General features: G+C 66.4%; 62 protein-coding genes and 1 tRNA gene (2 of these 63 running past the window's edge). 7 read left to right on the forward strand and 56 right to left on the reverse strand.

Going from position 1 to position 55,097, the window contains the following annotated elements; all coding sequences use genetic code 11:
- Positions 1 to 98, reverse strand: partial view of an HNH endonuclease gene (locus FND50_RS24910; RefSeq protein WP_186301142.1) — the start only. The gene continues 574 nt to the left of window position 1, outside the view; 98 of the gene's 672 nt are visible here — the first part of the coding sequence; it begins with the start codon at positions 96 to 98; its stop codon lies off the left edge, out of view.
- Positions 99 to 238: 140 nt separating this feature from the next.
- Here FND50_RS24910 and FND50_RS24915 point away from each other — a divergent pair, with 140 nt between their 5' ends.
- The 3 genes from FND50_RS24915 (at position 239) to FND50_RS24925 (ending at position 3,196) form a co-directional block, all read left to right on the forward strand.
- Positions 239 to 634 (forward strand): globin, encoded by a 396-nt coding sequence (locus FND50_RS24915; protein WP_005264320.1) that lies wholly within the window; start codon positions 239 to 241, stop codon positions 632 to 634.
- A 67-nt stretch (positions 635 to 701) separates the two neighbouring features.
- Complete coding sequence (locus tag FND50_RS24920; protein WP_144287438.1) at positions 702 to 2,297, forward strand: glycoside hydrolase family 13 protein; 1,596 nt, start codon at positions 702 to 704, stop codon at positions 2,295 to 2,297.
- Positions 2,285 to 3,196 (forward strand): DMT family transporter, encoded by a 912-nt coding sequence (locus FND50_RS24925; protein WP_144287439.1) that lies wholly within the window; start codon positions 2,285 to 2,287, stop codon positions 3,194 to 3,196. Before FND50_RS24920 ends, FND50_RS24925 begins: the two co-directional genes overlap by 13 nt.
- 7 nt (positions 3,197 to 3,203) lie before the next feature.
- On the opposite strand, the gene FND50_RS24930 is transcribed toward FND50_RS24925, so the two are convergent.
- The 7 genes from FND50_RS24930 to FND50_RS24960 all read right to left on the reverse strand — a co-directional run bounded on the left by FND50_RS24930 (position 3,204) and on the right by FND50_RS24960 (position 14,181).
- Entirely contained in the window at positions 3,204 to 3,890 is a 687-nt protein-coding gene (locus FND50_RS24930; RefSeq protein ID WP_144287440.1) for a hypothetical protein, read from the reverse strand.
- Positions 3,883 to 4,308 (reverse strand): thioesterase family protein, encoded by a 426-nt coding sequence (locus tag FND50_RS24935; RefSeq protein ID WP_005264316.1) that lies wholly within the window; start codon positions 4,306 to 4,308, stop codon positions 3,883 to 3,885. Before FND50_RS24935 ends, FND50_RS24930 begins: the two co-directional genes overlap by 8 nt.
- On the reverse strand, positions 4,305 to 9,206 hold the full coding sequence (locus FND50_RS24940) for an NAD-glutamate dehydrogenase (RefSeq protein WP_144287441.1): 4,902 nt from the start codon (positions 9,204 to 9,206) through the stop codon (positions 4,305 to 4,307). Before FND50_RS24940 ends, FND50_RS24935 begins: the two co-directional genes overlap by 4 nt.
- Positions 9,207 to 9,313: 107 nt before the next feature.
- Complete coding sequence (locus FND50_RS24945; protein ID WP_037207361.1) at positions 9,314 to 9,739, reverse strand: thioesterase family protein; 426 nt, start codon at positions 9,737 to 9,739, stop codon at positions 9,314 to 9,316.
- A 1-nt stretch (position 9,740) separates the two neighbouring features.
- Positions 9,741 to 11,420, reverse strand: coding sequence for an energy-dependent translational throttle protein EttA (gene ettA, locus FND50_RS24950; protein ID WP_005264313.1), 1,680 nt, complete (start codon positions 11,418 to 11,420; stop codon positions 9,741 to 9,743).
- Positions 11,421 to 11,553: 133 nt separating this feature from the next.
- The gene (locus FND50_RS24955; protein WP_144287442.1) at positions 11,554 to 11,982 is read right to left on the reverse strand and encodes a single-stranded DNA-binding protein; all 429 of its coding nucleotides are present in this window, start codon (positions 11,980 to 11,982) and stop codon (positions 11,554 to 11,556) included.
- 168 nt (positions 11,983 to 12,150) lie between these two features.
- Positions 12,151 to 14,181, reverse strand: a complete 2,031-nt coding sequence (locus tag FND50_RS24960) for a cytochrome c oxidase assembly protein (protein WP_144287443.1) — start codon at positions 14,179 to 14,181, stop codon at positions 12,151 to 12,153.
- A 104-nt stretch (positions 14,182 to 14,285) separates the two neighbouring features.
- Here FND50_RS24960 and FND50_RS24965 point away from each other — a divergent pair, with 104 nt between their 5' ends.
- Both FND50_RS24965 and FND50_RS24970 read left to right on the forward strand, forming a co-directional pair.
- Positions 14,286 to 14,663, forward strand: a complete 378-nt coding sequence (locus FND50_RS24965) for a DUF4345 domain-containing protein (RefSeq protein ID WP_005264310.1) — start codon at positions 14,286 to 14,288, stop codon at positions 14,661 to 14,663.
- Between the two features lie 57 nt (positions 14,664 to 14,720).
- Positions 14,721 to 14,793 (forward strand) — tRNA-Arg (locus FND50_RS24970).
- A gap of 612 nt (positions 14,794 to 15,405) precedes the next feature.
- Here the strand turns inward: FND50_RS24970 and FND50_RS24975 are convergent.
- A complete protein-coding gene (locus FND50_RS24975; protein ID WP_260850685.1) occupies positions 15,406 to 16,212 on the reverse strand; it encodes a TetR/AcrR family transcriptional regulator in 807 nt (268 codons plus the stop codon).
- Between the two features lie 198 nt (positions 16,213 to 16,410).
- Here FND50_RS24975 and FND50_RS37870 point away from each other — a divergent pair, with 198 nt between their 5' ends.
- The gene (locus tag FND50_RS37870; protein ID WP_397494218.1) at positions 16,411 to 16,548 is read left to right on the forward strand and encodes a DUF732 domain-containing protein; all 138 of its coding nucleotides are present in this window, start codon (positions 16,411 to 16,413) and stop codon (positions 16,546 to 16,548) included.
- 226 nt (positions 16,549 to 16,774) lie between these two features.
- On the opposite strand, the gene FND50_RS24980 is transcribed toward FND50_RS37870, so the two are convergent.
- The gene (locus tag FND50_RS24980; protein WP_144287445.1) at positions 16,775 to 16,993 is read right to left on the reverse strand and encodes a hypothetical protein; all 219 of its coding nucleotides are present in this window, start codon (positions 16,991 to 16,993) and stop codon (positions 16,775 to 16,777) included.
- A 721-nt stretch (positions 16,994 to 17,714) separates the two neighbouring features.
- Between FND50_RS24980 and FND50_RS24990 the strand changes: the two genes are divergently transcribed.
- Complete coding sequence (locus FND50_RS24990; RefSeq protein ID WP_186301143.1) at positions 17,715 to 19,130, forward strand: glycosyltransferase family 39 protein; 1,416 nt, start codon at positions 17,715 to 17,717, stop codon at positions 19,128 to 19,130.
- Positions 19,131 to 19,195: 65 nt separating this feature from the next.
- Here the strand turns inward: FND50_RS24990 and FND50_RS36525 are convergent, their stop codons facing one another.
- The 46 genes from FND50_RS36525 to FND50_RS25210 all read right to left on the reverse strand — a co-directional run.
- Complete coding sequence (locus tag FND50_RS36525; protein WP_222105585.1) at positions 19,196 to 22,627, reverse strand: hypothetical protein; 3,432 nt, start codon at positions 22,625 to 22,627, stop codon at positions 19,196 to 19,198.
- 77 nt (positions 22,628 to 22,704) lie between these two features.
- Positions 22,705 to 23,022, reverse strand: a complete 318-nt coding sequence (locus FND50_RS25000) for a hypothetical protein (RefSeq protein ID WP_144287448.1) — start codon at positions 23,020 to 23,022, stop codon at positions 22,705 to 22,707.
- Between the two features lie 44 nt (positions 23,023 to 23,066).
- Entirely contained in the window at positions 23,067 to 23,573 is a 507-nt protein-coding gene (locus tag FND50_RS25005; protein ID WP_144287449.1) for a hypothetical protein, read from the reverse strand.
- Complete coding sequence (locus tag FND50_RS25010; protein WP_260850687.1) at positions 23,566 to 24,072, reverse strand: holin; 507 nt, start codon at positions 24,070 to 24,072, stop codon at positions 23,566 to 23,568. The genes FND50_RS25005 and FND50_RS25010 overlap by 8 nt, the downstream gene beginning before the upstream one ends.
- Positions 24,073 to 24,074: 2 nt before the next feature.
- Positions 24,075 to 24,974 carry a glycoside hydrolase family 19 protein gene (locus tag FND50_RS25015; RefSeq protein WP_144287451.1) on the reverse strand — a complete coding sequence of 300 codons (900 nt, stop codon included), beginning with the start codon at positions 24,972 to 24,974 and terminating at the stop codon, positions 24,075 to 24,077.
- Positions 24,974 to 25,342 carry a hypothetical protein gene (locus FND50_RS25020; RefSeq protein WP_144287452.1) on the reverse strand — a complete coding sequence of 123 codons (369 nt, stop codon included), beginning with the start codon at positions 25,340 to 25,342 and terminating at the stop codon, positions 24,974 to 24,976. The genes FND50_RS25015 and FND50_RS25020 overlap by 1 nt, the downstream gene beginning before the upstream one ends.
- The gene (locus tag FND50_RS25025; RefSeq protein ID WP_186301144.1) at positions 25,342 to 25,959 is read right to left on the reverse strand and encodes a C39 family peptidase; all 618 of its coding nucleotides are present in this window, start codon (positions 25,957 to 25,959) and stop codon (positions 25,342 to 25,344) included. Before FND50_RS25025 ends, FND50_RS25020 begins: the two co-directional genes overlap by 1 nt.
- Positions 25,959 to 26,318, reverse strand: coding sequence for a hypothetical protein (locus FND50_RS36305; RefSeq protein ID WP_186301145.1), 360 nt, complete (start codon positions 26,316 to 26,318; stop codon positions 25,959 to 25,961). The genes FND50_RS25025 and FND50_RS36305 overlap by 1 nt, the downstream gene beginning before the upstream one ends.
- Before the next feature lie 10 nt (positions 26,319 to 26,328).
- Positions 26,329 to 27,144 carry a hypothetical protein gene (locus FND50_RS25035; protein ID WP_144287455.1) on the reverse strand — a complete coding sequence of 272 codons (816 nt, stop codon included), beginning with the start codon at positions 27,142 to 27,144 and terminating at the stop codon, positions 26,329 to 26,331.
- Between the two features lie 2 nt (positions 27,145 to 27,146).
- A complete protein-coding gene (locus tag FND50_RS36310) occupies positions 27,147 to 28,199 on the reverse strand; it encodes a hypothetical protein (RefSeq protein ID WP_186301146.1) in 1,053 nt (350 codons plus the stop codon).
- Positions 28,196 to 28,588, reverse strand: a complete 393-nt coding sequence (locus FND50_RS25045) for a hypothetical protein (RefSeq protein WP_144287457.1) — start codon at positions 28,586 to 28,588, stop codon at positions 28,196 to 28,198. Before FND50_RS25045 ends, FND50_RS36310 begins: the two co-directional genes overlap by 4 nt.
- A 14-nt stretch (positions 28,589 to 28,602) precedes the next feature.
- The gene (locus tag FND50_RS25050; RefSeq protein ID WP_144287458.1) at positions 28,603 to 30,180 is read right to left on the reverse strand and encodes a hypothetical protein; all 1,578 of its coding nucleotides are present in this window, start codon (positions 30,178 to 30,180) and stop codon (positions 28,603 to 28,605) included.
- A 6-nt stretch (positions 30,181 to 30,186) separates the two neighbouring features.
- Entirely contained in the window at positions 30,187 to 31,020 is an 834-nt protein-coding gene (locus tag FND50_RS25055; protein ID WP_260850688.1) for a hypothetical protein, read from the reverse strand.
- A complete protein-coding gene (locus FND50_RS25060; RefSeq protein ID WP_144287459.1) occupies positions 31,017 to 36,776 on the reverse strand; it encodes a transglycosylase SLT domain-containing protein in 5,760 nt (1,919 codons plus the stop codon). The genes FND50_RS25055 and FND50_RS25060 overlap by 4 nt, the downstream gene beginning before the upstream one ends.
- Positions 36,769 to 37,593: a hypothetical protein gene (locus tag FND50_RS25065; RefSeq protein ID WP_144287460.1), complete on the reverse strand. Its 825-nt coding sequence runs from the start codon at positions 37,591 to 37,593 to the stop codon at positions 36,769 to 36,771. The genes FND50_RS25060 and FND50_RS25065 overlap by 8 nt, the downstream gene beginning before the upstream one ends.
- A 3-nt stretch (positions 37,594 to 37,596) precedes the next feature.
- Positions 37,597 to 37,968 carry a hypothetical protein gene (locus FND50_RS25070; protein WP_144287461.1) on the reverse strand — a complete coding sequence of 124 codons (372 nt, stop codon included), beginning with the start codon at positions 37,966 to 37,968 and terminating at the stop codon, positions 37,597 to 37,599.
- Positions 37,965 to 38,279, reverse strand: a complete 315-nt coding sequence (locus tag FND50_RS25075) for a hypothetical protein (RefSeq protein ID WP_144287462.1) — start codon at positions 38,277 to 38,279, stop codon at positions 37,965 to 37,967. The genes FND50_RS25070 and FND50_RS25075 overlap by 4 nt, the downstream gene beginning before the upstream one ends.
- A 120-nt stretch (positions 38,280 to 38,399) precedes the next feature.
- On the reverse strand, positions 38,400 to 39,332 hold the full coding sequence (locus tag FND50_RS25080) for an Ig domain-containing protein (RefSeq protein ID WP_144287463.1): 933 nt from the start codon (positions 39,330 to 39,332) through the stop codon (positions 38,400 to 38,402).
- 76 nt (positions 39,333 to 39,408) lie between these two features.
- The gene (locus FND50_RS25085) at positions 39,409 to 39,819 is read right to left on the reverse strand and encodes a hypothetical protein (protein WP_144287464.1); all 411 of its coding nucleotides are present in this window, start codon (positions 39,817 to 39,819) and stop codon (positions 39,409 to 39,411) included.
- Positions 39,819 to 40,148, reverse strand: coding sequence for a hypothetical protein (locus FND50_RS25090; protein WP_144287465.1), 330 nt, complete (start codon positions 40,146 to 40,148; stop codon positions 39,819 to 39,821). The genes FND50_RS25085 and FND50_RS25090 overlap by 1 nt, the downstream gene beginning before the upstream one ends.
- The gene (locus FND50_RS25095) at positions 40,141 to 40,464 is read right to left on the reverse strand and encodes a hypothetical protein (protein WP_144287466.1); all 324 of its coding nucleotides are present in this window, start codon (positions 40,462 to 40,464) and stop codon (positions 40,141 to 40,143) included. The genes FND50_RS25090 and FND50_RS25095 overlap by 8 nt, the downstream gene beginning before the upstream one ends.
- Before the next feature lies 1 nt (position 40,465).
- A complete protein-coding gene (locus FND50_RS25100) occupies positions 40,466 to 40,825 on the reverse strand; it encodes a Gp19/Gp15/Gp42 family protein (protein WP_144287467.1) in 360 nt (119 codons plus the stop codon).
- Between the two features lie 14 nt (positions 40,826 to 40,839).
- On the reverse strand, positions 40,840 to 41,265 hold the full coding sequence (locus FND50_RS25105; RefSeq protein WP_144287468.1) for a lipase chaperone: 426 nt from the start codon (positions 41,263 to 41,265) through the stop codon (positions 40,840 to 40,842).
- Entirely contained in the window at positions 41,262 to 42,200 is a 939-nt protein-coding gene (locus FND50_RS25110; RefSeq protein ID WP_144287469.1) for a hypothetical protein, read from the reverse strand. The genes FND50_RS25105 and FND50_RS25110 overlap by 4 nt, the downstream gene beginning before the upstream one ends.
- A 25-nt stretch (positions 42,201 to 42,225) precedes the next feature.
- Positions 42,226 to 42,666 (reverse strand): hypothetical protein, encoded by a 441-nt coding sequence (locus FND50_RS25115; protein WP_144287470.1) that lies wholly within the window; start codon positions 42,664 to 42,666, stop codon positions 42,226 to 42,228.
- 1 nt (position 42,667) lies between these two features.
- The gene (locus tag FND50_RS25120; RefSeq protein WP_144287471.1) at positions 42,668 to 43,894 is read right to left on the reverse strand and encodes a head maturation protease, ClpP-related; all 1,227 of its coding nucleotides are present in this window, start codon (positions 43,892 to 43,894) and stop codon (positions 42,668 to 42,670) included.
- Positions 43,875 to 45,185 (reverse strand): DUF935 domain-containing protein, encoded by a 1,311-nt coding sequence (locus tag FND50_RS25125; protein ID WP_260850690.1) that lies wholly within the window; start codon positions 45,183 to 45,185, stop codon positions 43,875 to 43,877. The genes FND50_RS25120 and FND50_RS25125 overlap by 20 nt, the downstream gene beginning before the upstream one ends.
- A gap of 13 nt (positions 45,186 to 45,198) precedes the next feature.
- Positions 45,199 to 46,620: a terminase gene (locus FND50_RS25130; RefSeq protein ID WP_260850691.1), complete on the reverse strand. Its 1,422-nt coding sequence runs from the start codon at positions 46,618 to 46,620 to the stop codon at positions 45,199 to 45,201.
- Positions 46,621 to 46,690: 70 nt separating this feature from the next.
- The gene (locus FND50_RS25135; RefSeq protein ID WP_144287474.1) at positions 46,691 to 47,041 is read right to left on the reverse strand and encodes a hypothetical protein; all 351 of its coding nucleotides are present in this window, start codon (positions 47,039 to 47,041) and stop codon (positions 46,691 to 46,693) included.
- A 135-nt stretch (positions 47,042 to 47,176) separates the two neighbouring features.
- The gene (locus tag FND50_RS25140) at positions 47,177 to 47,542 is read right to left on the reverse strand and encodes a hypothetical protein (RefSeq protein WP_144287475.1); all 366 of its coding nucleotides are present in this window, start codon (positions 47,540 to 47,542) and stop codon (positions 47,177 to 47,179) included.
- Complete coding sequence (locus FND50_RS36315) at positions 47,539 to 47,685, reverse strand: hypothetical protein (RefSeq protein WP_186301147.1); 147 nt, start codon at positions 47,683 to 47,685, stop codon at positions 47,539 to 47,541. The genes FND50_RS25140 and FND50_RS36315 overlap by 4 nt, the downstream gene beginning before the upstream one ends.
- Positions 47,686 to 47,899: 214 nt before the next feature.
- Complete coding sequence (locus tag FND50_RS25145; RefSeq protein WP_144287476.1) at positions 47,900 to 48,136, reverse strand: hypothetical protein; 237 nt, start codon at positions 48,134 to 48,136, stop codon at positions 47,900 to 47,902.
- Positions 48,137 to 48,599: 463 nt separating this feature from the next.
- A complete protein-coding gene (locus tag FND50_RS25150; protein ID WP_144287477.1) occupies positions 48,600 to 49,292 on the reverse strand; it encodes a hypothetical protein in 693 nt (230 codons plus the stop codon).
- Positions 49,289 to 49,435: a hypothetical protein gene (locus FND50_RS36320; RefSeq protein WP_186301148.1), complete on the reverse strand. Its 147-nt coding sequence runs from the start codon at positions 49,433 to 49,435 to the stop codon at positions 49,289 to 49,291. Before FND50_RS36320 ends, FND50_RS25150 begins: the two co-directional genes overlap by 4 nt.
- The gene (locus tag FND50_RS25155) at positions 49,432 to 49,713 is read right to left on the reverse strand and encodes a glutaredoxin domain-containing protein (protein ID WP_144287478.1); all 282 of its coding nucleotides are present in this window, start codon (positions 49,711 to 49,713) and stop codon (positions 49,432 to 49,434) included. The genes FND50_RS36320 and FND50_RS25155 overlap by 4 nt, the downstream gene beginning before the upstream one ends.
- Complete coding sequence (locus FND50_RS25160; RefSeq protein WP_144287479.1) at positions 49,710 to 50,132, reverse strand: hypothetical protein; 423 nt, start codon at positions 50,130 to 50,132, stop codon at positions 49,710 to 49,712. Before FND50_RS25160 ends, FND50_RS25155 begins: the two co-directional genes overlap by 4 nt.
- Positions 50,129 to 50,368 carry a hypothetical protein gene (locus FND50_RS25165; protein WP_144287480.1) on the reverse strand — a complete coding sequence of 80 codons (240 nt, stop codon included), beginning with the start codon at positions 50,366 to 50,368 and terminating at the stop codon, positions 50,129 to 50,131. Before FND50_RS25165 ends, FND50_RS25160 begins: the two co-directional genes overlap by 4 nt.
- A 244-nt stretch (positions 50,369 to 50,612) precedes the next feature.
- Positions 50,613 to 50,972 (reverse strand): hypothetical protein, encoded by a 360-nt coding sequence (locus tag FND50_RS25170; RefSeq protein ID WP_144287481.1) that lies wholly within the window; start codon positions 50,970 to 50,972, stop codon positions 50,613 to 50,615.
- The gene (locus FND50_RS25175) at positions 50,973 to 51,188 is read right to left on the reverse strand and encodes a hypothetical protein (protein ID WP_144287482.1); all 216 of its coding nucleotides are present in this window, start codon (positions 51,186 to 51,188) and stop codon (positions 50,973 to 50,975) included.
- 154 nt (positions 51,189 to 51,342) lie between these two features.
- Entirely contained in the window at positions 51,343 to 51,693 is a 351-nt protein-coding gene (locus tag FND50_RS25180) for a hypothetical protein (protein ID WP_144287483.1), read from the reverse strand.
- On the reverse strand, positions 51,690 to 51,995 hold the full coding sequence (locus FND50_RS25185; protein ID WP_144287484.1) for a hypothetical protein: 306 nt from the start codon (positions 51,993 to 51,995) through the stop codon (positions 51,690 to 51,692). The genes FND50_RS25180 and FND50_RS25185 overlap by 4 nt, the downstream gene beginning before the upstream one ends.
- A gap of 2 nt (positions 51,996 to 51,997) precedes the next feature.
- On the reverse strand, positions 51,998 to 52,762 hold the full coding sequence (locus FND50_RS25190; protein ID WP_144287485.1) for an alpha/beta fold hydrolase: 765 nt from the start codon (positions 52,760 to 52,762) through the stop codon (positions 51,998 to 52,000).
- On the reverse strand, positions 52,759 to 53,220 hold the full coding sequence (locus FND50_RS25195) for a hypothetical protein (RefSeq protein WP_144287486.1): 462 nt from the start codon (positions 53,218 to 53,220) through the stop codon (positions 52,759 to 52,761). Before FND50_RS25195 ends, FND50_RS25190 begins: the two co-directional genes overlap by 4 nt.
- Complete coding sequence (locus tag FND50_RS25200) at positions 53,217 to 53,546, reverse strand: hypothetical protein (RefSeq protein WP_144287487.1); 330 nt, start codon at positions 53,544 to 53,546, stop codon at positions 53,217 to 53,219. The genes FND50_RS25195 and FND50_RS25200 overlap by 4 nt, the downstream gene beginning before the upstream one ends.
- A gap of 112 nt (positions 53,547 to 53,658) precedes the next feature.
- The gene (locus FND50_RS25205) at positions 53,659 to 54,756 is read right to left on the reverse strand and encodes a hypothetical protein (RefSeq protein WP_144287488.1); all 1,098 of its coding nucleotides are present in this window, start codon (positions 54,754 to 54,756) and stop codon (positions 53,659 to 53,661) included.
- Between the two features lie 43 nt (positions 54,757 to 54,799).
- Positions 54,800 to 55,097: the end of a PD-(D/E)XK nuclease-like domain-containing protein gene (locus tag FND50_RS25210; protein ID WP_144287489.1), read on the reverse strand. It continues 557 nt past the right edge of the window; only the last 298 of its 855 coding nucleotides appear in the window; the start codon falls outside the window, past its right edge — the gene reads right to left on this strand; it ends in the stop codon at positions 54,800 to 54,802.

Here is a 55,097-nt window from a genome sequence, read left to right on the forward strand (position 1 = left end):
GTGATCACTTGTAAAGCAAACGCCCCTGAAACCCCGGCACTCCGGGCATCAGTGGGCACGAGTTGTCGGTGCGCGCGGGCGCTGTGTCGATTCTTCATGCGACCTCCGGGAGATTGCCACCAAGTGCACCATGAATTGCCTGCTCGTGCACGTCCATTTCCGACAAAAATGCAGGACGTTCGGTGAACAGACGGTGACGAAGACCGTTCGCGCCCGCACGTGCACAATGGAGGGCGCCATGACTGACGTGCAGCAGACCTTCTACGAGGCGGTGGGCGGAGCGGAGACGTTCCGCAAACTCACCGCGCGCTTCTACGAGGAAGTCGCCAAGGACGACATCGTGCGACCCCTCTACCCCGAGGAAGATCTGGGTCCGGCCGAGCGCCGGATGCGGATGTTCCTCGAGCAGTACTGGGGCGGACCGCACACCTATTCGGACGAGCGCGGCCACCCACGACTGCGGATGCGACACCAGCCGTTCAAGATCGGCCCGATCGAGCGGGACGCCTGGCTGCGGTGCATGCACACGGCCATCGCGTCGATCGACACCGGAACCCTCGACGACGCCCACCGCAAGGCCCTCTCCGAGTACATGGACATGGCCGCGGCTTCGATGGTGAACTCCGCCTTCTGAAACCGCCCCGCGCCGATTACGCCGGTCGAGTCGTGGTGCGGGCGATCGTTTGGCACGATGGGCGTTTGTGAGCACTCCCGCCGAAACGTCCGCCGACGACACACAGCCGGCACCCTGGTGGTCCGACGCCGTCTTCTACCAGATCTATCCCCGCTCGTTCGCCGACGCGAACGGTGACGGTGTCGGCGACCTCCACGGAGTGCGGGACAAGCTGGGATACCTCGAACTGCTCGGTGTCGACGCCCTCTGGCTGAGCCCGGTGATGCGCTCCCCGATGGCCGATCACGGTTACGACGTGTCCGATCCCCGAGACATCGACCCGCTGTTCGGTGACCTCGCGACCATGGACGCACTGATCGAGGCCGCGCACGCGCGCCAGATCAAGGTGACGATGGACCTGGTGCCCAACCACACGAGCGTCGAGCACGAATGGTTCCGCGCCGCCCTGGCGTCACCGCCCGGCAGTCCCGAACGGAACCGGTACATCTTCCGCGACGGTCGCGGTGAGGACGGCGCGGAGCCGCCCAACAACTGGCCGAGCGTCTTCGGCGGGCCGGCCTGGACGCGGATCACCGAGGCCGACGGCAAGCCCGGCCAGTGGTACCTGCACATCTTCGCGACGGAACAGCCCGACCTGAACTGGGACAACCCGGATGTCGTCGAGGATCTCACGACGACGCTCCGGTTCTGGCTGGACCGCGGCGTCGACGGATTCCGCATCGACGTCGCGCACGGCATGGCGAAGCCGGAAGGTCTGCCGGACCACGACTGGTCCGCCAACGCCCTGCTGCAGAACTCCGACGACGATCCGCGGTTCGACAACCCCGCGGTCCACGACATCCACCGCGGCATCCGCAAGGTCCTCGACGAGTACCCGGGCACGATGGCGGTCGGAGAGATCTGGGTTCGCGACAACGAACGCTTCGGCGAGTACATCCGGCCCGACGAACTGCACCTCGGGTTCAACTTCCGGCTTGCCGAGGCCGAGTTCTCGGCGGAGACGGTCCGGGAGGCGATCGAGAACTCCCTGACCGCCGTCGACCAAGTGGGCGGGACACCCACCTGGACCCTGTCGAACCACGACGTCGAACGGGAAGTCACCCGATACGGCGGCGGCGAGATCGGCACGGCACGCGCCCGGGCCATGATCCTCGTCGAACTGGCGCTGCCGGGTGCGGCGTTCCTGTACAACGGCGCCGAACTCGGCCTGCCCAACGTCGACCTCCCCGATTCGGCGTTGCAGGACCCGGTGTGGGAACGGTCCGGTCACACCGAACGCGGACGTGACGGCTGCCGTGTGCCCGTTCCGTGGGAGGGCACCGAACCGCCGTTCGGGTTCAGCACCGGCGAGCCCTGGCTGCCGATGCCACCCGAGTGGGCGGACCTCACCGTCGAGGCGCAACTCGAGGACGTCACGTCGACGCTGTCGCTGTACCGGGCCGCACTCGAACTGCGCTCGCTGCGCCCGGAGTTCTCCGGGCCCGGGGTCGACTGGTACGGGAGCCCCGCCGGCTGCTTCGCCTTCCGCAGGCGCGGCGGGCTGATCTGCGCCCTCAACGCCACCGACAGGCCGATCTCGCTGCCACCCGGTGAGGTGCTGCTCAGCAGCGCGCCGCTCGTCGAGGGGCAGCTCCCACCGAACGCGGCTGCGTGGCTCATCTGACCCGCACTCCCGCAGTTGCGGCGGTCGTCGCAGCATCGATCCTGTTCGCCACGACGGGAACCGCGCAGGCCCTCGCGTCCCGCTCCCTCGGCTACGACCTCGACCCGCTGGCGGTCGGCTCGGCCCGGGTCGTGGCCGCGGGCGCGCTCCTCGCGGCGTTCGCAGCGCTGCGGAGCGGGCTCGGGTTCGGTGACGGCTCCGGGATGCGCGGGTACGTGCCCGCCGTGTGGGGCGGGATCGGAGTCGCGGCGTACCAACTCGGCTTCTTCAGTGGTGTGCAGAGCGCCGGGGTGGCGGCAGGAACCATGATCGCGCTGGGTTCGGGCCCCGCGTTCACCGGGGCACTGCAATGGGCGGTGCACCGGCACCGTCCCGGCCCGATGTGGGCCGTGTCCACCGTCATCGCGGTCGCCGGAATGGCGTTGATCGTGGCGGGCACGACGGGCGGCTCCGACTCGTCCGGGATCCTGGCGGGTGCACTCCCTGCGCTGCTCGCCGGCCTCGGGTACGCCGCCTACACGGTTTCCGGATCGTCGCTGCTCGCCGCGGGTGCGAGTCCCGAGGCGGCGATGGGACAGATGTTCGGTCTCGGTGGACTGTTCCTGATCCCCGTGCTCGTCGCGACCTGGCCCGGCGGCCTCGACACCGGACCGGGCGCTGCTGCCGCGGTGTATCTTGCGATCGTCCCGACCGTGCTGGCCTATCTGCTGTTCGCCGCCGGTCTGCGGCGGCTGCCACCCGCGACGGTCGCGACGCTGACACTCACCGAACCGGTGGTCGCGGCACTGCTCGGGACCGCGGTGCTCGGCGAGCAGCTGACCCTGGTCGCGGGGCTGGGCATGGCGGCCGTCGTCGCGTCACTCGCCGTTCTGGCGACCAGCGCCCTGCGGGCCGGCTGACGGCGCGCTACCGCGCGACCGACAACGGAATCCCCCCACCGCGGTGCCGGTAGATCGACCCGAACCGGGCGTCCACCCGCAGCCACGACGCGGTGGCACGCACCCGGACCAGTTCGGCCGCGTCGATGCGCCCGAGGTCGATGTCGGCGGTCAGCCGATCCGAGCCCGCGTGCGGAACGAATCCCATCGCGGTGAGTGCGAACACCACCCGCATCGGGATGCCGACCGTGTGCTCCGCGCCCTTCACCTGCAGCACCTCCTGGTCGAGGAGTGATGCGGGCGGGCCGTGGCCGCTGCCGTGCTCCTGCGCCAGGGCCGCACCGCGCTGCGCGAGATCGACGAGGACACGCGCCGGGACGTCGTCGACGTGCACGAAGCCCTCCGTCGGAGGCAGAGCGCCCCGCCACGCCGAATCCATCGAAAACCCGGGATCGATGTCGGCGGCGGTCGCCGCTTCGAGGGCGGCGAGCAGTTGGTCACCGGCAGCCGACGTGTCGTCGGGGGTGATGGTCCCCGCGACCGTGCGCACCGCCAGCGCGTCGAAACCGGTTGCCGCCCAGATCGTCAGGCGGCCGGGTCCGCGCTGACGCAGACGCACCACCGCCGACTCGTCCAACCGGACCACCCGCGTGAGGAACGTGGCGAGATCCCCGCGTTCCGTGGCGTCCGGGATCGACAGGACGCGCTCATGCACGCTGCCAGCTCTCCAGGTACGCACGCTCGACGTCGGTGATTCTGCGCAGTCGCTGAGTGTCGATGTCGAACGCCGCGATCTGCGTGGAGGCGATGATGGACGGCGCGACCGAGACATCGACGCCCTTCGGGCGGACCTCGTAGTTGATCGTGAAATCGACCGCGCGCACCTTCTCCACCCACATCAGGACGTCGAGCGGTGAATCGCTGTGCCGGAGTTGCCCGCGGTAGCGCACATGGAGGTCCGCGATGACCGCGCCGTCACGCAACGTGACAGTGGGCCGATCGTCCTCGAACAGCCAGGGAATCCGCGCCTCCTCCAGCAACGTCACCATCCGTGCGTGGTTGATGTGCTGGAAGACGTCCATGTCCGACCATCGAACTTCGACCTCCGCGTGAAAGCCCTCGCTCAACGTCATACCTCCGATCGGGTGCTCATACCTCGCACCATGCTGCGTACCTGACGCGCCGCCACCGAGAGCGTCGCGAGGTCAAGGGTCCCAGACTCGAAAATTTCGGTGAGAGCGGACCTCGCCCTGGCCAGCCGGGACGCGTTCGTCGACTCCCAGTCGTCGATCTTCTCCTGCGGCGTCTCGTGAGGTTCACCACCCAGGAGCACTTCCATCGTGAGCTGACGCAGCGAACTGTAGAGGTCGTCCCGCAGTGCGAGGCGGGCCAGCGAATGCCAGCGGTCACCCCGCGCGAGTGTGGACACGGCGCTGAGCAGCCAGTCGATGCCGAGGTGCGCGTCGAGTTCGTAGTACAGCTCGGCGACCTCGTCGATGTCGCGTTCGGCGATGTCCGCGATGTCGCTGATGTCGAGCAGGCAGAACTTGTCCAGAAGCCGGAACACCTCGAACGCGAGGTCCTCGGGCGCTCCGCGGACGACGAGCGGCCTCGCCCGTGTCTCCACGTCGGCGAGCTGATGCCCCCGCACGAGCTGCGGGACTCGCGGCGAGAGTGCGCGGAAGTCGGCCGAGTACCGGGCGATCTCGGCGCCCACGGCGAGGGGCTGAGGCCGGTTGGTCAGGAACCAGCGGGACGCGCGGTCGAGGACCCGGCCGGACTCGAGAATCAGGTCGTCCTCGATGTCCGCCGCAATGTTCGCCGACCGGATCCTCGACCACAGCTCGGGCAGGGCGAAGATCTCGGTGACCGCCGCGTAGGCGCGGATGGCGTCGGTGCTGCTCGCACCCGCCTCGTCCGCCAATCGGTACGCGAAGGTGATACCGCCGTTGTCGATGGTCTCGTTCGCGAGCATCGTCGCCACGATCTGCCTGCGCAGAGGATGCGCCTTGATCGCGGTGCGGAACCGCTTGCGCAACACTGCCGGGAAGTACCGCGGCAGCCGCGGCGCGAACGTCTCGCTGTCGGGCAGGTCGGTCGCGAGGAGGTCGTCCTTGAGCGCGAGTTTCACGTGCGCGGTGAGCGTCGCGAGTTCCGGAGAGGTCAGTCCCTGCCCCGCCTGCCTGCGTCGTGCGATCTCCTCGTCGGTGGGCAGGGCCTCGAGTTTCCGGTCGAGTCCTCGACGCGACGCCAGGTGCTCGATCTGGCGGCGATGCACACTCAGCATCGGAACCGCGCTGGTCCGGGAGACGCCGAGGAGATTATTCTGCGCGATGTTGTTCGCGAGCACGAGTTGGGCCACCTCGTCGGTCATCGACGCCAGCAGAGGATTGCGTTCCTCCCGCGGCAACCCGCCGCTGCTCACCAACGAGTCCAGCAGGATCTTGATGTTCACTTCGTGATCGGAGCAGTCGACGCCCGCGGAGTTGTCGATCGCGTCGGTGTTGATCCGGCCACCGTTCTGGCTGTACTCGATCCGGCCGAGCGCCGTCACCCCGAGGTTGCCGCCCTCGCCCACCACCTTCGCCCGCACCTCGTTGCCGTCGACGCGCACGGAGTCGTTGCTCTTGTCGCCCACCATCGCATTGGTCTCGGTGGACGCCTTGACGTATGTGCCGATGCCACCGTTCCACAGCAGGTCCACGGGGGCACGCAGGATCGCCCGGACCAGTTCTGGTGGGGAGAGTTCAGTGACGGCGTCGTCGAGTCCGAGCGCAGCGCGGGCGGCGGCACTGATCGGCACCGATTTGCGCGTCCGGTCCCATACTCCCCCGCCCTCGCTGATGATGCCGGTGTCGTAGTCGGCCCACGACGACCGGGGCAGCGCGAACATGCGGGAGCGTTCCGCGAAGGACCTGGCGGCATCGGGATCGGGGTCGAGGAAGATGTGCCGATGGTCGAACGCCGCCACCAGCCGGATGTGCCGGCTCAGGAGCATGCCGTTTCCGAACACGTCGCCGCTCATGTCACCGACACCGACTGCGGAAAAGTCTTGGGTCTGGGTGTCGACGCCCATCTCCCGGAAGTGCCGTTTCACGCTTTCCCAGGCGCCCCGTGCGGTGATGCCCATCCCCTTGTGGTCGTACCCGGCCGACCCACCGGACGCGAACGCGTCGCCGAGCCAGAACTTGTACTGCTCCGCAACAGAATTGGCGAGGTCGGAGAATTTCGCGGTCCCCTTGTCCGCGGCCACGACGAGATACCGGTCGTCGCCGTCGCGCCGCACCACCCGGGCCGGGGGCACGATCTCCCCCGACGCCTGATCGACGTTGTCGGTGAGGTCCAGGAGCCCGCAGATGAATGTGCGGTAGCAGTCCTGACCCGCCTCCAGGGCGGCCGCGCGGTCGGCCGCCGCGTCGCCCGAGGGTGTCGGCGGATTCTTGACGACGAAACCGCCCTTCGCGCCGACCGGGACGATCACCGCGTTCTTGACGGCCTGAGCCTTCGCCAACCCCAGGATCTCGGTGCGGAAATCCTCACGCCGGTCCGACCAGCGCAGCCCGCCGCGGGCGACGGATCCGAACCGCAGGTGGACACCCTCGACGTCGGGCGAGTACACGAAGATCTCGTACTTGGGGCGGGGCTTCGGCAGTTCCTGGATCGGGGTCGGATCGAGCTTGATCGACAGGTGCGACGGCGGCTCCCCGGTGCGGCCGACGACGAAGTAGTTGGTGCGCAGCGTCGACGTGATCAGCCCGAACAGACCGCGCAGGATGCGGTCCGCGTCGAGGCTGACCACGGCGTCGATGTACTCCCGCAGACGGGTGTCGAGTTCGGCGACCAGGTCGGGTGAGGGCGTCTCCGGGTCGAACATCGCCTCGAACAACTCGACGAGCGTGTACGCGGAGCGGGGATTCGCCAGCGCAACCCCCTCGATGTGGAACTGGCTGTAGGGAAACCCCGCCTGGCGCAGGTACTTTGCGTAGGCCCGCAGGATCACGGCCTGCCGCCACGACACTCCCGCCCGCAGGATCAGCTCGTTGAACCGGTCGGCCTCCGCCCGTCCGAACCAGACCGCGGTGAAGGCATCGGTGAACCGTTCCTGAAGCTTCGGGGCGGCGGCGGACGCCTCCTCGGCGGCGAGTTCGGCGTCCAGGTCGTCCTCGACCGAGGAGCGGAGCAGCTCCGCGGGCACCGACAGCCCGAAATCGTAGATCCAGCACGACAACCCGTCCGGCCGCGGAATCAGGTAGGGCCGTTCGTCGAGCACCTCCACACCGAGACTCTGCAGCACCGGAAGTACCTGGCTCAGCGAAATGCCGTCGCCGCCCACGTACAGGGTGAATCGCCAGTGCCCGACCTCCGCCCCGGGATCGCGGTAGAGCAGCAGGTCGATGGAACCGTCTTCGAGCGCCTCCAGCCTCGCGAGATCCGACAACGCGCGCGTGGCGTCGAAATCCTCCTTGTACCCCTCGGGCAGGACGGCGGCATAACGCTGCGCCAGAACGGGATCCACACCGGTGGTCACCGGGAGGAGGTCCCCGAGATGGTCGTCCCAGCTGCGGCTCGCCTCGGCCAGCATGCCCTGGACCCGCTCACGGTCGGCGTCCGAGAGGTCGAGCCGCGACCCCATCTGTTCGGCGCTCTTGCGGATCGTCACGTGCAGCAACGCCAGGTCGGACTCGGTGACGCGCGCGGTGTATTCCAAAGTGCCGCCACCGAATTCACGCAGAAGGATGTCCTGCATCGCGAGCCGGACCCGGGTGGTGTACCGGTCGCGGGGCAGATAGATCAGGCAGGAGACGAATCGCCCGAGGAAATCCTCGCGCACGAACAGACGCACCTGACGCCGGAGCCCGATGCTGTGCACGGCGGTCACCGTGTCGAAGAGGGTGTCGGCGTCGCTCGAGAACAGCTCCGTGCGTGGGAACGACTGGATGACCTCCAGCATCGCCTGCCCCGAGTACGAATTCAACTGGAACCCGGCCCGATCGATCACCTTGCGCACCCGGCGGGCGATCACGGGAATGTCGAGGACGTTCTCGTGCAGCGCCGTGACCGTGAAGACGCCGAGGAACCGGTGCTCACCGGTGATGTTGCCGTTCTCGTCGAGGATGCTCACACCGACGAAGAACGGGTAGACCGAGCGGTGGACGGTCGCGGGGAACGAGCCCTGCGTGAGCACGAGCAGGGGCCGGTCGGGGATCTCGGCGGCCGGCGGCAGACTCAGCGGGCCTTCGGTGACCGTGTCGGAGCGCAGCAGTCCGAGACCGCTGCCTGGCACCACCTGCAGGCTGCGGGCGCCGGAGCTGTCCGGCTCGCCCAGTTCGAAGCGGCGGTAGCCGAGCGCCGCGTAATTGCCCTGCGACATCCACCGCAGCAGGTCGGCGCAGTCCTCCAGGTCGTCCTTCGTCACGCCGGGACGGGGTGTGGACGTTTCGAGTTCGTCGGCGAGCGTCCGCTCGAGCTTGCGCATGATGTCGGTGTCCCGGACCACCTGGCGCACGTCGGCGAGGACGGTGCCGACCTCCTTCTCGAGTGTGTCGAGAACAGCGGCGTCGGCACGTGGATCGAGTTGGACGTGGATCCACGACTCGGAGACGGCGTCCTCGTCGGCATCCTTGGCCTTGTCTCCCATGAGAATTCCGCGCAGCGCGCCGATCGGATCGCGCCGGACCGAGATGATGGGGTGCACGAATTCGCTGATCCCGATGCCGAGGCGGTTCAGCAGCGCGGTGATCGATTCGACGAGCAGCGGCATGTCGTCCGTCACGAGTTGCAGGGACGCACCGAGTTCGCGCCCGTCGCCCGGGCGGTAGACCCGGGTGACCGCGCGTTCCGGCGGACGATGCAGGGCGAGTGTCAGATGCGCGCCGAGCACGGCCCCGGAGGCGCCGTTGACGGCGCTCTCGCTGTCACCGCGATCGACGTGACGGAAATACACCGCCGCGAGGGTCGGCACCTGAGACCGGAGACCTTCGGGCAGATCCCGCGCCCACTCCGCATCTTTCAGTGCTGCCGATTCCGTCATCGGGGCTCACTTCCTCTTCGTTCCGATCGCCGCGGGCAACTCTCTCGAGACTAGCCCGCGGCGATGGGAACAGAGGGTGAACTTCGGGCACCCGCGTGCCGGATCCGTCAGCCGGTGGTCACCGGCGCGAGGTACCGCTCGAGCGCGTCCCGTTCCGCCGCGGACAGCGGACGCGAGCGTTCGGCCTTCACGTCGAACGCCACCATCAGGGCGTCGCCCGTCGCGCAGCGGACCCCGTCCCGGTTCGTGACGACGTGCCGGATCGTGTACGACGAATTACCGACATGGAGTACCGACACGTCGATCGTCAGCGGCCCGGAGGCGTCGGTGACGGGACGCAGGAATTCCACGTCCATCTTGCGCACCACCGTGGCACCCGCCCGGGCGCCCGCCGACTCCAGCTCCGAGGACAGGAAATGCACACGTGCTTCCTGCATGTACTCGACGAAGCGGGTGTTGTTGACGTGCCCCAACCGGTCGGAGTCGCCCCACCGGACCTGGATCTCGTACGTGAAAACCTTCGGCTCCACCAGGTCAGTCCCTCGTGAGCTTGCGGTGCGTCACCCGGTGCGGACGTGCCGCGTCCGGTCCGAGCCGCTCGACCTTGTTGGCCTCGTAGCCCTCGAAGTTGCCCTCGTACCAGTACCAGGCGGCCTCGTTGTCGCCGAAGCCACCCTCCCACGCGAGGATGTGCGTGCAGGTGCGGTCGAGGAACCAGCGGTCGTGCGAGATCACGACGGCGCAGCCGGGGAACTGCTCGAGGGCGTTCTCCAGCGAACCGAGGGTCTCGACGTCGAGGTCGTTGGTCGGTTCGTCGAGCAGGATCAGGTTTCCGCCCTGCTTGAGCGTCATCGCGAGGTTCAGGCGGTTGCGCTCACCACCGGAGAGGACGCCCGCCGGCTTCTGCTGATCGTGGCCCTTGAACCCGAACGAGCTGATGTACGCGCGCGACGGCATCTCGGTCTGGCCGACCACGATGTGGTCGAGACCGTCGGACACGACCTCCCACACCGTCTTGTCGGGGTCGATGCCCGTGCGGTTCTGGTCGACGTAGCTGAGCTTGACGGTCTGACCGATCTTCACCTCACCGGCGTCCGGCTCCTCGAGCCCGACGATGGTCTTGAACAGCGTCGTCTTACCGACACCGTTGGGGCCGATCACGCCGACGATGCCGTTACGCGGCAGGGTGAACGACAGGTCCTTGATCAGAACCCGGCCGTCGAAGCCCTTGTCGAGGCTCGAGACCTCGACCACGACGTCACCGAGGCGCGGCGGCGCCGGGATCTGGATCTCGTCGAAGTCCAGCTTGCGGGTCTTCTCGGCTTCGTTGGCCATCTCCTCGTAGCGGTCGAGGCGGGCCTTGTTCTTGGCCTGACGGGCCTTCGCTCCCGAGCGGACCCAGGCCAGCTCCTCCTTGAGGCGCTTCTGCAGCTTCTGGTCCTTCTTGCCCTGGACCTCGAGCCTCGCGGCCTTCTGCTCCAGGTAGGTCGAGTAGTTGCCCTCGTAGGGGTACAGGCGGCCGCGGTCGACCTCACAGATCCACTGGGCGACGTGGTCTAGGAAGTACCGGTCGTGGGTGACGGCCAGGATCGCACCCGGGTAGGCGGCCAGGTGCTGCTCCAGCCACAGGACGCTTTCCGCGTCGAGGTGGTTGGTCGGCTCGTCGAGCAGCAGCAGGTCGGGTTTGCTGAGCAGGAGCTTGCAGAGGGCGACGCGGCGCTTCTCACCACCGGAGAGGTGAGTGACCATCTCCTCCGGCGGCGGACAGCGCAGAGCGTCCATCGCCTGCTCGAGCTGGGAATCGATCTCCCACGCGTCGGCATGGTCGAGCTTCTCCTGCAGCTCGCCCATCTCCTCCATCAGCTCGTCGGAGTAGTCGGTCGCCATCAGCTCGGCGATCTCGTTGTACCGCTTGAGCTGGACCATGGTTTCACCCATGCCCTCTTCGACGTTCTCGCGAACGGTCTTGGTCTCGTCCAGGTGCGGTTCCTGCATGAGGATCCCGACGGTGGCACCCGGAGCGATGAACGCTTCACCGTTGCCCGGCTGATCCAGCCCCGCCATGATCTTGAGGATGCTGGACTTACCCGCGCCGTTCGGGCCGACCACACCGATCTTGGCGCCGGGGTAGAAGCTCATCGTGACGTCATCGAGGATGACCTTGTCACCGTGCGCCTTGCGCACCTTCTTCATCGTGTAAATGAACTCAGCCATGGGGCCAGCCTAATGGTGAAGTGCGATGAACCCACATCGCGGAGGGTCGGGGACGTGAACGAGGGCTCCGTAGGAAGAAGCCGCGGGTACCGGCGCCGCGGGTGCGGCGTGGGCGCCGATACCCGCTGGTGCGCTACGCGACGAGGGACCGAGTGGCGACCTGTTCCGTCTCCGGGGTCGCCGCACCCCCGTCCCCGGTTCTGGGCGCGCGCTCGAGGACGACCGTGCACCGGGCGAGATCCGGTCCGATCGCGGTCGCGCTCAGCTCCAGGTCGGAGCGGGCGATGCCGTCCCGCGTCGTGTACTCCGTGGTGCGCAACTCGCCGGTCACGATGACCGGATCCCCCTTCGCGATCGACTGGACGACACCGGCCATCAGTCGCCGCCTGCAGGTCACCGTGACGTAGAGCGTGCTCCCGTCGCGCCACTCGCCCGTCGCGTGGTCCCGGCGCCGGACCGTGCTCGCCATCCGGAAACTGAGGAACTCGTCACCGGCCGCATTCGACCGGGTGACCGGGCCGGTGATGACCGTTCCGACCACGGTGCCGTGTGTTTCGTACATTCGCTCTACCCCCTGTGAGTGCGGCAAGGTGCCTTCACTCACAGCGTGCCGTCCGGCACCGCCGTTGTCGGGCGGCATCCGAAATCTGTGGAGAAACGGAGCGGGTGTGGATGACACAGCCGAATCGGCGACCGAAGCTCCGACCGTGTCGGAACCGCGTGCTAGCGGTCAGTGTCCGGCTTCTCGGTCCCGTCGCGCCAGTTCCGCGAACATCGCGTTGTGCGCTGCCAGGTCGGCGTCGTCGTCGCGGTCGGCGGCCCGGTCGACCCGCCGCGCCGTGCGGCCGTCGCTGCGGGACCACTGAATGAGCAGCGCCATCATCACCAGCACCAGCGGGATCTCACCGGTCGCCCAGGCGATGCTGCCGCCCAGTTGCTGGTCACCAACAAGGTCGGCGTTCCAGCCCAGTCCGAGCGACCGGTAGTACCACTCGCCCATCACGGCGCCCATGCTCATCAACGCCACACCGAAGAACGCGTGGAACGGTAGCGAGCCGAACACCATCGCGAGCTTCGTCACCGGCTGCAGTTTGCGCGGCGACGGGTCGATGCCGATCGCGACCCAGTAGAAGAGGTAGCCGCTCAGCAGGAAGTGCAGGTTCATCAGGACGTGCGCGGAGTGCGAGTCCACGGCGGCCTCGAAGATCCCGCCGAGGTACAGGGCGTAGAACCCGCCGACGAACAGCACCGCCGCGACGACGGGATGGGTGATGAACCGGGAGAACGGGCTGTGCAGCGCAGTCAGGATCCACTCACGCAGGCCCGGCACACCGTTCTTGCCCGCCGGATCGAGAGCGCGCAGGGCCAGCGTGATCGGTGCGCCGAGCACCAGCAGGACCGGGGCCAGCATCGACAGCGCCATGTGCGCGCCCATGTGCACGCTGAACACGGCCGGTGAGTAGCGGCCGACACCCGAGGACGTCGCGACGAGAAGCACCACGCATCCGCACATCCACGCGATGGTCCGGCCGACCGGCCAGCTGTCGCCGCGACGCCGAAGTTTGCGCAAGCCCAGCGCGTAGACGACGGCCAGCACGATCGCGGCGGTGCCGTAGAGGAGGTCGAATCGCCAGTCCAGCATCAGCCGGGCGAACGTCGGCGGCCCCGCCAGGTTGTAGCCGAGTTCCACCTCTGTGAGGGTGGGTGCCGCGGTCGGAGGGGGCGGCGGTGTGCGGCCGAGCCCGACTGCGAGACCGATCGTGGCGGCGAAGACCATGGCCTCCGCGCCGGCGAAACGGATCAGGTTGCCGCGGCCGGCCGGGTCCTTCTGCAGCGCGGGCAGCGCCCGTCGACGCTGCGCCCAGCCGAAGACGCCCAGGATGACGAGCGCCACGATCTTCGCGACCACCAGGCGTCCGTACGTGGTGTCGACGAGGTCACCGATCTGGACGCGGACGAGCGCGTTCACCACACCACTGACCGCCATGACGACGAAGCAGACCGTCGCGACCGCGGAGAACCGTCGCGCTGCCACATCGGTGTAGGCGCCGCGCCGGCGCGCATGGGCGAGGAGAGCGAACAGACCGCCGGCCCATAGCGAGGCCGCGACGAGGTGCAGTATCAGACTGTTCGTCGCCATGTCGTGCGAACCGCCCGACGACGAGTGCCCCGTCAACGCGAGCGGCATCAGCCCGAGGATGCCGACGACCAGAAGGATCGGCGTCCACCACCAGCGCAGCACGAGCCGGGATGCGATCGCGAGGACGATCGCGATGATCGCGGTCCAGCGCCAGGCGCCGGCGAGTTCGACCTGATCGATCGAATTGAAGATGTTGGCCGGTTCGACCGCCTCGGCGAAGGGTTGCCCGGACGTGTCCGACAATGTCAACGGGACCAGGACGAGGGCGGTCGCGGCCCACACGATCGCGGCATATGACGCGGTCCGGACCGCACGGTAGCCGTCCACGTCCAGGACACCCGATTTCTGCGGCGGTACGAAGAACGCCGCGAGCAGCAGCGACCCGATGGCGATGACCGCAGCGATCTCCGACACGGCTCGCATCGCAGGCAGTCCGTAGGTGGTGATCGGTCCGGGATCCGGAATTCCCAGCAGCACGAGCGCCTGAGCAGCGGAAAGTCCGACGACGATTGCCGCGACCAGACCGGCGATGAGTCCGCCGACGACGAACAGGGCGGTCGAATCGGCGCGATCCGGGGGTTTCGATGCCGGGCCGGACGCCGCGAGCTGGGGTGTAGCCATACATCAAGGGTAGGACCTACGACAGGCCGTCGGAGACGCGAGGGTTCCGTCGCCGCTCCGGTTACCGTCGACAGGGACGTGTCCCGTGGCAACGAGAGGCTGAGATGGCTGAGTTTCTGATCATCGCGGTGGCGCTGTTCTTCGCGGGCATGGGTGTGTACGGGCTCGCCGCGCCGGCCCGGCTGGTCGCCCCGTTCGGTCTGTCCGCGGATTCGGCGACCTCCCGCGCCGAGGTGCGCGCGGTCTACGGCGGCTTCGGTGTCGCGGTGGCGGCCCTGCTGTTCTTCGCAGCTTTCGACGCCCACGGCATCCGATCCGCCGCCTCGGTGACCGTGGCCGTCGCCCTGCTGGGGATGGCATTCGGCCGGATCGTGTCGGCCGTCGCCGACCGGCCTACCCGTTTCTACCCCGTGTGGTTCTACTTCGTGGTCGAGCTCGTTCTGGCGGGACTTCTGCTGTCGGCGGCCGGCCTGGGCTCGTGACCCGCACACCACAGCCCCGGTCGGAGCGCTCGAGGCGGCAGGTAATATTTGCTGCGCGCCTCCGTAGCTCAGGGGATAGAGCAAGAGCCTTCTAATCTCTTGGTCGCAGGTTCGAATCCTGCCGGGGGCACATATGACACAAGTGGGAATAAGTCAACGAGGCTTCTGACCAGCGGATTTCTTAATACTCCGCCAGCTCCCATCGAATATTTGTTCCCATCTATTCCCACTTGTGTCAACCAAAGTGGAGAGTAAGTGGAGAGTCACACTCCAGGTCCTACTTCGCCCAGCGGTCACTCTGCCGCTTGGCGCGAGCGCACGGTGACGTGCGAAACGCCTCCCCGCACGCCCGGCAGTAGTGCGTTCGATGTCCGCCATTGCTCGCCGTGCCACAGGCGCATACCTCGCAACCGACGATGCATGCGTTTGGCCGAGCAGGCGCCCGTTGGGGCAGATGACGGGTCGCAGGCTCGGTCGATTCTCATCCTGAAATTCTCGCACACACGTTCGAATCTTGATATCGTCGGTCACGCCCCGGCACGGAGGGTCCCTGTGTGTTGTGTCAAGCAGGTTCTCGTTCGAACATCGGGAAACAGGAGACTTGGTGCGGGTCGGTGGGGCTAACGCTCGGGAAGCATCGACCCGCACCATCTGAAAGCTGGACTCAGACCGCGTTCAGGTTCGTTCGCGGCGTCGATGCGTAGCGCTTGCCGGAATCTGCCTGAGTGGGCTTCTGACAGATTCACGTAGCGGGGCTTCCTCCTGCTGCGCTCCACAGAGGGATCCGCCGGGCTGACCGCGAAATATTGCTTTGCGGTGCGCCTGGCCTGGCACCAGCAACGACCGATGCGGCGACTGCCGGATCGGGGCTCACGCCACGCTCGGGACGCCGCCGGAGCGGTGCCGTCCTGCGGTCACCGAGAGGGGTCACCTGTCGTGTCACGAAGCGACGGAAGTAGTCGAGTTTCGTTGGGTCGACCAGACCGGGCAGAAGCAGGTCCCAGACCGTGGTCAGGCGGGTGGGCAGATCATCAGAGTGGCCGGTGACCGCGGCCAGCAGGCGGACCCCGACGAAGGTTTCCACCAGGAGCAGAGCCACCGCGTCGGGGTCGTCGTCGCGAAGATCGCCTTCCGTGACGGCACGGCGGGTGAGTTGTTGGTAGTCCGCTAGCCAGGTGACGAGCAGGGTCGGGTTTGCGCCGGGATGGTCGCGAATGTCGGTGATCAGGCGGAACGTCGCCTGGACCGTGACGTTGTTGACGTCAGGGTCGAGGAGGAGGAGGCACGAGCTGCCGATCAGCGCCTCGAATGCGGGGCTCTGGGCGGTGAGGAAGGGACTGCGCGCGATCGCGAATCGGGCGCTGCCCGCCTCGATGACCGCGCGTGCGAGTTCTTCCTTGGAACGGAAGTGGTCGTACAACGCGCCCTTGCTGACGTTCGCGCGGGTGGTGATGGTGTCCAGCCTCGCCTGTGCGTAGCCGACGCGGGTGAATTCCACCGCCGCTGCGACTAGCAGCGCCACCCCGGTAATTTCCGCTCGCTTTTGCATCCACATGTCCTTTGGAACATCGTGCCGTCATGCTGTTGGAGAGCCGACCGTCCGTCCGGCGGGGAGTGCTCAGCCAGAATTTCAAAGAACCGTTCGTTCGGTATACCCGAACATGCGCATTTCTACCGAAATACCAGACCTGTGGTCGGGCGTGATGGGAATCGGTTCTGCTTCGGTCTGGCCGCCGGGCAGTCCTCTGTGAGTGGCCGCCGTCAGGCAGCCCGGGGCCTACTCGAGAGCAACCCTGAATGGACACCAGAGCAGGCTGGCCAGCTCGCAGGCATTGCGATCGGCGCCTTCTGTGATCAGCACGAGGGGAAGATCCCCGGCCGGTAGCGGTCGCTACCCTGACAGTGCGGGGCCGATGCAGATTCCACGGGGTCAGCGGCGGTCCCGCTCCACTGGTTGTCTGTGGCGCGTTTGCGCGCCGAGTAGAAATGTCGCGTTAACCCTGCCCATCTATCCTGCCGACGCGCACCACTGGCAGACCCTTTGGGTTGTTCGCAGACCTCGCCGGCTCCCCGAAGTGCCGGCGGGTCACGTGCTGTTGAGATACTCACGGTTACCGCATTTCTACAACTGTTCCCAAGTCGTGGATTTGCTCTTCTGCCGGGGCATTCGTCGTCGCGATGTCGCCGTCGGCACCATGCGCGAACGCAGTCCCTCGGGATACCGCAAATGCCACCGGCACTGCGACGACGATGGAGAGCAGGGCGGCGCCCGCATCGAATGCAAGCCGCATGACGCCGACAACACTGGCCGCCGTTTCAGTTATGCGCATCGCTCCTCCATGGGTCGTTGCAATTTGTGTATACGCCCTTGACGCAATCTTTCCATTGATGCCAGTCGAGGTGTGAAGGGGATGCGCCCACGCCCGGGGAGGTCCATGCGCGGTACTCACCAGACGTAGAAGACCGTCCGGTATCATTTATGCTGTCGCCTCTCCCATTCAAGGCGGCGGAAGCCCCGCCGGTCGCGTCAGTCGTGTTTCGCACCGGCGGGGCTTTTCGCCGAAATATGCGGGTGGCGTGCATCACAGTCTCTGGATTGCCCCCCGCCAGTTTCTAGAGTTGGTGCCGCACCGGCCGTCCCCCCGCATTGAGGCCGGTGCTGCGGCCCCGTCGGCCGACCCCCAGTGGCCGACGGGGTTCGCTCCGAAGCTCGCGAAAAATGGTACGGCCGTCTAAGATTTGTCGCACACCGGGTGCCCCCCAATTCCATCCGGTGCCGGGACCCCGCTGTTATCCAGTCCCCCGACGCGTGCGCGGCGGGGTCCTACCTGCTCCCGCCCTGACGTCGTCGTCGGCCCGGTGAACGAGGACGGCACAGTCTCACGCGGCACCACACGCGGATGGCTGCCCGAGACGATCGACGAGTGGAACGCCCAACCGGGCGGGACGCGGTGCACGCACCGACCTCATCCACTAGCCAAAAGACGCCCCCACCTTGACAGGTGGGGGCGTTCATCATTCGCATGCGCAACGTGAGGCATCATGTTCCGAGTGGCTGCCTCCGTCGAACTTGAATCCCGTCAGGCCCGCGAAAACCGCACCGTTCTGCTCACCGCGGCAGTCGGCATCGTGGCGCTGATCTTCAATCTGATCCGCGTTGGCAGGCCATCGATGTGGCGGGACGAAGTGGTCACCGCGCTGATGGCGGAGCGTGGACCGAAGGGAATCTTCGTCCTCGCCGGTCATATGGATTTGGTTCATACGCCCTACTACCTGACGATGTGGGCCTGGTCCGTAGCCTTCGGGACGTCTGAGTGGAGCTTGCGGCTTCCATCGGTCGCAGCGATGGCGGTCGCGGTCGCCGCCTTGTTCCTGCTCGCGCGGCGATACACGACGACGCTCGGTGCGCTGATCGCCGCGGCCCTGTTCCTGGTACTTCCATCGACTACTCGATACGCGCAGGAAGCGCGTAGCTACGCGTTCATCGTGGCCGCTGTCGTCATCTCGACCCTGCTCTTGCATGTCGCACTGGAGTCGCGTCGGCGCGGTTGGTGGATCGCGTACGCGGCAGCTCTGGCCGTGGGCGCGCTATTCAGCTTCATGTCGCTGACGATTATTCTCGCCCACTTGGTGCTCCTTTGGCGTCGAGCTCCCCTGCGCACGGCGTCCTTCGCGTGGTTTCCGGGCGTTTTCGTGGGTGGTCTGATCGCCTGGTTCGGGTCCGGACAGGCGCAGGCGGTCGGATGGATACCTCCTGCAGACTGGAAGCGGCTGCAGGATGCGTCAATGCAACTGGCCGGATCGCAGTTGACAGCGATGCTGTTCCTGGCGGCCGTGGTCGCCCTTGCGGTGTGGATGATCGGCTCGCACCGATGGCAGGACTTCGGCTGGCTATTGATCGTCGCCGCTCTGCCGCTTCTCCTGTGGATCGCCGGCCACTTCGCCAGCGTCTTCGTCGTCCGATACGTTCTGTTCGCCGTACCGTTCTATGCCCTGATCGCGGCGGTCGTCACCACCCGCGTGCACATCGTGGCCGCGCTGGCCTTCCTGCTCGCAGTGGCACTTCTCTCGTACCCCGAACAGCGCGAGGTGCGTTCGCAGCTCGGCCATGGCGACGACTTCCGTACCGCCCAAGCCCTGATCGCGGGACAAGCACGCCCGGGCGACGCGATCATCTTCGACTTCACCGCCATTCGTACAGGCTTCGACTACTACAACGACAGGACACCGACCATCCCACTGGCTGATCCGCTGAATGTTTCCGCTGAGGAGGATCTGACGACGTTTGGCAATCTGAGCAAGCCGTGTACGCCGGACGCTCTCGGTGGAATCAGACGGCTGTGGGATGTCCACGTCCCCGGCTCGCCACTGGTTGCGCGCACCGGTCAGTCGATCTGCGGGACTGATCTCCGCCTCGTGGGAACGACTCCCCACGGTAGCGTGCTGGTCAGCCTCTACCAACGCTGAAACGACAAAACAGCCCCGCCCCAGTTCCGAAGAATGGGGCGGGGCTGTTTGGCGGAAGCGGGGACTCAGATCACCGACCATCCAGTGCCGTTGGAAACCAGTTTCAGCACTCCGTAGTTCGTGTTGATGGTCTTCGACGTGGCACCGTCGATCGTCTCACCCGCTGCAGCGTTCACGACGATGTTGTTCGTCGCCGCGTTACCGGCAGCGTCCTTGATCGTGAGCATCGTGCCCGCACCGGGACGCGGGATCGCCAGCGCGTTGCCAGAAGCGGTCGGCGGAAGATTCACTGTCGTCGCGGCCGACCTGTTCACCAGAATCACGTCATCGACATGGGCAGCCGCATACGGGGAAGCCGTCACTGTGATGATGTGGGCAGGCTGGATTGCGTTGTGCAGCTGGCTCAGCTTCGGCGGCAGTACCCGCCCAACGACAATCAGGGGTTGCACTGCCGCCGGCACATTCCACGGGATCTGATTCGTCGTCACGTAGGCATCCGACATGTCGACCGACAGATAGATGCGGTCGGTTACAGCGATATTGCCGAGGCCATACAGCATGTGCGGGACGACGTCCGCCGACGACAGGCACGAGTACTTGAGATCGATCACCGCCTTGAGCAACTGCATCGAAGCCCCGGACGGCTGAATTGAGATGCCATGCGTTGCCCCGTTTGCGAAGCCCCGGGCACGGTTGCTGATGTCCACCTCCAGGTCGAGATCGTAGAACCCATCGCCCACCCACACGGGGCGGAGCGTCGGTCCGGCGACAACCTCACCCTCGATGTAGACCTTCGTGTTCCGCATCCTCACGACGCAGGGATGCGCCGCGGGAGTGATCGGCGCGAGTCCCGACCGCCACAACCGAATGCCCGCGTACGACGCACCGGATTGGGCGACTGTGTTGTTCAACTTCACGTCGGCCTTGAAGGTGTCGATGTCAACGAATGGCACAAATCCGAACGCGACGATCGAGTTACCGGCAGCGACGTCGGATACGACGTTTCTGCTGCGGCTGTCCCGAATCCGTATTCCGGGCAGTGGCAGCCCACCGTTCGGATTGAGCCACCAACCCTTGCCCGGCGTCAACTCGTTGACCGCCGAGCACCGCGCATAGCGGATGTTCTGCATTTCGTGATCGACGAGCACGACGTCCGCGCCTGATGCCGCTGACGCGGCGGTCGACGTATCGATGCCGCGAATCAGGGTCAGCGAGGTGGCGGACGCGCGCTGGTAGAGAGCGACTTCGCTGCCGATCCGCACCACTCCCGATGCGGGGAAGTTCGCAGGGAGTGTTGCAACTGTCGCAGTGGTGGCTACGTTGTCCAGAGCGGCCGTCAGCGTGGTCTTCGTAGGACCCGCTGCCGACCTGGCGGGCGGGCTGAAGTTCGTCACGTAGTAACTCGCCGAGTAGGTGTTCCGCATCTCGCAGTCGTTCACAGATGCCGATACCGGCTGATCCAGCTCGATGCCGACGTCAGCAGAATTCACGCCGACACAGCGCGAGAAGAGCACGTTGCCAACTGGGCAGTCCTGCCCGACGAGGTAGTTGTACGAGCCCGAGTTCATCGTGGGGAGCAGGTTCGTATCGTGAAAGCAGTCTTCGAACAGCACCTCATCGATCCACGACGTCGCCGAACCAGCGACACTGAATCCGCATTCTCCGCCAGTGATCCTGACCCTTCGAACGTTGATCCGCTCCGCTTTGCCACCCGATCCGACCCCGAGGTAGAACCCGAAACGCAATGACGGAGTGAACGAGCCCAGCCCGTTGCTGTACTGAGTCGGCACGTTTACGACGTCGACGTCCTCAACTGTGATGTCACGGAAGATGGATGCGGTGCCTGCGGTTGATCCGACGTTGTTGTTGCCCAACAGCACGTGGTCGTAGAGGTACCCGTCGATGTAGTCGCCGGCCTTCAGTGTCTTCGCGGAAGTGGATGTGTTCCACAGTTGCATCGTGGTCGTGACACCACCACCGGGCAGAGCGAACAGCAGCCGGGTGCCCGCGAGCGTGCCGACTCCCCCTACCCGTGCGGAGGCCCACTGCGTACCGGCTCCGACGAACGATGAATTGTCCGCCACCGTCACAGTCGTGTACTGGCCGGGCTGCAAAGTCACGTCGGCGGCGACCGTGGTAGAACCGAGCATGGCCGGTGTCACTCCACCTGCATCCACACTGAAGCCGCGAACGGTGATGTTCGCGAACACATTGCCAGCGCCGGTCCCGTACAGGTCGAACAGCCGCGGTACCGAGCGTGACAGTACAAACTTCGTCGCCTGCTTGCCCGCACCTTCGATAAGGAGTGGCTGAGCATTCGCGGGGATCCGGAGTGCCCCGACCCCGCCCTGGCCCGAGAGTGTGACGGCGCCCGCACCGATCCGCAGGACACCAGGCTTGCCTGAGGCGTTCCACTCGCCGATGAGCGCCTGGAGTTTCGCGAAGTCGTCCGGAGTCCCGGTCGGGATGAACGTGTTCGTGTAGAGGTCTGCGGGGGCGTACTCCGCATCCCCGACCTCAGTGACCCGTTCATCAACCTGATCCTGACTCAGCCCGGCTGCACCCCATACGATCGTCGCCCCTGCTTTGATCAGCGCCTGGCCGTCGATTCCGCCGACGGGGGTCGTTACCTTGGTGCCGAGCTCATCAGAGAAGGGTCCAGTTGGCTGCAGCTTGGCCTGCTCCAGCGACCCGTCCTCGATGTGAGTGTTGGTCACGGCCCCAGGCGCGATCTTGCTTGAGTCGACCGATCCATCCAGCAAGCCGCCCAGGGAAATCCCGGACCCTTCAGCGGGCCACCCGGAGTGGTAGACGTAGATCATTCCGTCAGCCTCGACGAAGAAAGCCGATCCCTCCGCCGGCGCAGCGGGGAGACCCGCATACGTTGCGACCTGGCCGTCGATCTGCAGGCCGTCGCCCTGGGGTCCAGGGACGGTGCTTTCGAGCGATGCGATCCACTGCGCCTCGGTTCCGACAAATCCCTCGGATACGGCGATCTCGTACGCCGATGCCCCGGGCACGTCGCTAGCGAGGGACGCCAGCCAGGCGGCCTCGTTGCCCACAAAGCCATTCTGAACGGCGATCTCGTAGGCAGATTTGCCCGACGATTGAGCGGCGTCTTCGGCGGCCTGCGCAGAGAGCGCCGCGGCGGATGCCGATTCTTCCGCATCCAGGGCTGCTTCCACAGCTCGCGAAACGACAGGGCTCGGTTGCGGGATGTAGTTCTGGATGTCCGGCCACAGCGGGATCGGGTCGTCATCCGGGTGGTCGCGAATGACCAGGTCATACTCCTTCCCACCCCACGACACTTTCGCCGGACCAGGCACGAGCGACGGCGTAGTCAGCACCCCATCGACCGGCTGAACGTCCACCCAACCGTTGGTGATGATCACCGATTCGTCGGCACTCGGGCTGAGGTTGTCTTCGCGGTAGAACCAGAAGCGGGTCTGGTCTCCAGCACCTGCAATGTCGGTGATGGGCTGCGAGTAGACAGTCACAATCTCTCCTCTAATCGTCGATCAGGTACGGCCACAGCTCATCGGGTGACGTCATCGCGTTCGTTCGACCTCTACCGTCATGCCGCCGGCCCCCACTCAGGGACAGTGATGTTGTGGGCGACCAGCTCGTTCTCGAGCTGTCGGATGCGCGTCTTGTTCTTCCGCTCATTCGCCTCGCTCTGAGCGGTGAGAGTGTCGACTTTCCCCTCAAGCCGGGCGTTGTCGGCGCGCAGCGCGGCGACGTCGGACTTGAGCCCTTCGATCGTTTCTTTCCAGTACTCGGCCGCGGACTTGAACGCATCCTGCTCGGCCTTGAGGCGGATCGGCTCGACGGCTGCATTCTCCGACGATCGGCCCGAGATCTTCGCGACGATGATCGCTCCGATGATCGTCACGACACCGCTGAGAATCCCCCACAGCGGCGCAGAAGCTGTCCCCATCAGTCGCCCTCCGGCTCAGTACGTTTCGGCAAGAGCCGGTCACCGCCCAACTCGATTGCGTTCGGCCACGACGAGACGAGTGTGACGATTGCGGACAGGCCGAGGTAGATGATCGAGCTGACCCACCCGGTCGGGGCGAACCCACCAATCCACGAGATCAGAAACATCGATCCCCACAGCATCGGCGTCACGGCCAGCGCCATGAATCCAAACCGATCAGTCCTGGGCGGGTCATACAAGAGCGCACTGACCAGCGCCACGACCCCGGCGAGAAGCCAGGGCCACGCGAGGACAGTGAACGGGAACCAGTCCGGCAACCAGCCGAACGTCGCTCGGCGCGTTGGGGTGATCCCGGCGACGATGTAGCCGTAGCCGATCAGGCCGTAGATCATCGCGAAGAGGACGAGGAACTTCCCTCGGTGCCCGTTGATTCGGCGTGTCAGCGGGCGGGTGAACCGGTCGAGATGCAACCGGGTCCACACCGCCCGCAGCGCACGGTCAGGCATCGAGTTCGGTGTCGGTGACCTCGATGACCTCACCGTCCACGGGCGCCAGGGTGGGCAGTCCCTTGGCGGGGCCGCGGTTCTCGGTGAGCAGCGAGGTCACGACGGACAGCAGGACCGTGGTGCCCGCGATCGTCAGCGAGCTGGGCCAGTCGATATCGGTGATGCTGCCGGTGACCGGGATCGCCGCGGCCAGAGATCCGGCGCCGGTGCGCACGGCCCGGTCCGCGAGGTCGACGAGGAAATTGCCCGACGTGACCGCGGTAGCGGTGCTCACCGCGAGAACGAGCGATACCAGGGCGGCGAGGGCCGCGGCGCCGAGCAGCGTCGACCACGACACCGACACAATCGTGACGCCGGCGCCGAAGAACACCAAGATGTTCTGTAGGAAGGATCGGCCGGCTCGGTCGAGAGCGTCCAGCCAGAAGGTTCGGGAGTCGAGGCTCCCCATGTCGACGGTGGCTTCCACGACGACAGGGATGAAGTTCTGCTCTTCGGCCATGATCAGTTGCCGCCCTTCAGTGCTTTGAGGATCTCCGCCTGCTGGGCGAGGATCTGATCGTTCTGGTTCTTCACGTGCGCGATGCCGTCGACGAGGGTCCGTGCGGCCACCGCCGATCCTTCTCCGTCGCCGAGTTGGTCCCAGCCGCCGAACGATTCACCGTTCTCGGAGGTCGGTCCGCCGAGCTGCTCGAGGATGACGGCGACGGCTTCGGTGAGGAACCGGTAGCGCGTCGGGTCGGTCTCGACGGCTTTGCCGAGGATCTCGAATCCTTGGCCGTTCGGTCCGACGAGCTGCGTCTCGACCCTGTCTGCTACTGCACCCATGATTTCTCTCTCCTGTTCCGGTAGAAGGCGATCCCCGAGCGGGAAGCACCGGTTGTATCGGTTGATTCGGTCTGCCAGACCGTTCTCGCCGCCGTTGATGACGTGGGTCGAGTTTGTGACCTCGCGGTTGGCGGCGAATCTGTTGAGGTCGCGTGTGACCCAGTAGTAGGCCGCCGCGACGAAGCCCCACCGCGGTTCGGCGACGAGGTCTGGGTTGTTCTCGAACAGGGCCGGATCGCTCGTGAGTCCGCGCTGCGCGGCCCACTCACCGAATGAGCGGTAATTCGAGCGCCCGGTGAGCTGAATCGCACCTCTGCCGCGGTAGCGGTACCCGTCCCCTGGGTTGACGTTGCCGAGCCGTCCGTCGTAGGTGAGCTGGTCGCTGGTCGGCCCCCAGAGTTCCCGGAAGAACGCCAGTCCGACCGACTCGTGGCCGATCTGAGCGCACCACAGCATGGCCCGAAGGGCAGTCGTCACGTCGGCGATGATCATCGCCTCGTTGCACGGGCCTGCGAGTGCGTCGTAGTCGACGCCGGGCTGGTTGCCCATCGCCTCCGCGAGTATTTGTCCGTCCATCAGTCCTCCTCGTCGGGCAAGTGCAGGTAGAGCGCGAGCGGGTGGCGAACGCCGCGGTACTTCTCGTTCGCGTTGGACTGCCGCTGGATCTGGAAGTCGACGCGAAGCCCGGTCATCGCGACGTAGTGGTCGGTGAGCCTGTCCTCGATCAGGTGCCGCAACGGATCGCTGCCCGGCCTTGGGAAAAGCGCGTCGTAGCGCTCGTCGTCGAGCAAGACGCGGATATCGACGTCGCGGTAGTCCGCGCGCTCAAGGCAGGACCCGACGAGGTAAGGCGACTCGTCGAGCACCTCGCGGACGAGGACGGAGGCGAGGTCGGGTTTCGTGAGGGCAGGCACGTCGAGGTAGCACCACGGCTTCTGCGCCATTACGCCACCGGCCCGACGAACTGGGTGAGGATCGGCAGCCAGGCCGCGTCATCGTCGTCTTCGTTTGCCGGTGCCGCCGGCCGCTCCACCGGGGCCGCGCTGTAACCCTTCGGTGCGATCAGGGATGCGATCTTCTCCCAGGACAACCAGTAGTTGTGGATGCCACCGAAGTTCGCAGGGTCCGCCACATACACGCCCTGGACGTCGTCGTACCCGACGATCGCGATGTAGTGGTAGACCGTGTAGTTCGGATATCCCGGGGGATGATTGCTTGCCGGCGCCACAATGTTCGCCACGACCCCATTGCCGCCATCGATGGACCGCTTCACGTCCGACCGCAGAAGGTCCACCTGCGCGCCCGTGGGCGGGTCATTCGGTATCTGCCGGGTGACATACGGCTGCCCGGTACGCCGACCGAGGACCGTCGTCACCTGGACGATGGAGTCGGTGCCGTCCTGGTCATTCCAGCCCACGTTCCCTTCCAGCGCCTCGAGTTCGTACGCCAGCTGCGACTCGGCGACGTCGATGCCGCGGGCCGTGAGCACGATCTGCGACGAAGCGGGCCCGCAGTTGTAACCGGTCTCCTGCGTCGAATAGGTGTGGTCGAGAATCAGCATCACGCCTTCCCCTCCCCTGCGACGGGCTCGGGCTCGGGCTCGGGCTCGGGCTCGGGCTCGGGAATGACGATTTCGTAGGGCTCGCCGTGTTCGAATCCGCCGGCTGCCCATAGCGCACCGGCATGATCAGCGATTCCGGTCACCGATCCTGGCAGTTTGTTCATCACGATCGCACTGCCATCGGACCGTGCAGGAACGATCAGCGTTTCAGGCTGCCCGAACCCTTCGACGGCGAAGACGACGACATAATCGTGCGCCTGCCCCTGGACCCGATCGGTCAGTGGCGCAGACAATCTGTACAGGTGCGCGACACCGGCATACCCGCCGATGTCGGAACCGATCTGTGTTGCAGTCGGCATGATGTTCCCTTCAGTCATTGAAATATTCGAAGACGATCACCGAACCGTGCCCGCCGATGCCCCCCTTGCCACCGACCGTGGAACCCCCGCCGCCGCCACCACCGCCACCGGCCGGGAAACCGCCGTTACCTGCGGTGCCACCAGCACCGGAGGCGTTGTACGCACCGCCGCCACCGCCAGTACCGCTGCCGACGATCACCCACAGGTTCGATGCCGTCACATAACTCGTGCCGCTGCCGCCGATCGACCCACCCTGAAAGTCCAGCGTCGACACGTCGCCGCCGTACCCGTGGTCGGTGTCCGAAGGGATTACGGTTCCGTTCTGCCGGTACCCGCGCCCCGCGCCACCGCCTCCACCGCCCGACAGCAGCGAGATCACCCCGTGCGTCGAGTCGCCGCCGTTCGCGCCTTGGGCGCCGCCGTCACCGCCCCGGATCACCGACAATCCGCCGGTGCCCGCGGTGAACGGGTCGGGTGCGCCCGTGCCGCCCTTGCCTCGCAGCACATCGCCGAACAAGGTGTCGGCACCGTTGCCGCCGGGTGACCATCCACCGCCCAGCGGTGCGGACAGTCCGCCCCATCCACCGGGTCCGATCTCGACGGGGATTGTGTCCGGCAGCGAGGCGGCATCGATGCGCCGCTGTGTGCGCACGCATCCGCCTCCACCTCCGCCGGCGCCGCCGAATCGTGCGGTCGTGGTGTTGTTCGCGGTGCCGGTCGCCCCGCCGCCACCTGCACCACGCACGATCACCTCGATGGCGGCCAGATCTGGAGGCTTCGTCCAGGTGTCGTTGGTGGTGAACACGATCATGTTGACCCTGCCCACGGTTATGTCATCCGTTCGATGATGAACAGGATTCCGTTGCCGCCTCGGCCGCCGTTGCCTTGACTGTTGATCGAGGTACCCGGACCGCTACCACCACCGCCGCCGCCGGGGAACGCGCCGGTTCCCCCGTCGTTGAACCCGGCCGCGCCTCCACCGCCGCCACCGCCGCCCGTCGCGACGACCGTCGCCGGCGGAGTGCCGTTATTCCCGGCCCCGGATGCGGTCGCTGCACCGCCCGGGGATACACCGCCAGCGCCGCCAGCTCCGCCCGTGACGCCCAAACCGCCACCGCCACCACCACCGCCACCGCCGCCGCCGTTCAGCGAGTACGGCGACACCGATCCTTGGCCGGTGGTGTTCTGGACTTCGGCTGCCGGATCCTGCCCGCCTTCTGCCTGCCCGTTGCCACCGCGTCCGCCGGGGATCATGCCGATCCCACCGGCACCGCCGGTCGCCCCGTAGGATGTGCCCTTCGCGCCGCCGTTGCCGCCGCCCGCCGTGAGCCATCCACCGAATGAGACGTTGCCGCCGCCCTGCCCGACTCCGCCTGCGGTGCCACCGGCACCGCCGCCAAGCACGGTGATCGGCACGGGGTCGTAGGTGCTGCCCGTCTTGGGGAGCAGTGACGCAGGAACCGTGGTGTGGATCTCGCCACCGCCGCCGCCCCCGGCACCGCCCGACCTGTTGCCACCGAAGAAGTTCCACTGCCCGGACCCACCGCCCCCGCCGGCCGCGATGAGGATCAGGTCAATCGATGTGATGCCCGGAGACGGGTAGTAGGTGCCGTTCGAGACGAAAGTGATCGCGTTGCCCTGCAGGATCAGTGAGTCGAATGCTTCGCGCAACTCGAGCAGCTGCGACGTGTGATCCTGAATGATCGCCAGATCTTTCACGTAGTTGCTGTTCACGTTGCCGAAGATGGCCGACAGGATGTTCGGGAATCCGCCGAGCAGCAATCCCAGAAATCCCTGAGAGCCGAGCGCGTCGGCGAGATCGCCGACGTCGTCCCAGCCGGTGTTCGGTCCGCCGGGTACGAAGTTGTCGGGTGAGGTCACGAGTCCTCCTCCGGTGGCGAAGTGGTGGTGCTGGGCTCTTCCATGGCTTCCCGGAGCAGCTCAGCTTGCGCGTGACCGGGGAGTACGGCGAGCTGTGCGCGGATGTGCGCGTAGGGGTCGGCACGTTTCGGTTCGGGCATCTTCTTCGATCGCCACTGCCCCGGGTTGTGCGGATGGATCGGTCCAGTGATGGGTGGGTCGTACCGGTCGAGTGACGCCTCGACGGGCCGGAAACCCAGCCGCTCCAAGTGTCGACAGAACGAATTGATGTCGTCGGGCTCGAACGTGGCGGGCGCTGACCCGGCGCCGTTGGTCGGCGGATGCATCAGCGCGTAGGCGTACGGGTGCATGGTGGCTGGCAGGGCCGCCTGCAGTTCTTCGGGTGTCACAGATGTCTCCTGGTCTATATGGCGCTGCTGTGTTGGCGCAGCGCGCTGCTGACGGCTTCGAGACCGCGCAGCGCACGGGTGCCAGCCAATTCCTCGGACCGGTAGTCACCGACGTTGATCTCCCACGGCTGGTCGGGATTGGCGCGGTCCCAGGACTGCCGCACGGATGCGATGTGCGAGAGCCAGATCCGATTTCCGATCTCGAATCCGCAACGGTGCCCGTCGTCGATATGCAGGCCAATGCGGTAAGGCGCCGCATCGTCGACCTCGGCGGCGAACGACACATAGCCGCGAGCCTTGTGCAGACCCACGCGGATCGTCTGCAAACCGGACGGCGACACCGCGACACCGCCGCCGGCCTCGAACCCGCCCTTGTGTGAGTACGGCCCCATCCGCGCCTTGCGCTGGTAGTCAATCCCGATGGCCCACGCGAGAATGATGTCCTCGACGGCCTTGTCGAAGATGCCGAGCGTGAGCCATGGCAGGCCGATCGCGCTGCCGAGCAATCCGAGCAAAATGTTCGAGATGAGCTTGGCGCCCTGGTTGATGGAGTCGGGCGATTTTCCGCCCGTCATGATCGAGTGCTCAATCGGCTTGTGGATCACCATCTTCGACTTCAATCCGCGGTGCTGACCGCGACGGAAGATCGCGAAGGGGCCGTTCGGATCGGTGTTGTTGGGGTCGTCGTTCGGGTCCGCGATGGTGACAGTGTCCGAGGTTCCGTCCGATCCGAAGATGCGCAGCAAGTCGAGGATCGGGTCGAGAATCGTTCCGGTGACACCGGGGATCATGGCCCGCTTCTTGACGTCGAACACGAACGTCGGCCGGTCGAGAATGAAGTGGGTCGGGCACGGCTGCGGATCCCCGGGCTCCCACAGGTCGGCGGTCAGTTGCAGTCCGCCGTCCTCGAGCGTCGGGTGAACCAGATCCCAGAAGTCGTCCATCCGCGCGCCGAGCGCGGTCCACGGCCCGACACCATCGCGTGATTCGATGTACGGGATCATCATCATCGGCCACTTCGCGTTGTCGAAGTTCGCCTGCCAGTTCGCCGCGTTCCAGATGTCGAAGAACGGGATCCACAGCGGTTGCTGCTGCCGCAGCAGGTTCCGGTGCGCGTAACCCTTGATCACCTTGATCGAGTTGCCCGCCTGGAAGTCGATCTTCGGCGCCTGGACAGTCAGTGGCGCGAATGTGTTCGGCCAGCACTGCCAGTGTTTGGCCTCGTCGAGGATGTGCCGGGCCAGGGGCCGGACGATCGCCTCGCCGTGCTCGTCCTCGTCGTACTCGATGTCGTAGACCTTGAAACAGGCCTTCTTCCATGGGGAGCGGAACACCAGGAACATGTCGTGATCGAGGGAGAGGCCGTCGATCAACCAATCGGCGAGATCGTCGCGGCCGTCGATGCCGACCGACGCCTCACCGACCTCGTTGCACATCGTCTCCCACGAGGCGTCGTACTCGCCCTCGACCTCACCGACGAGGGCGAGGTATTTGTCGTGCATCGTGATCCGGGTCCGCAGGAGCGCGAGCGCCGCCTCTTCGTTCTCCTGGGCGTCGATCGCCGCGAGGTCAGCGTCGAGGTTGTAGCTCACAGACGATCACCCCCATGGCATCTCGTGGTAGCGCGGCAAGTGGATGCGCAGCTCGGCGGGGACCGTCGAGCCCTGCACCTCGACCGGGATCGCGGTCGGCGGTGTTCCGGGCGGAATTTCGTGCATGAAGGTCACGCCGCGCATCGCCTTCCACACCTCGAACCCGCCGCCGGCCGCGCGGATGGTCTGGAAGTCCTGCCGGGTCTGGACCCGCCATCCGGTGGTCTGCGGCTTGAGGGGCACCGTGCGGCCCGAGATTCCGTCCGGCAGGATCCACTTCGTTGCTGGTGTGCCTTCGAACTTCATCCACAGCGGCACGTCGGTGGGGTTGTCGACGAGCACCGTGCCGGTGTGCGATCCGGTGCCGGGTGTCCACTTTTTGACCTCGGTGCCCGATGTCAGGTACGGCCAGCACGCGACCGCGACCATCTCCATGCTGATGCGGGTGGTTTGCATCGACATCCGCCCGACGATCTTCGGGTCGCGGTCGAGTCGGAGCCGGATGGACCGGGGACCGGATCCGGTCTTGGTGATGACCTCGTTGTCGTAGTCGAACGACCACACCGCCATCCAGTCGGCGAACGCTCTCTCGAGGTCGCTTCGGGTGCGGCCTTCGATCCTCACCTGGAAGTCGAGGAGGCGCTCCTCGATCTTCGTGACCTTCGGTGTCGAACCGTGCTGGTATGCCCGGGAGGTGCGGGTCGGGGTGCGGGGCGCGGGGACCCAGAGACCGGCAAGGCCGTCCTCGATCCACACGTCCCGCGCCCGTCCCCTGGTGGGACCGCCGAGTGCATACGGCGGGGTCCCGTTCCACCCGATCATGGTGATCGAGTCGTTCACCAACGCCTCCTGGACTCGGAGTTCTGGCCGTGGCCGCGATCGCGCTGGTTGATCATGATCTGGATCTCCCGTCTCGTTTCCGTGTCGAGGCGACCGTGGACATTCCAGGTGTCACCGCCCACACCGACCGGCGCGTACTCGAGCCCAGCCCGATCCGCCCCGGTGAGCACGTCACCCGGTGCGGTTGCCGCCGACTGGACCCGGTCGAGCATCGGGACCAGCGACTCGAACGCCTCGGTTTGCCGCGGTGAGAGAACCCGCTCAGGCCGGATGACGTCCTTGAGCAGGTAGCCCTTGCCCGAGGCGATGCCGCCCTGGTCGTAGTAACCGTTCTTCTCCCAGAACGACTTCGCACGAACCGGGTCGCCGTAGCGGTCGCGGATGTACTTCGCTCCCGCGACGCCCTGGGTGTACGGGTCTTCGCTCTCGTCGGGCAGGTACTGGTCCTTCGTCGACCCGAGGAACTGGAACAGGCTGAACGCACCCGAGGATGGGTTGCGTGCCAGCGGGTTCCAGCCCGATTCCTTCTGGATGATCCAGTCGATCGCGGCCCACTGCTCGCCCGAGTCCCAGCCGTTCGCCGAGAACGCGCGCTTCACGGCGTCGACGACGGACTCCGGTTCCGCCTTCGCCTCGACCGCAGGCGGCGCTTCCACCCCGTCCGGGGCTGCCGGGGCTGCCGGGGCTGCCGGGGCAGACCCGGCCGAGCCAGGATCGGCCGGCGGGGTTTGGGCAGGGCCCTCGTCGTACGTGGCCTCGTCCCGTGCTCCCACCGCATCCGAGCGACTGCGGCCCGTCTCGTCGACGAGCTGCATCCCCTCGAACTGCGACGAGAAACCAGCCATGCCCAGCAAGTCGTTACCCCACTCCGCGAGGAGTGAGGTACCGATCTGCGCACCGACACCACCCCAGTCGATCTCGCCCGCATACTTGCCCGCCGCAGCGAAGTTCGACTGCATGAACCGCATCACGTCCTCAACGGAACGGACCTGATCCCAGTTCAGAACCGCCTCGGGCTTGCCGGTCTCGTTGCGGACGATCGACAGCCCGTTCGGAATCCAGCCACCCTGATCGCGGAACAGCCCGCCGATACCCTTGGCCTTGTCCCATACCGACCCGAGTAGATCGCCCAGGCCGACGACCTTGTCGGCCAGGAACTTCGACGTCATGTCGCGTCCCTTGTCGAGGAACTTCGACGGAACACCTCGCGACTCAGGCGGGGGCGTACCGATCGCAGCACCGATACCGGCCTTGATCGGGTTCAGGAAGAAATCGAAGATGTCCGTGATCTTCTGCTGGACGAACGACTTCTTACCGTCCGGGGAAGGTCCTCCATCGCCACCCCGTCCACCCGACTCGAAGGCACCGTCGGCGCCGATCGCGAGGTGGAACAGACCGGGGTGCTTGCCGGCGAACTGCGCATTATCCGCACCGACCGCAGGCCCACCGTAGGCGACGCCATGGCCGCCACCAGACTCGACGTTGACCGTCGCGTACGGACCGACACCGGTCAACGTTCCCGCGGTGTGACCGCCACCGGGCCCGCCCGGATCGTCGTGCACACCGACCGAGAAGCCCTGACCGAGACCAGGCACCCACGGCTGGCCGCCGGGGAACGAGCTGGTCGCCCACTTCCGCACACCGTCGCCACCGTTGATGATGGCGTCGGCGATCATCGACATGTACCCGGAGCAGTCCTCGAAACCCCACGTGTACGGGTTGCCGTTGCGCATCTTCGCCGCGCGGTGACCGTTCTCGAGCTGCGCCTGCCACATCGGGCGGATCTCGCCGCCGTCCTTGTAGGCCGGGAGCATCCAGTCGAACATGCCCTGCGGGTCGACGTTCCCGTACCCCTGCGACGCCACGCGGGCGCCGTAGGCGTTGAGGTTGTCACGGCCCACCTGCGAGACGATCCGGCCGCCATCCCATTCGAACGGGACGCCGCGCAGGATCATGTCGCGGATCGCGTAGATCGCGTTGTGGCCGCCTGCCGCCTTCACCTCCGCGGTGGTGACCATGTGCTCGCCGTTCGAGCCCCACATCAGCACGTCGTCCGACGTGCCGGTGCCCTTGCCCCGGATCCGACCACCGGTGGCGTGTTCGGGGATGCCGGCGAGCGGCTGGGCCTGGTCCAGACCGAGGAGACCCGCGGCCTTGTTCCAGGCCTTGAGGATGCCCTCGTTCCAGACCGTGTTGATCATGAAGTTGATCGGCTTCGCGAGGACGGTCTTGAGGGTGTCCCACTTCTCCCCGATGCCCTTCACGACCTCGGCGAAGAAATCCCTGACCTTGCCGAGGGCACCCTTCAGCGCCTCCCACGCCGGGCTGATGACGTTCTCCCACACGGCCTTGATGCCGTTACCGAGCCCTTCCCACACGGGCTTGATGACGTTCTCCCACACGGACGAGAAGAGTTCGCCGACGACGCCGAGCGCCGCCTTGAGCAGCTCCCAGGCAGGGCTGATGACGCTCTCCCACACCCACTTGATTCCGGCGCCGAGCGCCTCCCAGGCGGGCTTGATGATCGAGTCCCATACCCAACCGAAGAAGTCCCCGAGCGCCTTGAGTCCGATCTTGATCATTTCGAATCCGGGCTGCAGGTACGTCTGCCACACCCATGTGGCGACGCCGCCGATCAGAGTGAATACGCCCTTGATCGCCTCCCACAGGAGCATCGCGATCGTGATGACCACCGCGATCGCGACCTTGAAGATGGTCTTGATCTGATCCCAGAAGGTGGTGACGAGCACGATGATCAGGCCGAGTGGACCCATCACGATCGGCAGGATCAGCTTCCAGTTGTCCCGGACGAAGCCGACGACCGCCATGAAGGCGTTGCCGATCGCCTGGAAGATCGGCTGCAGGAAGGACCACACCGCCGAGACGGTGTCCTTGATGCCGCCCCACACCGTCTCCCAGATCCGCTTACCGGTCTCGGTCTGGGTGAAGAAGTAGACGAGTCCTGCAACTAGTGCGGCGATCGCGATCACGATGAGCGCGATCGGGTTGGCGCTCATCGCGGCGTTGAAGGCCCACTGCGCCGCGGTGCCGATCAGCAGTGCTGCGCGGTGCGCGGCCAGGGCGATCGTGTTGGTGCCCAGCGTTGCAGCGGCCCGGCCGGTCGCTGCGGCGAAGACACCCTGCGCGACCGAGGCGGTGAACATGATGGCGTTCCAGGCAGTGATGGCGATGCCGATGACCCTGACGGCCATGACGGTCGTCAGCAGCAGCGGCGCCAGCGGGGCCAGATTCGCGATGATGGTCCCCAGGTGAGGCGCCACCGCCGCGAGGACGTCCGCCCACGGCCGGAACGCCTCCACCAGTCCAGGCAGGACCGGAGCCAGGTTGGCCAGCGCCTGCCCGAGGGCGGGCATCAGTTCCCGTGCCATGTCCATGAGCCCGGGAATGGAGTCCTGGATTGCCTGCCCCATCGCCGAGAACCCGGGCGCGAGCCCGGACGCGGCTTCGGCGCCGAATCCACGCATCAGCGAGAACAGCGGACCAGCAACGGTGCTGATGTTCTGGAACACCTGCCGGATCCCGTCGAACGTCGACCGGAGGTCTTCGGCGCTGATGTTGCGCAGCTTCTCGCCGAGGTCCAGGAGCCATGCGTTGATCCCAGCGCCGCTGTTCGAGAAGGTCTGCGCCGCGGTTCCGAGGACGCTGATCAGCCCGGAGAACACGGAGCCGATACCGCTTTCGCCTTGCGCGAGACTCCCGAAGAATCGGTTCGATCCGTCGATCATCCGCTCCCACCCGGCCGTGGCGGCCGGGCTTGAGATGGACGTCGCGATGTTCGACCCGATGGTGCCCAGCGTGCTGGCGAGTCCACCGAGGCTCGGTGTGAGTCTGCCGATCAGTCCGCCGAGGGTGGTGAACGAACCGGTCATCGCCCCGCTGAAGCGGTCGGTGACTTCTTCGCGCAGGTTCTTGAACGCCTGCAGAAGCGGTGCGAGGCGCTGCCCGATCATCGCGGCGAACGGGTCATCTCCCGAGGTCGCCGACTGCTGTGCGTCCGCCATGCTCTGGTAGGCGTCCGCTACGGCCTCCGCCGCGTCAGCGTTGGCCTGAGCCACATCCTTCTGTGTCTGCGCGGCGTCGGCGCTGGCCTCGCGCAGCTGCTCCTGGGCGTCGATCTCGCGGCCCTTGGCTTCGACGACTTTGTCGGAGCCTTCGATGCCCTTGGCCTGCGCGTCTGCGATCTCGGCGCGCTGGTCCTTGTTGGATGCCTTGATCTCGTCGAGAGCCTGCTGCGCCTCGCGGACGCCCAGCTCCGCCCGCCAGATGTCGAGGGGGTCCGAGTCGCGATTGCCCTTGGTCTCGGCCAGGTTCTTCTTGGACTCCGCCAGGGCAAGGGTGGCGCTCTCCTCGTCGAGAGCCAGGCCGGCGAGGGTCCGCGCGTAGCCCTCGGCGTCGCGCTTCGCCTCCTTCCTGGCCTGGTTGACGTCGTCCTGCGCGTCCTTGACAGCCTCCTGCGCTTCGACGACGCGCTTCTCTGCGTCGACGATCTGGCGAGCGCCCTGCTCGGCGGTTCGGGCCTGCGACTTCTTGGCGCTCTCGACGGCCTTCATCGCCGACGCGCCCTGCGACGAGGAAGTGTTGACGGCCTTCTGCGACTTGTCCCACGCCTTCGCGCCATCGGACAGCCCGGCGAACGCCATCTTCGCCACACCGATGGCAGGGCCGAGAATGCCCGCCGCAGCGGCTGCGACGGTTCCCATCGCTCCAGCGACAGCCGTCAGGCCCGCGACCAGCGGACCGGTGACGAAGGACCCGACGACGGAACCGAGCGCGGAGACCGCACCCAGCGCGACTGCGGATCCGACGGTCACCATCCCGAGTGCCTTACCGATGCGCGTCAGGGTGCCGATCAGCTTCGACACTGCGGCCATGACCAGCAGCGCCGAGGTGACCCGGCCGATATCCCGCGCCAGGATGTTCGCGGCCGCGGCGGCCAGGCGCAGCAGACCCGCCAGCTTGGCGACGCCAGCACCGGTCATCACCTTCAGCAGCGATGAGCTGACGAGCAGGCCGGCACTGAAACCTTTTAGGACCCGTGCGGCCAGACCGATACCGGCGGCCGCCATCCCGACATTCCTGATCACCGACCGTGCAGCGTCATTGGCGACCGTGAAACCTACTGCCGCCATGCGCATTCCGGTGCCGATCGAGGAGACGAACCCTGCCGCGAAGCTGCGCCCCTCCTCACTGCCGCGGGCGTTCGAGTTCATCGTGGAACTCATGCCGTCGACGAACCGGGAGCCGACCGTGCGGCCGCCCTGCTCGAAACCGGAAGACAGGCGCTGCAGCAGCGATACACTGTCCGCTTCGGCGCGCTTGCTGTCGATCCGGGCCTCGATACGTGCGACGCGGGTGCCCGCCGTCGACCGCTTCGACTCCGCAGCATGCAACGCATCGGCCGCGGACCGGCTGTCGCGCTTGGCCTTGGCGACCTTGCCTTCGGCTGCGGCGAGTCGACCCGCATCGGAGACACCCCGGTTGCGGAGCGCCTGCAGCTCCTTTTCCGCGGCGACAACGTCCTTGGCCGCTGTCACCTCGCGGCGGCGTGCGTCGGCCGCACCCTTGGAGGCGCGATCGAGATCCGCCTTCGCCTTCGCGAGGGAGCGCTCGTCGACCTTGACGTCGATCTCGTGGCGTACCGGGCTGCTCTTGATCGCGCCCCGGACCCGTTTGAAGTATCCGCCCATCGAAGGCAGAACGTTGATGAAGGTCTGCCCACCCTGCAGGTCAGCCATTGAACACCTCCTGCGGTTGGATGCGCCGCTTGTAACGGCCGCCGAGCACCTGCGACGAGATGTCGTCGTGCTCGACGAGCGCCTGGTATTCCTCGGCGCGGTCGCGTGCGGTCTGGGGCCGCGGTCGCCGCCCCGGCGGTTTCCCGCCCTTGCCTTTAAATTTCGGGCTGGCGCCCCACACGCCGTGCAGGATCTGCGCCAGCGACTCGACCGCCTCGGTGAGGAGCTCCCGATCATGTGTCCACCCCACGAGGGAGGGCCGCTTCGACGGCTTGGGTAGCTCGCCGCGCTGCTCCATCTCGAGGCGCTGCATCGCGCGTTCGTCGTCGTCGGCGATCGCGGCGTAATACCACCCGCCCTCCGGGAGGGCGGACAACAGCCGGAGCAGTCGGTTCCAAGGGTTGTCCAGGTGGTCTCGGACCCAGTCGTAGAGCCGTTCATCGCCGGGCATGGCGAAAAAGTCCTTCTCGATCGCGTCGCCGTAGCGGTCGATCTCACTGACCAGGTACGCCCAGCCGGTGTCCGGTGGAATGAGGATCCCGAAGTGCTCGCGGATGTCGTCGACGAGATCGGCGAGTTCGGAGATCGGCCGGCGCGCGAAGTGGTCGGCGATGACGTCGGCCAGTTCCTCGCCGACGAGGAGGTCGAGCAGGTCGTGGACGGAGGCAGTGGTGTCGAGGTCGGCGACGTCGGCCGCTGCGGGTACCCCGATGACGAGCTCCGGCCCGTCGTCGTCCAGGTGCACGACGAACGGGCCGGCGGCCTCACCGAGGAGAGTCTCGAAGTAGGAGGCCACCGACCCGTTGTCGTCAGTCATCGGTCAGCGACGGCGACCGGCGCGGCGCCGATCGCGACTGCGCCGATCGGCCCGGTTCACCGCCTGCTCCGTATCGAACAGTCCGAAGTGCCGGGACAGGTCACGCGCGAGGTCGATCAGCGTGTCCGGGTGCGTCGGCCCGAGGTAGTCGACGACGTCTTCGTACTGATCGCCGAGGAACAGCTTGAGGACGCGCCGGGACGTCTGGGCCTCCTCGATGTCCATGACGGTGTCGGAGTCCGGTTCCGGGACGAGGAAGGTGGGCGATTCGCCGACCTGGAACTTGAACGGCTCCTTGGGCTCACGCTGCTCGCCGCCGTATCTACGGACGTTCGGGTCGTCGATCTGGGTCACGTTGTCGAGGTCCTTGCTCACTGTGCGCCTCCGGTGGTGCGTCGGGTGGTCTTGGTCTTGGGCGCCTCGGCGGGCGTGTCGGCGGGTTCGTCGTCAGTCGACTTCTCGCTCAACTCCGCGGGGGCTTCGGGCACTACGGGCGGCACGGCGGGCGCGGTGGGATCCGGAGCCGGTTCGGGCTCGGCGGGCACCGGCGCGGGCGCGGGCCTGTAGCCGGAGGCGACCAGCTGCTTGTGCTCGACGTACGAACTCGGTGTGTAGAGATGACCCTTCGGCGACACCAGTGGTGTCGGTGTCCAATCGGCCTTGTTGATGGTGCGCATGTGTCCCACGACGGGACCTCCTTCGATGACGGTCGGTGTGGCGGTCAAGATGCACTGGGCAGGCGGTCGACCGCCGATCCCCGCCTGCCCAGTGCGTTCTCGGGCCCGGCGCGATGGCCGGGCGGTCTATCAGGCAGCGACGACGATCGACAGCGGCTTCTGCACGCTGCCCGGGGTCACGCTGTCCACGACCTGGACGGTGAAGTTCGACGTCCCCGCGGCGGTCGGGGTGCCGGAGATGACACCAGTCGACGCGGCGAGGGTCAGTCCGGCGGGCAGAGTGCCCGTCGCGACCGTCCAGGTCTTCGTGCCGGTACCGCCGGTGACCGTCAGGGTCTGCGAGTAAGCCGAGCTGACGGTGCCGCCGGGCAGCGACGCGGTGGTGATCGTCAGGCCGCCGCGCTTGAACCCAGCGTCCTCGAGGACACGGTTCCAGCCGGGCCCACCGAAGTAGTGCCGCACCGCGACACCGTGGTCGGTGTCGACCATCGCGTTGACGGTCGTCGGCCACGTCAGCGACCCCTCACCGTCGGAGAGGGTCTGCTCGCCCATCTCGGAAACCTCGCCCGCGTAGAACAGGCGACCGAGGAAGATCCGGTCCTCACCGGTGTTGAACTGGGACAGCGCCAGGTAGCGCTGCTGACGGATCGCGGTGATGGCCGGCTGATCGAACGCGATCTCGCCGGTCTCCGGGTCCGCGAGCATCTGCGACAGGTCGACACCGAGGTTGTTCTCGATGTTGTACCGGTTCGCTTCCAGGCCGGTGAACTGGAGTCCGGCGATGTCGGAGATGAAGTCCGACCGGACCGGGTTGGAGTAGCCGATCGCGCTGATGTCGGACTTCTCGAGTTCCCGGGTCAGGGTGATCGCATCGTCCTTGAGCAGGAGACCGAAGTCCCATGCCCCTTCGGGGAGTTCGGCGAGCAGGGAGTTCGACCCTTCGGTGATCGACTCGATCGGGTCGATGTCCATGCCCATGCCGTAGATGTGCGCGCGGTTCGGCTTGAGGATGAGTTCGCGCTGGTGGCGCGAGACTTCGAGCTGTCCAATGTCGCTGACCATGATGCCTCCTGGGCATGAGGAAGGCCCACGACGCTGGATGTCGCGGGCCTCGGGTTTGTGGGTTGTTCGGTGCGGCTCAGCGCCGCCAGGGCTTCTGCAGGCTGAGTGCGTAATACGCGACCTGCTGGCGAGCGTCCGGGTTCTCGTACGGCTCGGTCTCCGGCGGGGTGTCGACTCTGCACGAGTCGACGCACACCGGGCCGGGTTCGTCCTCGACTTCGATCGCTTCACCGGGGATGCGGTCCATCAGGTTCCGCACCCGCCGCGCGAGTTTCGACGCGCCCCGCGGGTCGGGGTGGTGGCAGATGATCTGCACGCGCGGGTAGTCGCTGATTCCGTCGTCGGCGCCGCCGGCGCGGTGAACCTCAATTCCGATACCGTCGTCGTCCACCGGGGGTTCGGTGTCCGTCTCCCCCAGCGGGGCGAGGTACACCATCAGCACCTCTTCGATGTCGGGGAACAGGGTGTCATCGACTGCGACGACCATCAGTACCTCCGTTTCTGCCGCATCGCGCGGATCGCGGCTTCGCTCGCGCGCACCGACTTGGAGCGCCTCGTGCCGAACAGCGCCGGTTGATTGCCGCTGCGCGACGCGACGATCCGCTGGCCGGGCCGCCCGTCCCAGCCCCGGGCCGGTTCGATGCGGACCTGATCGGCGAGCTTCCCGGTCTTCCTGTGTCGGCGTGCTTCCGCCTTGAAGGCCCTCACCCCGACCTCGGCCATGCGTCGGGTCGCCTTCTGAACGTGCTGCGATCGCATGATCGCTTTCGCGTCCTTCGACGAGAACCGGTAACTGCCGGGCTTCGGATCAGCCACTGCTCACCCACCTTTCGAGGTATCCCCACACGTGATCGGCAATGCCGTCGTCGTCGTACCAGGTCTGCAGGTCTCCGTCGACATGCAACCGGGGCCCGATGCCGTCGACGGCGAGGACGTTCTCCGTGGACTCGGGGAACCCTGGAGGGGCGAACAGCGCCCACCGAGTGTGCCGTTCGATCGGCACACCCTCGACGGAGTCGACCGGCTGCACCGAGCAGCCCGGGAACTCGGCCCCGGGCTGCTCGGTCATCACGCCACGTTTGCCGCGGACCCGCTCGATCACCCGGACTGTCTGGTTGCCGAGTTCATCCATGTCAGTCTCCGAACGTCCACGATGGTTTCGCCGACCGCGAGATGCCGAGAAGCTGGTGGTGGTACTCGGTGAACACCAGGGAACGGCCGGGATTGGCGAGCGTTCCGGACCGGGTCACGCCTCCCACTGTCTTCGAGTAGGAGACGTGCCCGGCGTGCTTGGCGGCTGTCAGCGCCGCGCGTACGACCTCGATGACGACGAATCGAGCAGCCGGGTCGTTGTCAGCGATGTCCGGCCGTCGGTTCGGATCTCGGATCCACATCGACGCGGCCGCGATGAGCTGCGGAGCCCAGGGGCCCTCGGCGGCGGTCAGGGGACGCCAGCCAGTCACGACGTCCGAGACGGTAACGAAGTCAGCCATGGCGTCCCCTCACGTCACTTCTGCTCGGCGGCTTCGACGAGGGCGATCAGCTCGTCCTTGTCCTTGCCGTCGACGGCCTCACCGGTCAGACCGATCGACTTGGCGTAGGCCAGCCACTTCTCCACGGTCGCGGTGACGCGCGGCTTGCGAGGCTGATCGGTCCCCGACTGGTTGACCGTGGTGGGCACCTCGGTGCCGACCGCGGTCGGGGTGCCGGTCTGGTCACCCTCGCCGTCGTCGCCATCCTCGGGTTCGGTGGGATCCGCGACCTCGGCAACTTCGGCGAGCGCTCCTGCCTTCAGCAGCCGCTGCGCTTCCAGCTCGTCCAGGTCGGTGATCACATCACCCCGCCGGTACTTGACCACCTTGATCGGGCGGCCCTGGTTGTCGCGCTCGAGGATCTGGTCGAACCGCACTGCGGTCAGGGTGTACTCGGTCACGGCGTCACCAGTCCGGTCAGCCACAGGCCGGCCTTGGGCTGGTCGAGCGCCATGCCGCGTTCCTGGGTGGCGTCAGAGCGCCACGTCTCCCGCGGTCCACCGTTCGGGCCGTTGCCCTCCGGGTAGAGCTCGGTGAACGTGAGCGGGCGGGCGTCACCGTAGAAGCCCACGGTGCCGCGCTCGAGGATGAGCGCGCGGTCGGTCGGCCACGCCCGCGACACGATGATCTGCAGGTTGTGGATCGTCTCCGGCAGCGCACCGACGTAGGCGATGTTCTGATCGGCGATGTTGCCCCGGTACACCTTCAGCAGATCGTCGTTGTCCATCAGGATCGGCATGAGCGCGGGGTTCATGACGATCGTGTCGGCGGCGAACTCGTAGCCTTCGTCGTCGCTGCCGCCCTCGTTGACGGTCGGCGCGGCCTGCGAGATCTCGAAGATCGCGTCGGCGATGTCGCGGCGCGGGCGGGAGTTGGTCACATCCCACGCGGTCGAGACCGGGAAGGTCGGGATGTTCCCGAGTACTGCCTTCGCTGCACGGTCGTTCGTGCGGATGAAGGAGTTCTTCAGCGCGGTGACCTGTTTGTTCACGTCGTCGATCTGATTCTTGCGAATCATGTCGAGGGTGACGCGAACGCCCTTGCCGCGCTTGGTCGAGAACACGACCTTCGGGATTCCGCGGGCCGCATTCGAGACCGCGATCTCGGAGAACTCGGCGAGTTCGTCGATGTCGTCGATCAGGAACGACGGGTCGCCTTCGGTGTAGGCGAAGATGCCGGAGGTGTTCGCGCCGGCGTTGCGGAGCAGCGCCTCGGCGATGAACTGGTTCTCGAGCAGCTTCTTGAGCTTGGTCGGGATCAGAAGCGGGTTGGCGAGGAAGTCGGCGACGGCCAGCGCCGCTCCGTCCGACCCGCTCACAACGGTACGAGTTGCCATGGGTTTCTCCTGTGGAGGTGAGGGATCAGGCGATCCGGATGAGGCCGACGCCAGCTGCAGCGACGCCGCCGGGCTGGGTGCAGATGCCGACGATCGTGCGGGCGTCGGGTGTTGCCCCGGCGGGGCCGACGGTGCCGGCCGCGGTCGCGACGAGCTTCTCGCCGCACTTCGCCGCGGCGGAGTACGTCACCCGGGTCTCGGTACCCCCGTAGGCGACGGAGACAGCCGTCGGGATCGGCATCGCGTTGATGATCGGTCGACCGATGGAGTCGTACGTGGTGCCGCCCTGCGCCGTCTCCGGGCTCTGCCCGTCGGTGAGTGCGACGCCGACGACCCGGAAGCTGCCCGCGGCTGCGGGCTTGACGCGTCCGTTGTCGATCGTCTCGACGAGCTGCCCACCGAGGACAACTTCGTTGGGGGTGAAAGTCTTCGGTCCACCCTGGGTGATCTGCGGGATTGCAGCCATGTCAGTTCTCCTCGATCCAGTTCTTGAACTTGTCGACGGACGTGAAGTCGGCGCCGTCGGTCGGTTCGGGGTCGACGCCGTGGCCTACCTCGGCGAGCGGGACGAGCCCGGGGGCGAGGCTGTTGATCGCCTCGGTCGAGCCCTCGCGGTCCTTCTGCAGGGAGTTGAGCCAGTGCTCGCGGCGTCCGGGCCCGAACTTGCCGGCGCGGATGGCCTTGTCGACGAGCGCCTCGTCACCCTCGCGGATCTGCTGCGCGCGGGCGGCGCGGCCCTCGCTGGCGGCCGCGACCTGGTCCTCGTGCGTGGCCCGGTCGACGAAGACGAAACCGTGCTGGTTCGCGTAGTTCGCGACCTGCTCGGCCGTAACCTCACCAGCACCGCCACTGCCGGGGGCGGGGGCGGCAGGCTCCTGCGCCTGCTCGGCGAGGGCCTCGTCGAGTGCGGCCAGGACGGTCTCGTCATCGGCGTCGGCGGCGATGCCGAGGCGCGAGGCGAGGGATTCATTCAAGGTGGCCATATCGGCTTCCTTCCTGTTGTCCTCCGCCTCGGCGGCAGAGGAGTTCGTGGTCGCGCGCCGCTTTCGGGACAGCGCGGACAGATCGAAACGGTTGATCGCGTTCTGGGCGCCGGCCGTCTCGCGGGCCGGGATGACCGAGTCGGCGAGACCAGCTGCTACCGCTTCGTCAGCGGAAAACCAGGTCTCCTCCGACATCTCGGCGAGCCACTGGTCGGCGTCGCGCCCCGCCTTTGATGCGTAGATCGACGCGATGTTGCGGTCCTCGTGCGCAAGGTCGGCGGCGTACTTCGCCATGTCGTGCTCGTTGCCGACGCACATCCCCCACGCCTTGTGGATGAAGAACTGGGCGTTCTCCATGATTCGGAGTTCGTCGACACCGGCGGCGATGAAGCTGGCCGACGACGCGGCGATGCCCTCGACGACCGCGACGACGCGCGCCTTGTGGCGGCGGAGCGAGTTGAGGATCGCGAGCGCCTCCCACACCTCGCCGCCCGGGGAGTTGATGAGCAGCTCGATCTCGGTGACCGTGTCGGGCAGCTCGTCCAGCGCACCGGTGAACTCTTTGGCGGAGATGCCCCAGTACTCGCCCCACGAGTCGATTGGGTCGTACAGGCGCAGCGTCGCGACGTTTCCTGCGGTTCGGGTTTCCGGTTGCTCGGCGCGCACCGGGGTGCGCTTGTACGCCTGGGGGTTACGCAGGAACGGATTCACTTGATGTCTCCTCGGTTTCGCTCGGGTCGCTGCCCGGCGTCCACGGCTCGGATGGTGGCGGGGTGTCCTTCGCGGGCAGGCCGTACTGCTGACGCGTGTACTCCTCGAGCGATCGGTCCAGGCGGATCAGGCCGGCGTCGATCAGCATCTTCAGCGCGGCCGCGGTGAGGTCCTGCCGTGAGCCGATCTCGTCGAACACGAGCTTCGGTGCAGGCTCGTCTTCACCCCAGTTCAGGTCGACCAGGTCCTCGACGACATGGGCGGTGCCGATGTCTGCGATGGACTCGCCGAGGGTCTGCACCGACTCCACGAACGGATCCTCGAGCACACTGGCGAGGGCGAATGAGCCGCCGCGGTCGAGGTTCAAGAAGTGCGCGAGACCGGCGAGCGCGATCTGCTTGTCCTGGTAGTCGATCGCCTGCTGAATGTCGAGCAGGACACCCTGCACACTGAGCAGCTTGAGGTCCTGGCCGTTGGCGAGGCCCACGCCGGAGGTCATGCCGCCCTTGAAATTCGATGCCAGGTCGCGCATGTGGTCGACCTCGGCCTGGTCGTCGGACTTCGATGCGGTGCCGACCGGGACGCCGATTCCGTTGCGGCGAGCGGCCGCGGCCTGCGTCCGCATGAACTCGTCCTTGAGGATCCAGTGCTTGTACGCCGGACGAAGGATCGAGTTTCCCTGCCACTGCCCGGGGTCTGGCTCGTGCACGTACGCGACGAGCCGACTGACCGGAATCGTGAACCCGTCAGGAATCGCCGACGCCGCGGTGAGCTTGCCGACCGGAGGCTCCTGCGTGATCGATACGAGCCCACCGTCGAGCGCGACAGTGATCGTCGAGATCGTGCGCTGCGGCCGCGGCGCCAGCTTCCGCAATCCGAGCTTGCCGTCCGCTTCGAGCTGGTAGACCTGCTCGAAGTACGAGTGCCCGTACTGCAGCATCAGCAGCACCTGCTGCAGGTGACTTCGCCACGAGAACCGGCCCCGGGTGCGGGTGGTCGGCATGAAGTCTGAGCCCGCGATCCCCAACCTGAGGTTTCGCGCAACGAACTCGGTGACCTCGTCGCGAGCGCCGTTCTGATCGAGGCGCCAGGTGGTGCGGCGGATCGGTAGTCCGATCGCACGCAGCACCGACGAGGCGCGGCCGTCCTCGCGGCCCATCCGGCTGAACACATTGACCGACTCGGGCCACTGCAGCTCGGGCACCTTCTCGGTGTGATCCCATTGCTGCCATTCGGTTCCCCCGCCGTTGACGTACCCCAACTCGGTGGCCGGTCGCGCTGCCTGCGCCATGGTCACCTCCTTCTCAGAATGCGACGGTCATCGCGTCGAACGAATCGACATACCCGCCGGTGTGTGTGGGTCGCTCGAATGCGGGCGCGGCCGCGGCCCCGACCGCACGGGACTCGAACGTGAGCAGCGCCCACCGGGCCAGCACCACCGCGAGCAGCGGTGCGTTGCCGGGGTCACCGTCCGCGTCGACGACCCAGTCCTTGCGCGGCAGCACACGTTTGCCGCCGTGCTCGACGGCGTACCGCAGTGCTGGCTGACCGCTGTGGCAGATCAGGCCATCCTCGGCGTCGTCGACGAACCCTTGCGCCATCAGCGCGGCCTGGTTCGTCGTCGACTTGATCAACTCGATTCCGGCCGTCGTCATCAGCGGCTCGAGGACTGCCGCCGGCGACCGGCTGTCAGTTGCGATCGCGCACGGTTCGACTGCCTCGTCGACGCGCCCGATCAGATCGACCATGTCGGGGTTGGACGCCATCCGCGCGTATCCGACCTCGACGTGAATCCGGTCATCGACCGTGCGCTGCGCACCCGCGATAACCCACTGGGCGCCGACACGTGCGAGACCGACCCCGATCGTTCCCGTCCTTTGCGGGTAGTCCACGAGCCCGTCCCACTGGCCCTCGTCGACCAGCTGCCACGTCGGCGGCCCCTGGTCCTCGTCGTCCGGCCAGATCCCCATCGCCTCACGGCGCCAGGCATCCTCGTCGGGGATGTTCTCCCGCATCCGGAGCATCGACTCCAGCGGAGTGCGGTGCGGGTACGACGGGTTGAACGTGCCGAACTTCGACTGATCGTCGGGGTCGGTGTCGGGGTCCGCCGAGATCTCGACGTACACCTGGTGACGGGTCAGGCCATCGAGCGCCTTCTTCCGCTTCTTGGTGAACGATTCGCCGTCGTCGGTTGGCCGCGGCGGTGTCCCGATGAAGAACACCAGGCCGCCGTGCTCGTGCTTCGCGGCGTTCGTTGCCGGCACCATGTCCTCGAGGGCTTTCACACCGAGGATCTGCGCCTCGTCGAATACCTCGATGTCGATGGCTTCCATGCCGCGGCCGAAGCCCTGCTCGCGAGCGCCGAACATGATGATCGATCCGTTCGCGAAGACGATCTCCTGCTCGCCGTTGGCGGTGCGGATCGCGGCGACGTGCGGCCACACCTTCTTCTTCCGCACCATCGACTGCATCGACCGGAAGGTGTTCGTCGTGGTCCGGTTGTGGTGCGACGTCCAGATCACTCGCAGGCCAGGGAACTCCAGGCACAGTCCGATGATCAGGTTGCCGACCGTGTAGGTCTTGCCGACCTGCCGCGGGATCGAGGCGACCACACCACCGATCGATGCGGCGTACGTCCCGGACTCGCGGCACCCGAGCGCGATCTGCCCAAACCCTTGCTGCCACCGGTCGAACGAGACTCCGACGTCCTGCAACCGCTTGTACACCCGCGGGAACTGAGAGGTCTCGATCCCTTTCGGGATGACCAGATGCCGAGTGACTTCGGAGAGCTTCCGTTCAGATGGCCGAGGCGTCGTACCGGTCATCGACCGCGCCTGCCAGTAGCAAGTGGTTCGGAGCCAGCTCACGCAACGCCGTCTCCAGCGCACGGAGGCGGTTGTCGGGCGACTCGTCGTCTTCGCGGGCGTCGATCGCCTCGATCTCGTTCGCGATGTCCTGCAGCCGCTTCGTCAGCGAGGCCAGATCACGCGGAGGGCACCCAGTGCCCGCGACCGTCTCCGCAATCCGATCTCGCATCGCCACGAGCAGCGCACGACGTGAGCCGCTCTTTGCCGCCACATCTACAGACATGGCCTCCGGAGCCGTCTCGTCGTCGGCGACTGCGCGCAGTGGCTTCTGAGTGGCCATGTGGCATCACCTCCGATCGGCGGGACCCGCGTGTGGAAAAAATGCCAGAGAGAGATATTCCTGACTGAAGGCGGCCAGTCAGGAGACCCCCCACCCCCTTGGTAATTTTCGGGGGTGGGGCGGCTGCGGTGCTGGTCAGGGCCAGGCCAGGAGGCGGATGCCGAGGGGGTCGTCCGTGCCGCGGGTGTCCATCGGGTCGAGTCCGGTGACTGCGGGGCGGAGGTGGTCGCGGCTGCCGTCGCCTCGGGACTTGTTGCAGTAGCCGTGGAGGAGGCGGTCGCTGTGTGTTCCACCGTGCGCTCGGGCGTGACTGTGGTCGGCGGCGAGTGATCCGGATGCGCGGTCGGCGGAGGCTGGGTCGTAGTCCCAGTTGCTCGTGCGATCTCGGAACATCGGGAGTCCGCACCAGTAGCACGGCGAGCCGTCGAGGTGGTCTTTGAGGAGGCGCTCACGTCGCTTCTGGTGTTCCCACCCGAGGCCGCGGTCAGTAGTGGACTTCACCCGCTGACCTCGGAGGGGTAGCGCTGCTCGAGTAGGAGTTCCATCTGGGGTTCGAGCACCGACAGAGTTGTGAGGTCGCCAGTGTCTCTCGCATGTTTGATCTTCGCGCTGATGTCGATCAGTTGGTCTTCGAGGCTGGGCATCGCTACCTCCCGAGGTACATGCGGCGTATGCCTGCGAGCCACCAGCAGTGGTGAGCGAAACCCATCCCATTGGATATGCGTGCAACCAATGGGATGAGCGGTACCCGGTTCATCGTGTTGCGACCCACACGAGGATGCGGGTGATGGTCTCGAAGGTGCGGTCGAGCAGGGTACCGAGTCGGTCAGGCAGTGGAGGCATGTCAGCGCCCCTTCGTCAGGAAGCTGTCACGAGGGATGCGGATTCGCCGGCGCTTGCGCACCAGGTGCTCACCCTCGGGGTGACCAGGTGCTTGCCGTGCTCGTCCTTCACGAACGTCGTACCCTTCAGCCATCGACGACTGATCTGGCGCACGCTCTCGTCTTCCACGAATCGAGCTTCGGCACCGAGGATCCGTGTCACCTCGTCGTACTCACGTGTGCTGCGTCGGATCTCACGGAACATCCTCGCCATTGTTCCTCCTGTTTGTGAAGTAGGTCCGCTCGCAGCTACGCCGGGAAACGGGTCGGCGCGTGCTTCGATTCCAGTTCCCCGCTAAGGGTCGGGGGCTGGTGACGTATGACGAGCGGAAGATGATGCGCGTTGGTGCGCTGCCAATAGGCGAGCTGGGCATCACCCGACAAGTAGCCAGGGTTGCATCAGCAGGCCGGTGTGGTTGCAGCGATTCCAGTCGCGCCCCTGGAACGCCGGGCTGGCCCGCGTTGTCCGGAAGCTGATGCGCGTTGGTATGCCCACCGCAGTCGCGCTCACGGGGAGCGGCGGGTGTGCAGCGGAAGATCCAGGCGCGCCCCTGGATGTAGAGCCTCACCGACTGCGCTGAACAGGATTTCCCCGGTGAGACGACGAGAGCGCCCGATCTCACAGACCACGCGCTCAGCGCTAGCCTACAACACGAACTGTCCGATGCAGGTCGGGGTCACGCCGTTTCTGGATCTGCGGACCGTCTGGCTATGTGCGCGTCGAGCACATCACCGAGCCGGAAGATGGGCTCGGCGACCTTCCCGATCATGGTGTGTCGGACGGGTCTGATTGCGCGGGCCTCCATCAGATAGAGCACTCGACGCTTCGTGAGGTCGCGGTACTCGTGTCCGAGGCCCTTTGCGATCTGGGATGCGGCTCGTGCGTTCAGTTCCCACGCCCGGGCGCTGTCGAGCTTCGTCTGATCGGGCTCCTTCAGGTCCAGGTCGGTGCCCGGCGAGACGGCGCGGCGGACTCGGCGGATGGCCTTCTCGATGCTGGCGAGTGCGGTCTCGGATCCTTCGGTGAGAGCTAGGGCGATGATGTTGCGGTCGAGCCAGTGTGCGATGCCGTCTGTGCTGTGCCCGCCGTCGTAGTCGCGCCCGCGGTGCTCGCAGGTGTGGCGTGCCCATACCCAGAGGGTGTTGCGGAGTTCGTCGGCGGCGTCTTGGGCGGCGGACGCGATGGGTAGCGGTTGTTCGTTGCCACCGGATCGGATGCGCGGCTGGTAGCTGATTCTGGTTGCGTACCCGTCGAATTCGGTGATGACGATCGCGAGTTCGGGCGTCAGGTGCGGTACTTCGCGCAGCAGTGCGACGAGGGTCTGCTGATCGTGACGGGGGATGAAGAATCCATCGACGTTGTTAGTCATGGTCGTGGCTCTTCCAGCCGGAGTTTCGAGAGGGGGACTGCGACGGACTTTGCGTCGGGTCGGTGGAGTTCGGCGTAGGCGATGGGGTTTCGGCGGATGGCTCCGACGCGCCAGTACTTGCCTTCGTGGTAGGCGGTCTTCATGCGAGGTCTCCGTCTTCGGCGAGGTAGGCGATGGCGGCGAGGTCGCCGGCGAGTTGTGTGAGTCGGTCGGGCCGGTGTCCGGACCAGTGTTCGACGCCGGAGTTGAGTCGGACGATGACGACGGGCGTTTCGAGGTGGCCGAGCTTCTTGAGGTCGTCTGCGGCGTCTGGATCCTGAGCGAGGTCGACGCTGGTGTACTCGACTCCGAGTTCGTCGAGCTTCCGCTTGGTGGCGCGGCAGGGCATGCAGGCCGGTGAACTGTAGACGGTGACGGTCATGCGGGTAGCTCCTTGGGCTGTTCGCTGCAGGTGATCTCGAGCCAGAGCTCGGGGGTGCGGCTGGCGGGTTGGTGGATGATCGGTTCGGGTTTGGCCATGTGCTGTGGGATGTCGTCGGCGACGAGTCCGTACCCGGGGTGTTTGGTGGTGCCGGCGGCGAGTGCGTCGCAGATCGGTTTGAGGGTGGCGATGAGGTTGTCGGTGTCGCGGCGTCGTTTGTCGCGGGGCCGGTAGTGCAGCTGGACGACTGCGTGGCCGACGTTCAGGGGCAGCTTGGCGTGACGGGCCAGGCGGATGACGTCTGCGCGGATCTGGGCGATCTCACGGGCCTTGGCGAGTACGGCTCCGGCGGAGGCTCCTCGGTCGTTCATCGACAGTGGCGGTGCCGTCCAGGGCAGGACGATCTTGTGGGTGGTCACTGCTCCCCCACCTGCTTGTCGATGCCTGCCACGTAGTTGGGTCGTGGTGCGCGTGGCGGTCGGCCGTCGCTGGGTGTGCTGTCGGGCAGTTGTTCGGTGTCTGGCCATTCGACGAGTCGGACGCGGTCGAGGCAGGGCATCTTGCGCTCGAACCCGTCTTCGGTGACGCAGCGGTGACCGATTTCGGCGCGGCAGCGTGGGCACTTGACGGTGGCTGCGAATTCGTAGGGGTTCATGGTCGACCCCTGTGGATAACTGGGGTGCGGCCGCGCGAAGCGGCGGCGATCCGGTGACCCCGAGCGATGAATTCGGCCCGAAATTCGCGCGCGTTGCTTACGTAAGACGAAGGGATTTTCCGTAAGTAGTTATCTACGTAAGTCCGTTCGTTCGTACGTAGGGTAGTGTCATTGTCAAATGGAAATGGCAAACGCGGTTTTGCCATCGTTTTGCTATGCGGTTTGCCATATGGCAAAACTGGTGTCATTCGCCCCATCGCGAGTCCGCCCCCTTCTTCCCGGCCGCTGACCGGGCTTCGTGTAATGCCTGCTGAGCGAACCCAACAGCCTGTTTGGTGCCGTAGTTCTTGATCCGGTAGTTGCTCGGCGGCTCGGCCTCCCAGAGACCCACCGCGACGAGCAATTTCGCCTCGGCCTGGTTGCAGTGGATGAACGGCAGAACGGCTTTCTTGATCAATCCGTCTGTGCCGTTATCGGCCGCGTAGAGGTAGGAGGAGACGTAAACGAACGCTGCTCCTTTGCCTTTTGGGCCCATTCCGATGAGGTCGAGGATCTTGTCGTGGGTTGGCAGATTGGTGTCTGTGCGAGCCCATGGAAGTCCCACCTATTGGGCCCTCCTGTCTGGTGGTCGGGTTGCCTGTGCCGCGAGGACAGCCCGGACGGCGGCGCGCCACCGGTCGCGGGGCGGCTCGCTGATGTCGTGCCACCGGACGAGGTGCGGAACGTGCAGCGAGGACGCTGAGTGCGCGTTGAACGCCACCTCTGCCAGGCGCTCGACCTCGTCAGGGTCGGGCTCGAACAAGTCGATCTGACCGCTCATTTCGTGCCTCCTCGAGGTTGCCCGCAGGCCTCGAACGTGGCACCGCAGTCGCACCGGTGGGGCATCTGGTGCCCCGGCTCGAGCACACAGACGCACGTCTCGCCGCCGCACTTCCACACCGGACCGACCCAATGGCCGCACGTCAACTCGTCGCTCATATCCGCACCGCCACGTGGTTGCTGGCCATGTAGTTCGGGCCGTCGTGCTCGGCGCCGTCGGCGTCACGGACGCGTGGGATCCACAGCAGGCCGCCGCGGGGCGACTCGGTGAACTCGCGGGTGCGGACACCGAGCAGCGTGCGGTACGCCCCGCTCGCCACCTGAGGATCGGTGGCGAGCTTGCAGAAGATCGCACGGCCGATGCACTGCTCGAGGTCGACGGGCCGGATGACGTCGTGCCGGCGGAAGAACTCGGCGAGCGAGGGACTCGACGCCGGCAACGTCGGCCAGGTCCCCGGCGCGGGGTGCCCGTGCTCATCGAAGAGGTCAAGCTGTGTTGCCGTCATGATCGGGCCTCACGATCCAGCTTCTCGACCCATGCGACGGCGACGGCGGCGACCTGGATTAGTTCGGCGCGGAGCTTGGCCGAGTCGTCCTCGGCATATGCCTCGTTGACCTCCTCGTCGAGGATGTCCTTGAAGGAGACCAACCCGAGCGCTGCGGCATTCTGGCAGCGTTGCCGTGCTGCTTCTGCGTGCTTCTGGTAGCCGGGACCAGTGCCGTCGAAGTGGTTCTGCTCGCCCCACTTCTCGTCTTGGCGGGCGCGTTCGGCGCGGATCTCGTTGAGGATCTTGAGCGGCACTGTCATGGTCACTCCTGGATTTCGTTGATTCGGTCGGCGAGCCACTCGGTGTAGGTGCGAGTGCTGCCGGGGTAGCGGCGCAGGTGGTACGAGGTGTGGTGGCCGAGCCGTAGGTACCCGTCGGCGTCGTGGAGCGCCTGTGTGTAGGCGCGCCAGACCTCGGGTGCGTTGTGCCAGTCACGGATCGTGGCCTGCCACCGTCGTGTTCGGACCCGGTCGACGAGGTCGTAGCCCCATGACCGCAGATCGGCGAGGGCGAACGCCGCCGACTGATCCGCGAATGTCCGCAGCGGCGAGTCCGCCGGGCAGCACGTGATGACGTCGGCCGGGTCGGCGAGGTGCCAGACGGGGAATGCTCGCTCGTCGATCTCGCGCTCACCTGCGATACCCCACGTGGTCGGCCCGGCCGGCGAGTAGGGCCATGGCATGAGCGGATCGGAGATCAGTCCGACACCGCGGACGTCCAGTTCGGGGTGCTCGCCGTGTGCGATCTCGGCGGCGACGTTGCCCGCGAGCGCTCCCCCGCCCGAGTAGCCGGTGATGACTACCGGGTTGGGGTCGCGTCGGATGTGGTCGAGCAGCATCGTCCGCCCAGAACGCAGCGCCGTGTCGAACGAGGAGCCGAGCGGCGCCGGCACCGGGCCGTACTGGGCCGACCATGGCACCTCGACGACCCGGAACCTCGCCAGATCGAGGTGCTTCGTGACGTTGGCGAGCATCGACGCCTCACCCATCGGCTCGCCGATGCCGCGGCAGCGCAGGACGGTGATCACTCGCCACAACTTTCCGGGCCGACGAGTTCGAGGTAGACCTCCTCAGGTTCCGGCCACTCGGTATCCACGAGGTAGCGGCCGGGCGGTTCGTTGAGAAGGAGGTCGTGCTCCTCGAGGTCGTGCTCGCGGACAACGCACCCGTTGTACGGCACGGTCCACCCGTAGCCGCTGTGCCATGTATGCACGACACCGTGGAACTCGAACTCTTCGACGCCATCCCACGGCAACGAAGGGCACGAGCACACCAGGCAGCCATCACATTCGCAGGTGTCCAGCGGTTCGTCCGGTCCGTTGGCGGCGGATACCCCGTCGACTTCGTGGGGCTCGTCGCACTCCTGCCAGCCAGTGCAGTGCGGTGCACCGGGACATTCGAGGTCGTACGCGTACTCGACGTCAGCACCCTGAAGGTCAGGATCGATGCGCTTCACGAGGACGTGCAGCTTGCGGTCGGGACTCACACTGCCACCTCCTGCGGGGCGTTCCGCTGCGCGAGCTCGAGCACCGCGTCTGGGGTTTCGGGGTGCAGCTCCGGGTCGCCGTCGTCGGGTCGGGTCAGGTACTGGACGGCGTGGGTGTCTCCGGGCTCCCCCGCCTTGAGGACGCGGAGGCCGATGACGCGGGCGGAGGTGAGGTTCCAGATGCTGCCGTCGATGCTGGCGTATTCGAGGACGAGGCTGGCGGGGAACACCTGGTAGTTCGTCTTCGGGTCGGGCATCGGTGGCTGCTCGTCGATCCGCACCTGCACGGTGCGCGTCCACCGCTGGTCAATGATGGTGTTGGTCATGCCAGCCTCTTTTCGAATCCGTTTGCGAGCCAGCCGAATGCGATGACCGCGCCCATCCCCGCCCCCGCCGCCGTGAGGGCGACGGCGAGGGCGAGGGACGCGAGGGTGCGGGTCACTGCTGGTCTCCGGCGGGCTCTTCCCCGGTCTCGAGGAAGCGGATCGTGGAGGCGACCTCAGAGGCCGTCAGATCCTTGACTGCGGTGATGTCCCGACCTTCGCGGGCGGAGAGGAAGGCCTTCCGTTCCTCGGCGTTCTTGATGCCGGCCTTGGTGAGCGCAGCGGTGAGGCCCTTCAGCTCCTCGGCTGATGCGGGCTGCGACCCGTCTCGTTCCGTATCCTTCGGCTGATCCTCGGCTGGTCGCTCGTCGGGCTGATCCTTCGCCGGGACCTCGGTTGGTCGGCCACTCTCGATGTCGGCGGCGGTGACGCGGCTCGGCGGGAACGCTTCCTCGCGGGTGATCTCCCGGTTCTTGATCGAGTTGAAGGTGATGCCGAGTTCTCCGAGGTCCTGCTCAGTCCATTCGTCGGATGGTCGACCGATCTTGGACTCAAGCTGCTTGCGGCTCACTCCGATTCCGTCGAAGTGACCGATGCTGTTCGCGATGCGGGTGGCGAGGGGGATTCCGCCGCCGTCCTGCAGGGTTGCGTGGCAGCGTTCGGAGGCTTCTTCGACGAACCAGGCTGGGAGGACCGCGAAGATCGCTTCACGGACGCGGCGGGCGCCGGCGTTGGCGTTGTTCTCGTAGATGTCCCGCATGTCGGTGAGTTGACGGGTGCCCTGCCGGGTGTCTCGCTTGTGCGGGACGATGAATGTGATTGCGTTGCGCGCGTTCGTTTCGAGATCCCAGGCGAACGCCTGCATTTCGGACTCACCTTTGTCGTCGTCGCGGCGGAGCTCGGCGACGCCGTACTGGATGTTGCCCCAGCAGCGGGCGAGTTCGCGGGCGAGGTGGATCGACGGACCGGACACGGTCTCACCGCCGCGCGGGAACGAGAAGAACGCCCTGTCGGCGACGGACTTCTGTGCGGTGCTGTCGCGCATCTCCTCGACGGCGATGGGCTTGCTGCGCCGGTTCTGCTGGGCGACGAGGACGGCGGCCTGGACCTCGGCGATGGCGCGGGACTGCTCGATCGCGGTGGCCTGGCTGACCTGTGTGCGTGCACCGGCGGGCTGGAACGCGGGCTGGTAGCGGGCAGGGCTGTTCGTCATGCGTGACTCCGTTCAGATGGGGGTGTGGTTCGGCGGGCGCCGGTCACCACGGGAGTTGGTTCTCGTGCTGTCGCCGCCACCATGCGGGCAGGCTGACGAGGTGGACGTCGTCGCTGTAGTCCGGCCACAGACCGGTCTCCATGCAGGCAGCGAAGAGGTCGACGGCCTTGCGGTTGAGCTGTCGTCCGACCTCGATGTCGTCGGAGTGCAGCTCGATGACCGAGACGAGGTAGGGCGGGTTCTTGTCCTGGACGACGAACAGGAAGATGGGGTCGTCGGCGATGCCGAGTTCGATCAGGCCGTCGATGTAGAACGGTGCCTGCTGTGCGTACCCGAAGTCC

Source organism: Rhodococcus sp. WB9, from assembly GCF_007558985.1.
Classification (GTDB): Bacteria; Actinomycetota; Actinomycetes; order Mycobacteriales; family Mycobacteriaceae; genus Rhodococcus_F; species Rhodococcus_F opacus.

What these genes read in the sequence shown, in the direction of transcription:
- FND50_RS24915 (WP_005264320.1), top strand. Translation starts at nt 239, where the DNA reads ATGACTGACGTGCAGCAGACCTTCTACGAGGCGGTGGGCGGAGCGGAG.
- FND50_RS24935 (WP_005264316.1), bottom strand. Translation starts at nt 4,308, where the DNA reads ATGACGTTGAGCGAGGGCTTTCACGCGGAGGTCGAAGTTCGATGGTCG.
- FND50_RS24940 (WP_144287441.1), bottom strand. Translation starts at nt 9,206, where the DNA reads ATGACGGAATCGGCAGCACTGAAAGATGCGGAGTGGGCGCGGGATCTG.
- ettA (WP_005264313.1), bottom strand. Translation starts at nt 11,420, where the DNA reads ATGGCTGAGTTCATTTACACGATGAAGAAGGTGCGCAAGGCGCACGGT.
- FND50_RS24955 (WP_144287442.1), bottom strand. Translation starts at nt 11,982, where the DNA reads ATGTACGAAACACACGGCACCGTGGTCGGAACGGTCATCACCGGCCCG.
- FND50_RS24960 (WP_144287443.1), bottom strand. Translation starts at nt 14,181, where the DNA reads ATGGCTACACCCCAGCTCGCGGCGTCCGGCCCGGCATCGAAACCCCCG.
- FND50_RS24965 (WP_005264310.1), top strand. Translation starts at nt 14,286, where the DNA reads ATGGCTGAGTTTCTGATCATCGCGGTGGCGCTGTTCTTCGCGGGCATG.
- FND50_RS24975 (WP_260850685.1), bottom strand. Translation starts at nt 16,212, where the DNA reads ATGCAAAAGCGAGCGGAAATTACCGGGGTGGCGCTGCTAGTCGCAGCG.
- FND50_RS24980 (WP_144287445.1), bottom strand. Translation starts at nt 16,993, where the DNA reads ATGCGCATAACTGAAACGGCGGCCAGTGTTGTCGGCGTCATGCGGCTT.
- FND50_RS25005 (WP_144287449.1), bottom strand. Translation starts at nt 23,573, where the DNA reads ATGCCTGACCGTGCGCTGCGGGCGGTGTGGACCCGGTTGCATCTCGAC.
- FND50_RS25010 (WP_260850687.1), bottom strand. Translation starts at nt 24,072, where the DNA reads ATGGCCGAAGAGCAGAACTTCATCCCTGTCGTCGTGGAAGCCACCGTC.
- FND50_RS25015 (WP_144287451.1), bottom strand. Translation starts at nt 24,974, where the DNA reads ATGGACGGACAAATACTCGCGGAGGCGATGGGCAACCAGCCCGGCGTC.
- FND50_RS25020 (WP_144287452.1), bottom strand. Translation starts at nt 25,342, where the DNA reads ATGGCGCAGAAGCCGTGGTGCTACCTCGACGTGCCTGCCCTCACGAAA.
- FND50_RS25025 (WP_186301144.1), bottom strand. Translation starts at nt 25,959, where the DNA reads ATGCTGATTCTCGACCACACCTATTCGACGCAGGAGACCGGTTACAAC.
- FND50_RS36305 (WP_186301145.1), bottom strand. Translation starts at nt 26,318, where the DNA reads ATGCCGACTGCAACACAGATCGGTTCCGACATCGGCGGGTATGCCGGT.
- FND50_RS25060 (WP_144287459.1), bottom strand. Translation starts at nt 36,776, where the DNA reads ATGGCTGACCTGCAGGGTGGGCAGACCTTCATCAACGTTCTGCCTTCG.
- FND50_RS25065 (WP_144287460.1), bottom strand. Translation starts at nt 37,593, where the DNA reads ATGACTGACGACAACGGGTCGGTGGCCTCCTACTTCGAGACTCTCCTC.
- FND50_RS25080 (WP_144287463.1), bottom strand. Translation starts at nt 39,332, where the DNA reads ATGGTCAGCGACATTGGACAGCTCGAAGTCTCGCGCCACCAGCGCGAA.
- FND50_RS25085 (WP_144287464.1), bottom strand. Translation starts at nt 39,819, where the DNA reads ATGGTCGTCGCAGTCGATGACACCCTGTTCCCCGACATCGAAGAGGTG.
- FND50_RS25095 (WP_144287466.1), bottom strand. Translation starts at nt 40,464, where the DNA reads ATGGATGAACTCGGCAACCAGACAGTCCGGGTGATCGAGCGGGTCCGC.
- FND50_RS25100 (WP_144287467.1), bottom strand. Translation starts at nt 40,825, where the DNA reads ATGGCTGACTTCGTTACCGTCTCGGACGTCGTGACTGGCTGGCGTCCC.
- FND50_RS25110 (WP_144287469.1), bottom strand. Translation starts at nt 42,200, where the DNA reads ATGGCAACTCGTACCGTTGTGAGCGGGTCGGACGGAGCGGCGCTGGCC.
- FND50_RS25115 (WP_144287470.1), bottom strand. Translation starts at nt 42,666, where the DNA reads ATGGCTGCAATCCCGCAGATCACCCAGGGTGGACCGAAGACTTTCACC.
- FND50_RS25125 (WP_260850690.1), bottom strand. Translation starts at nt 45,185, where the DNA reads ATGGCGCAGGCAGCGCGACCGGCCACCGAGTTGGGGTACGTCAACGGC.
- FND50_RS25135 (WP_144287474.1), bottom strand. Translation starts at nt 47,041, where the DNA reads ATGGCCACTCAGAAGCCACTGCGCGCAGTCGCCGACGACGAGACGGCT.
- FND50_RS36315 (WP_186301147.1), bottom strand. Translation starts at nt 47,685, where the DNA reads ATGCCCAGCCTCGAAGACCAACTGATCGACATCAGCGCGAAGATCAAA.
- FND50_RS25145 (WP_144287476.1), bottom strand. Translation starts at nt 48,136, where the DNA reads ATGGCGAGGATGTTCCGTGAGATCCGACGCAGCACACGTGAGTACGAC.
- FND50_RS25150 (WP_144287477.1), bottom strand. Translation starts at nt 49,292, where the DNA reads ATGACTAACAACGTCGATGGATTCTTCATCCCCCGTCACGATCAGCAG.
- FND50_RS36320 (WP_186301148.1), bottom strand. Translation starts at nt 49,435, where the DNA reads ATGAAGACCGCCTACCACGAAGGCAAGTACTGGCGCGTCGGAGCCATC.
- FND50_RS25155 (WP_144287478.1), bottom strand. Translation starts at nt 49,713, where the DNA reads ATGACCGTCACCGTCTACAGTTCACCGGCCTGCATGCCCTGCCGCGCC.
- FND50_RS25165 (WP_144287480.1), bottom strand. Translation starts at nt 50,368, where the DNA reads ATGAACCCCTACGAATTCGCAGCCACCGTCAAGTGCCCACGCTGCCGC.
- FND50_RS25175 (WP_144287482.1), bottom strand. Translation starts at nt 51,188, where the DNA reads ATGAGCGGTCAGATCGACTTGTTCGAGCCCGACCCTGACGAGGTCGAG.
- FND50_RS25180 (WP_144287483.1), bottom strand. Translation starts at nt 51,693, where the DNA reads ATGACGGCAACACAGCTTGACCTCTTCGATGAGCACGGGCACCCCGCG.
- FND50_RS25185 (WP_144287484.1), bottom strand. Translation starts at nt 51,995, where the DNA reads ATGACAGTGCCGCTCAAGATCCTCAACGAGATCCGCGCCGAACGCGCC.
- FND50_RS25200 (WP_144287487.1), bottom strand. Translation starts at nt 53,546, where the DNA reads ATGACCAACACCATCATTGACCAGCGGTGGACGCGCACCGTGCAGGTG.
- FND50_RS25205 (WP_144287488.1), bottom strand. Translation starts at nt 54,756, where the DNA reads ATGACGAACAGCCCTGCCCGCTACCAGCCCGCGTTCCAGCCCGCCGGT.